The sequence below is a fragment of the Cyanobacteria bacterium GSL.Bin1 genome (assembly GCA_009909085.1).
Classification (GTDB): Bacteria; Cyanobacteriota; Cyanobacteriia; order Cyanobacteriales; family Rubidibacteraceae; genus Halothece.
In genome coordinates this window covers 57,672-115,342 of sequence record JAAANX010000099.1, presented here as the reverse complement: position 1 = coordinate 115,342, position 57,671 = coordinate 57,672, and the positions used below count along the sequence as shown (strand labels likewise).

Genomic DNA, 57,671 nt, shown 5'->3' with positions numbered 1-57,671 from the left:
TACAGGAACCGGAGAAGCCAGCGCGCCCTCTGCTCCAACAAGCGTTGACTCTCAAGATTTTGACCTGCAAGCAGAAGCCAAACTCGATCCAAGCATTCAATATCGCACCCCAGCTAATGTTACTAAAGCGCAATCGCCGTCAGCGGTTTTCCTCACGGGTGCGACTGGTTTTGTCGGTCCTTATTTGCTTGCCGAGCTTTTAGAGCAAACTCAAGCTGATCTCTATTGTCTGATGCGCTACTGTCCGGGAGAAAGTGCCAGAAAACGGATTGAAAAGCAGTTAAAATCTTATGCGCTTTGGCATCCCAGTTACCGACAGCGCATTGTTCCAGTAATTGGTGATTTATCAAAACCCCTACTCGGACTTTCTTCTGAACAATTTGAAGATTTGGCGAATAGTATCGACGTTATTTATCACAGTGGGGCTTGGGTCAACTTTGTTTATCCTTACTCAGCGTTACGAGACACCAATGTTCAGGGTACCCAAGAAATCCTCCGTTTGGCAAGTTGCCGTCAGACCAGACCCGTTCATTTTGTCTCCACTTTATCCGTTTTTCCCGAGACTTACGTGGATCAAGGGTTAGTTTTAGAAACCGATCTGCCGCTCGATGAAGAAGAACTGCAAACCGGTTATGGCCAAAGTAAGTGGGTCGCCGAACAACTGGTGCGAGAAGCCCAAAACCGTGGCTTACCGGCTACAATTCATCGTTTCGGCACCCTGGTTGGAGATAGTCGTACGGGCATGACTCACAAACCGAATGATTTCTTCTTTAGTTTAATTAAGGGTTGTCTCCAACTGGGAAAAGCCCCTCACTTGTCAGGCAAAATTAATCTGACTCCTGTTAATTATGCGACTCAGGCAATGGTTTATCTAACTCAACAATCGACTAACTGGGGGCAAACTTTTCATGTGATTAATCCCTCTTCTATGTCTTGGAAAACCTTATTGAGAGAGATGGAAGCAAATGGCTACTGCCTAGAAACCGAACCGTTTTCTTTCTGGTTGTCTGCGCTGAAAGAACACATTCAAGCGGGTTATCGTAATGAGTTAACAACATTTTTATCCATCTTAAACGGAGAAGAAGATCTCCCCCTCGATAACATTGAATTTGATACGACTTTGTCACAAGCAATCTTATTTAAATCTTCCTTAATTTGCCCCCAGGTTAATGCTCATTTCCTTGGAAACGATTTGAGTGAGTTCACCCCTCGCGATCAAACACTCAATTTAAAGCATTTTTAAATCACTAGTAAGTTCATTTACTCATCATTCAGTAATCACCATGCTCAAATGGATTCGTCCCTCTCAACAAGGTTCATTGGCTCGGCAGGCACTGAGTAAAACTTCCCTTGGCGTCGCTTTTGTCATTATTGCCTCAACGACCATTAGCTATTTCTATATCTTTGAACTTCTCGAAAAAAAAACCAAGCAAAAACTACGACAATATGTCACTGAACGCTCCCAACGGGAGGAAACCCTCTTTAGCTTAGCGCAAGATAATGTTGAGTTTGTAAAAAAAGCATATCTGAAACGATTAGCTGCAACCAATCAAGAAGACTACTCTAAGCAGTATGAACAGTTTTTCATTGAGTCTCCTGATGGGGTAACCCGTAATCGTCCCGAGTATCCCTTTGATGAATATGCTGCCCTTTTTTTAGACGACGACTTGGCAGTTGATGCTGAGATCAAACAGCGGGTTGTAATTGGCTTTCACTTAGCTACCGATTATGGCCGTGCTTGGAATAACCGTTTTCCGAATCTTTACTTTGTTGACCGGGAGAACTTTTCGATCGGCTACTGGCCCAGCTTTAACTGGCCCGCTGAAGCAACCGCAGATTTTGACGAAACCGAAGAAGAGTATTTTTATATCTCTACACCCAAACATAACCCAGACCGGGAAACCGTCTGGAGTGCGGTTTACCTCGATCCAATTGCTGATCAGTGGATGGTCTCGGTTATTTCCCCCATCTATTGGCAGGATGAACATATGATGAGTGTCGGTCAAGATGTTCCGTTGAATGATTTGATTGTCCGCACGACTAATCAAACCTTAGAAGGAACTTACAATATTATTTTCCGAGAGGATGGTCGCTTGATTGCTCATCCCGAACTGAGAAAGGAAATTAGTGAAAATGAGGGTGAGTTAACCATGATAGAAACCGGCAATGCCAATCTGGAAAGGGTGTTCCAACTCGTCCAAAATTATGAGGAGTTGCCCCTCGTCATTAATGATGAACAAGGAGATCAATTTTTAGCTTTAACGAAACTGGAAGGACCAGATTGGTATTTTGTGACCGTTTTTCCCGAGTCTATTCTCTCCAAACAAGCCTCCGAAATCGCCATCTTCGTTCTCCTACTGGGGAGTGGGGCTTTAGTCTTAGAAATTATCTTTTTATCGGGCGTTCTCCGTCGTAAAATTACGAAACCTTTAGCTGAATTAACCACTGCCACCACTGAAATTGCGAGTAATAATCTTGATATTAAAGTGGATGAATCAAAGAATAATGAATTGGGTCGATTAGCCGCTTCCTTTAATCAGATGGCGAGACAACTCCAGCAATCGTTTCAAGCGCTCGAGCAAGCCAATTCCAATTTAGAAGCACGGGTGGAGGAACGAACTCGGGAGTTACAGAAAGCCAAAGAAGCAGCCGATCGCGCCAATCAATTTAAGAGCGAGTTTTTAGCGAATATGAGCCACGAACTGCGGACACCTCTCAATGCAATTCTCGGGATGAGCGAGGGGCTACAAGAAAACATTTTTGGCGACATTAACGAAAAACAAGTGAAAGCCCTACAAACCATTGAAGGCAGTGGCTCCCATTTATTAGAGTTGATTAACGATATTCTCGATATCGCTAAAATTGAATCGGGTCAGATCAAAATAGAATATCATCCTACTCCCATCGCTCAACTTTGCAAATACAGTTTAACCTTTATTAAACAGCAAGCCTTTAATAAACATATTCAAGTTGAGACAAAACTTGCGCCGAATTTACCCGATTTATTAGTTGATGAACAACGGATTCGGCAAGTTTTGATTAATCTTTTGAATAATGCGGTGAAATTTACTCCAGAAGGCGGGCGGATTACACTAGAGGCTTATCTGTCTCAAAATGCAATCGATTCTACAGGCTATGTGGAAATTGCAGTGTCTGATACGGGAATTGGGATTGCCCAAGCCGATCTCGAACAATTGTTTCAGCCCTTTACGCAAATTGATAGCGCCTTAAATCGGCAATATCAAGGAACGGGCTTAGGACTTGCTTTAGTGAAACATCTAGTTGAACTTCATGATGGGCATGTCAGTGTCACGAGTCAAGTGGGCATTGGCAGCCGTTTTACAGTTGAATTGCCCTGTGTTGATTCTGGGATCAAGTCCGAACCCCAACTTCAATCTAGTTCTGATCAAACCGCTGCTTGTGAAGAGGAGGGCGCTTCGTTAATTTTGTTGGTTGATGACAACGAAGCCAATGTCATGACAGTTTCTAACTATTTTGAAGCTAAAGGCTATCAGCTGCTCGTAGGAAGCAATGGGCAGGAAGCAATTCAGCTCACTTTATCTGAAAATCCCGATTTAATTTTAATGGATATTCAAATGCCGGGGATCGACGGAATAGAAGCCATACAAGAAATTCGCCGTTATCCCAACGTCGTGGATGTGCCAATTATTGCCTTGACGGCTTGCGCTATGGAAGGCGATCGCGATCGCTGCTTAGAAGCGGGAGCAAATGAGTACATTGCCAAACCCATCAAATTAAATGAATTATTTGCTGTCACCCAAAAGTTTTTAGTGAAATCGTGATTTTCACTCCATTAAAATATCATTAAAAGTGACTCTTAAGCGATTTCATACTTCGGAGAAAACATTAGACCAAACGGAGAGAGGAATTGCCATCGCGCTGTGAAACAAAAGAAAATATCTGATTTTTCTCAGTATTTCTATTGAAAATCGCGAGAAAGCATTAATTTTTTTTAAGTTACAATGACTGCCACAATAATTGCTGTCAAAGCTACGATAAATGCCCCAACAAAAATCGCTGCAGCAACATTGCCCCGTCGAATTTCTCCACGGTAATCGGTGGGCGTAATCATATCAAATAAAGAAACAGCTCCATAAAGAAGAATTACGCCAAAAAAAGTCCAGCCCAGTGTTTCCACAATTGCTTGTAACACTAACATCATGATTCAACATTCTCTAAAGTCTTCTCTAAAATTGTATGCTAATAGAGAGCTAAAAACTCATTAATTTTGTTTTGGATCACGTTTAATTATCTTGGACAAGATGAAAGATGTCAGCTAGCATTCAATCTTCTAATACGAGCCGTTTTGTCGAACACAGTACGAAGATTAGCTCCTTTGCCTTAATTTTGGTCATTCTTGCTGGTTTAGGGAGTCTTTTTTTTCCTCAACAAGTCACTAACGAGAGAGTCAATGTTCTTCCTGAAGAAACTGTCAAACTTTCTCCGCTCACCATCCAACGTCGTCCCATTGGCGCCCTGCGAATTGATGTAAAAGCTGTGATCCCTACCAATCACTGGGTCGTTTACGAAATTCGATTGTATGATGATCAAAACCAACTCCTGGCCTCTGGGATTAAAGAAGCTTGGAAAGAGTCTGGTGTCTGGCGAGAAGATGGAGAAACAGGAACTTGGTCAGAGTCAGATCTTTTAGGAGGGCTAGATGTTCGTCTAGGAGAGAAACAACAAGAAAAGATTACGATTGCAGTTACGGTTTTAGAATATGGAGAAACCCGAGGTCGTGTCCTGAGTGAACAACCAGTTTCCTTTCAGGTTGACGTTGAAAATGGGGTCATCGATGGTCGTTATCTTTGGACCGGATTTTTTGGGGTTTTGGTGATGTTGATTCTCAACGGTTTATCTGTGGGAACAATCGGGAAAGTGAGAATCAAGAAAACGGTTAATGATAGTGATGTGGGAGAACGAGCGTTCCTTGGCGGAGAGAAGTGTTTAATTAAAGTGTCTGTTAAGGTCAAGTCCGATGAAACCTCACCCCAGTCGCTAATGGTGAATTTGTGGTTGAAAGATGGCATGGGGGAACAAATTTATAGTGAACAAACTCCGATTAAACTTCGTTTTCGTCGAGATGATGGTGAAATTGAAGATGCTCGGGGAACACTAGAACAGTATTTCGTTTTTACCCGACGGGGTTCTTATGGGTTTTATGTGGAAGTCACTCCCGATCAACCAGTCGATCAGACGACCCTAATGGTTACCGAAAATACGAAAACCCAGTCCGGGAAAAAGCCCGTCAAAATTATTACTGTGGATGCCAACTAAATTTTAATTGACTAATGCTACCTAAAATTTTTGCGAGTATTGCTTTTTTGATTGCCGTCCTTACGATTTTTGCCAGTTATACTCAACGCTCCGCCCTTGCGTTACGTCAAGAATCGCAACCGCTGTATTTACCGCGTCATAATACAGGTATCTCGGGTTATTACTTTGGCGGTTCCTGGCGACCGACTCGTCTGCGGTCTGACTATGGCAGTTTTCGCGGTGGCGGACCGAGTAGTGGGAAGTAGGATAGCGCTACGCGAAGTGGGAATAGGGAACAGGCTTAATCCGCGCCCCTGATGGGAGCAAAGCCTTGACGCTGGATATTCTCTGTAATCACGCGGGGTTCCATAAACTGCATCAAATAGTCGGGACCCCCTGCCTTAGAGCCAATTCCCGACAACTTAAAGCCACCAAAGGGTTGTCGGGCCACAATTGAGCCAGTAATGCCCCGATTAATATAAAAATTCCCCACTTCAAATTGGGCTTTCGCTTGTTCAATATGGGATAAGGTGCGGGAATAAATTCCTCCGGTTAAGGCATAATCCGTATCGTTAGCGACGGCTAAAGCTTCGGGAAAATCTTTTACTTTAATCACAGCAATCACGGGGCCAAAAATTTCTGCTTGGGCAATGACAGCATCAGGAGCAACCTCTGTAAAAATAGTAGGCGCAACATAATAGCCGTCTTCGGGAACAGACACTTGCAGCGCTACATTGGCTTCCTGTTTACCTTGCTCAATGTAATGACAAACGCGATCGCGCGCTGTCTCATCAATCACCGGACCTACTTTTGTCGCCGGATCATCGGCTTTTCCTACCTGCAGCGAGCGGGTGGCTGCCATCAGTCGTTCAACAAAGCGATCATAGACGCTTTCCAGGACAATTGCCCGTGAACAAGCCGAACACTTCTGACCACTGTAGCCAAAAGCAGAGGAGATAATCCCTGAGACGGCTTGGTCTAAATCGGCACTGGCATCAACAATAACTGCATTCTTGCCCCCCATTTCAGCAATCACTCGCTTGAGATGCCGTTGTTTCGGTTGCACTACTGCCGCATCGGCATAAATTTGACATCCCACCTCTCTTGACCCAGTAAAGGCAATTAAATGAGTTTGAGGATGCTTTACCAAATAATCCCCAACGGTAGAACCACGACCCGGAATATATTGAAACACTCCTTTCGGGATGCCTGCAGCAATCAAAATTTCGGTCAGTTTGGCGGCAATAATGGAAGTGGTTCCCGCCGGTTTTAACAAGGCACAATTACCGGTCACCAAAGCGGCAACCGTCATCCCAGTTGAAATCGCAATGGGAAAGTTCCAAGGAGAAATGATCACGGCCAGTCCCCGGGGTTGATAATGATAGAAATTCGTTTCCCCTGTCAGATCAAAGTGATGACCCTGCTGCAACTGTTCCATGGCATCCGCATAGTAGCGGCAGAAATCAATGGCTTCTGACACTTCTGGATCTGCTTGAGCAAGGACTTTTCCGGATTCAAAACAAACCCAAGCATTGAACTCATGACGGCGTTGTTCCATTAAGTCAGCGGCTTGACGAATGATTCTCGCTCGCTCGGAAATGGGGGTGTTTTTCCAAGCGGGAAAGGCGGCTTGCGCCGCTCGCATTGCTGCCTCGGCTTGTTCTAAGGAAATTTGTCCGACCCGACCAATGAGTTCGGTGGGTTGAGAGGGGTTGACGGAGTCTTGATAGGTAGCGGTTTCGACAGATTCCCCATTAATCAGAGGAGAATAGGTTTTACCGAATTGTTGCCGCACCCTAGCCAGTGCCGTTTGTGCGTTTTCCCGTTGCTGTTGGTCAGCATAGTCAGTATTGGCAGCATTGGCAAATACCCCTGGGGTGGGCGTAGGGGCTTGCTCTGGTTGGGGAGAAGGAGGCGCAAGCAGTTCTTCGGCCGGGCGATTTTCTAATTTTTGGCGTAAAAAGGAACTATTGGCTGTATTTTCCAATAAGCGTCGAATCAAGTAAGCCATACCGGGTAAAAGTTGCCCGTAGGGAGAATAGACTCGTACCCGATGACCTCGCTTGATTATTGCCTTGGCTAAGGGGTCTCCCATGCCATATAACACTTGCAGTTCAAAGCGCTGACGGGGAATATTGAGGTCTTCCGCGATCGCGATGGCAAGAGCTTGGGAACGTACATTATGGCTACCAATCGCCCCATGAAGCCATTCATGATTCGTTAGTAGCGTCTGGGTCATCTGTTCAAAATTGCAGTCCGTTTCTGCTTTCGTTTGAAAGACGGGCGATGGCCAACGGTGTTGAGTCGCTCGAATTGTTTCTTGATCCCAATAGGCTCCTTTTACTAAGCGGATCGTAATCGGCGTGCCTCGTTGCTTTGCCCATGCGATTAAGTCTTCTAGATCTTTTTGGGAATCACGGAGATAAGCTTGCAACGTCACACCAATATCAGCGCGATCGCGAAACTCTTCTTCCATCAATAAGTCTTTCAAGATGGCAAGAGTAAGATCCTTATAAACGTACTGTTCCATATCAAAGTGAATCGCCGCTCCCACTTCCTGAGCGCGACGTAACAGCGGACGTACTCGTTCACAAACCTTTTCTTGACTGCCTTCGGGATCGAGGGGATCAAATTGGGAGTAGAAAGCAGTCAATTTCACCGAGACTTGGACTTTGGGTAAGTCTTCTCCCTCCGCTGTATCAATGGCTGGCACCGACTGCCAGTTTTGGGCGGCTTGGGAGAGGGTTGCTAACAAATCAAGATATCGTTGCTGATAAGACTGGGCTTCGGCCTCACTAATTACCGCTTCCCCCAGTAAATCGATTGTGAACGCCATCTGATTGCGGCGCAAGCGTTCAATGGTCTTAAGAATTTGCTCAGTGGTTTCTCCAGCAATATACCTTTGGGCAAGCATCGCCACCCCTTTGCGAAATGTGGAGGCAGCAGTTTGTGCAGCTAGCGAATTGGGATCAGTAAAATTGAGGAGTTTTTTGAGAGAACTGGGCAGTTCTACACTCTCATCACTCAGATATTCCTGGAGGTGGGTTGCAATCTCCGGACGACTTTCTAGCGAGGGCAAGCAATCAATTAAGCGGAAGAGTTGCACCCGTAACCCTGAGTTGTTCATTGCCCAAGCCAGCAATTTATCATCTAATTGCAGGGAAGCCAAGGGGGAGCGGTTTTCTCCCATCTTTTCCAAAAGCCAAAGCGCGATCGCGTGAGTGGCAGGTTCATAGTTGGTTATGGTGGGTGCGGCAACCATGAGCGTCTATCTCCCAGGTGACGATTGATGATTGGTGCAATGGTAATCAAGTTTTCAAAAGTCTATCAGTCCTTTGCCAATAGTGAAGTTCACCATGAGAACTTCTCTTTACTTTGAGCAAAAACCCCTCTGCTTGGAGAGGGGTAAAATCTAAGCAATGAGCCTTTAAAAATTAGCCCTTAACTTTGCGGACTGGCATTGGGACAGAAATTGCTTTACTGACGCTTCAATTGTGAGAGTAGTTATACGGATTACGCTTTCAGTAACTCGTCCCATCCCCATTTTTCAGTTAAACATCATAAACCCGGCATTTTATTGCTTCGGGATGTTCTTGGCAATAATTGTCAAGGTAGGTTTTATTTTTCTGTTCCGCTTGGCGATGAGAAATAACTGCTAAGAGTTCCTCTACTTGATTCCAAGCATACGCACTATCAGAAGAATGAACTCCTTTTTCCTGAGAAATTTCTTGCGCCCAATGTTTTGCCTTTTGAGCTAAGTCTTGAAGTGATGCCAGATCGGCTTGACCCACTTTGGCATCCGTAATTTGTTGTTCAATATCTTGGGTAGTAACCATCTTAAATAACCCTCCTGGTGTATTGGCTACTACTCCTAATCTAACGAGAAAATGAGTGTTATGAAGCTAATTGTAAATAAACATTAGAAATCTTAAAAATAGAGACCAAGCTTTTGTTACTTTGCTCATTTATAAGGGTCAAATTTCAAGATTTTTGGGGAAATGATGAATTTATGTTAAAAAAGTGAGATTATTAATCCGTTGAGATCATGAGCTTCTCTTTAACGCTAATTTTCGTTAAAATGCCTCATTAAATTTATGGGAAACCTGGCTGACTCCTATTTCCTCGCTTTAAGTAGCCAAGCGACCTTTTCTGCAGATCCTAGCTTAAGGATAAAAAGCCAGTTGCGGTAACCCTAAAGTTTCTTCCCAACCCAACATTAAATTCATGCACTGAACAGCTTGTGCGGCTTGCCCTTTCATCAGGTTATCAATTGCGGACATAATGATGACACGCTCAGTTCGGGGATCGACTTCAATGCCGATATAACAGAGATTAGTGCCAGATGTCCATTTGGTTTGTGGATAAACACCATTCGGAAGAATTTTCACAAACTGAGAGGAGCGATAGAAAGCATTGTAAATTGTCAGTAAATCATCACGGACTAATCCCGGATCGCGCAAAGTTGCATAAACCGTCGCTAACATGCCTCTTACCATCGGAACTAAATGAGGAGTAAATTGCACTCGAATCTCCACTCCCGCAAGGCTACTACAAATTTCTTCAATTTCTGGAGTGTGACGGTGTCCGGCAACGCTGTAAGGGGTTAGAGCGTTGTCTGCTTCAGCAAGGAGTAAATTGACTTTGGTTTGACGTCCCCCACCCGATGTTCCAGATTTGGCATCGATAATGATGCTTTCTGGAAGAATTAACCCTTGTTTGAGTGCAGGCGCGATCGCGAGTAAACTAGCAGTGGGATAACATCCCGGACAACCAATGAGAGAAGCAGCAGCAATGCGCTCTTGATAAAGCTCAGGTAAGCCATAAACAGCTGCTGAGGCAGTATCTTCATCATGCCGTTCCACATTGTATGTGGTTGAGTAAGTTGTGAGGTCGCCGAAACGGTAATCAGCAGATAAATCGAGAACTTGGCATCCTTTCGCTAACAGTTGCGGTGCTAAGTCATGGGCTAAACCATGAGGGAGAGAGAGGAAGACAACTTGACACTGTTGCGCGATCGTCTCAGCATCGATGGGCTCGATCCGATGGTGAAAGCGATGAGCGAGGTAAGGATAAAGATCAGCGAAGTCTTTGCCAGCACTCTGACTGCCTCCTAAATAAGTTACTTCTACTTGAGGATGTTCTAGGAGTAAGCGAACCAGCTGTACCCCCCCATACCCAGACGCCCCAACAATACCAACAGAAACTTTATCTGAAGCATTCATAATTGATTAATATTCCTAAACTGATCGCGATCCTGCCTTGAGGTTGGCTGCATTGTAGCAGTAAGAGAGCGCTTTGTGGGTTATCGGAGATGAGATTCTTTGCGTTTAACCTAGACGAGAAGGAGTAACATTGTATAAACTTTTAATCTTCCCTAATAAATCGTATCGTAAGTTTTCCTTGACTTTAAGCTCATCTGATTCACAGTAGCTAACGCGAAAAACATTCAATCATGGAGATCAGCTATAGCAAACATCCCGATGGAACACAATTAGCCTATCGCCATCATGCTGCCTCAGTCAAACAAAGCTATAAGCCAGGGCTTCTCTTTCTGCCTGGTTATGGTTCAGATATGGAGGGGACTAAAGCGACCCAGATTTTTACCTGGGCCAAGCAACAGGGTTTGCAAGCGACCTTAATGGACTATGGCGGTCATGGCCGTTCTAGTGGCGAATTTAGGGATGGCACTTTGGGTCAATGGACCGATCATGCCTGTCACATTTTAGAAACCATAACATCAGGACCACAGATCTTGGTGGGTTCCTCTATGGGAGGCTGGATTATGATGCTCTTAGCCCTTCACTCTCCCCAGCGTATCTGTGGCTTAATGGGTCTGGCCACTGCAACCGACTTCACATCGCGATTGATCCTACCAGGTCTAAATACTCAGCAAAGGCAAGAGTTATCGACGAAAGGTGAAATTATCCTTGCTCATAGTTCTTTACCAATGACTCAGCGTTACATCCAAGAGTCGATCAATCATCAACTCCTTGGCAATCAGCGTCTTGGCACCTTAACTTGCCCTGTGACCTTGCTTCATGGTCGACAGGACACTGTTATCCCTTGGATGTGGAGTTGTGAATTACAGCAGGAATTAAGGAGTGATTTCATTACTGTTATTTTGCTCAAATCGGGTGACCATCGTCTTTCCGACCCGCAAAGTTTAGACATTCTGATCGACAGTTTGGCACGACTTTATGAAGTCGTCTTATCTGAACTTGATTAATTCATGCTACAAAACTATTCCCTACTCGAACTTAGATTATGGATGTATTGGGCAATGCGAGAAGCAGCACCAGCTTTTCCCATTCTGTGTTTGCCATTATTGGCAATCATTTTCGAGTGATCTGGGTCAGTCAATAGCCCTTGGCAAATATCCGCCGCTTGCGCAGGTTTTTGCACTAAAATAACGGAGGGACCCAGGAGGCGGGTTTGGGCTTCGGCGAAAGCAGCAGTATATTGAGGACCCCTTCCCGGAATTGCAATCACCGGCTTTCCTAAGCCAACACATTGTTCGGTAGCCGTTCCTGCCATGGCAATGGCAAAATCACAAGCGTGTAAGCAACTGTGATAAGCATTTTGGGTGAGAAATAAGGGTGTCACCCCTTGTTGAAAACCTAAGCCTTGTTGATCTTGAAGGGGCATTGCAACAGATAAGTTTAAATTTTCTTTTTCTTGCCATCCTCTGGCTTGTAATTGCTCACAAAATGAATCTAAATTGAGGCTAGGCGCGATCGCGCCCAAAAAGCAAAGTTTACTCTGGGTTTCGTGCTGGATGATGCTGTCTACGGCTTCTAAAATTAATTGCCAATTTCTCTCTGCTTCGGGAGAACGAGACCCCGGTAGGAGTAAAATGTGCAGTGTGTCTGATGCCTCTCTTAGGGGAAATTCTGGCACTAATCCATCCATCATCGGATTGCCAAAATTATAAGCGGGAATCCCAAATGTCTGTAACACTTGTGTCGTTAAGGCATCCCGCGGAAATACACCCTGACAGCGAGGGCTTTTCATCAAGTAACGTTCCCAAGGGAGATAAACCGACCCCATTCTTCGTTCCCAACGGGAGGTGTTGGGTAGCCAACCCGCCTCATCTCGTAAATAATACTCAGACTTAGCAGTACCCACAAATACATACTCTGTACCACTGAACCAGGCAAACAGTAAGGGAACAATATCTCCCACCGCAAGAATCACCCCTCCTTGTTTCGCCCACTGTCGTACCGCTTTCAGTTGCGCTAAAGTTAACGCAATCAGTCCCCCGCGGACATCTCGCCACAACTCTTTCGCATCCATGTAAATAAACCCTCCCGAAGGCATGGTTTTCCCCGGCGTCAGTAAAGGAATGCGCGATCGCTGATAGGCTAATCCATCACCAACAATGGGCAAAGCCGTAATTTCTACCGATTGAGTTTGCTGATGCAACGCCTCAATGATCCTAACGGCAATAACATCTTCACCATGACCATTGCTGAGACAGAGTAATTTCAAAATTTGATCGTTGCTTTTAGATGAATGTTCTTCTCTAAATTACCATTCCGCTTAAAAACGAGTTAACGGCTCTTTGTAACGAATCTGGATCAATATGATGTCTGCGAATCATACCCGAACGCGGATCTTTTGAGCAATGATTAGCCGCTTAATATAATAGAGATAAGACTTTTCTGTTTTAAGACTCATCTGCTTAAGAGGCAATGTGCAGGGATACATGTTCATGTCAATGATGGAGCAAAACGCATTGTTGACGATACTTTCAGTGTTGTAACCCTCAACAGTAAAACTCTTAAGCGAAAGGACGTGCTTCAAGCGATGTTCGAGCGCACGATTACATGAGATGAAGCTATTTAGTTGCGACCAGTTCTGCAATTATGCGGTTATTAGTTTAACTAATTGGAGCAGAAGAACATCAAGAACTGTCCACAAAGTTGGTATTGAGGTAATCTAATGTTGAACGTCACTGTTGATGAAATACAACGCGATCCCTTGAAATATCTGCGCCAAGTAGAGGCAGGTGAAACTCTTGTCATTGTTAGATCTGATAAGGCGATCGCTGAACTTAGACCTATTGCGCGGAGTAAGCAATTGCGACCATTTGGTTTGTGTGCAGGTGAATTTACTGTTCCAGACGATTTCGATGCTCCCTTGCCTGAAGATCTTCTTAATACGTTCGAGGGCAAATGAGAATTTTGCTAGATACGCATATCTTTTTGTGGTTTATCAGTGGTGATGCCCAGTTATCAACGAATGTTAGAGATTCAATTCGTGATCCAGATAATGAGGTCTACCTGAGTTCAGTTTCTGTTTGGGAAGCAATTGTCAAATACCAGTTGGGCAAGCTTCCTCTGCCAGAGTCGCCTGAAACTTATTTGCCCAAGCAGCGCGAACTTCATCAGATTGCTAGTCTTGCTCTTGATGAAAATAGCGTGATTCAATTGGCTAAACTGCCACCATTGCATCGTGATCCATTTGACAGAATGCTTATCTGTCAAGCATTACAAAACGGTTTGACCATTGCGACAGTAGATACAGCAGTTCGTGCCTATTCAGTAAGCGTCTTGTAGCAGCGAACCCGAACCCAACACTGCGTTGGTGCGGACGGAACAGAGGTTATTGGTATATGATTGAGGTTAACTGCCGCCGCACAACTTCACCGTTAGAAGTCAGAATCGTCATGCTACACAGATCGATGTCAAAAGTTCTTCCTATCTTGCTCCTCGTTTATCTTGCAGCAAGTCTCATACACTTTATCCACAATGCTGAATTTCTGGCAGATTATCCGAATTTACCTACTTCGTGGACTCGCTTTGGCGTGTATTCTGCCTGGATCGTAATGACAATAATTGGGGTTGGGGGATGGATCATGATATCTCGTGGATATCAACTGGTAGGTCTTTTGCTCCTGGCTGTGTACGCTGCTCTTGGCTTGGATAGTCTTGCCCACTATGTCGTTGCACTGTTATCAGATCATACAACAGTGATGAACTTGACAATTTTACTAGAAGTGATAGCCGCAGCCCTAGTCTTCATAGAAGTGGTGCGGCAAATTGTTCAACAAGTGCAATCAAAAAATGACATAGTTTAGTTGGGCAATCGTGTGACCCAATCAGTCACATCGAAGTCGTCTAGATAAAGCGCGATCGCGCGAGGTTCTTTATTGGCAGATGATGCGCGATCGCTGCAATTAATTCCCTGACGTAGAACTCTGGTTAAGTTCCTTCTTGTCTGCTGGCAAGCTGTCTCCCTCTTCATCTTTCAATTCGTTTTGGGGTGGGGACGGTACAGCTCAGAAGTGAATGTTAAACTTGACTTAGAAACACTAGGAGAGTGATCGCTGTGGCTTCTATAACAATTGATCTTTCGGACAGCCAATTCCAAAAGCTAGAGAATTTAGCAAGAGTGCATGGCATTGCGACTGAAGTGCTTTTGAAGGCAAGCCTAGAGGATTGGCTAAATCTACAAAAAGGCGATTTCGTTAATGCAGCCGATTATGTGTTGGAGAAAAACGCTGAACTATATTGGCGTTTGGCATGATCCGCTATTTGACATTAATTGAGGTATTAGAGCTACATCGCAAAATTCTTGAACAATCTGGTGGAACATTGGGGATCCGAGATATGGGGTTGTTGGAATCAGCGATTGCCCAGCTTCGAATGACGTTTGGCGGAGAGGATCTTTACCCAAGTTTGCTGGAGAAGTCAGCAGCATTAGGGTTTTCAATCATCATGAATCATCCATTTGTAGATGGAAATAAACGTACAGGTCATGCTGCGACGGAGACTTTTCTTGTTCTGAATGGGTTGGAAATTAATGCATCTGTGGATGAACAAGAACGTATGGTGTTGGCGATCGCATCTGGCAAATTAGAGCGTGAGGTATTTGTAGAATGGTTGCAGCAGAACACAACTGCCTGCTAACTTGGTCGGTTAGTCACACCGAAGTCATCCAGATAAGTTGCGATCGTAGAACCGAAAAGCGCGATCACGCCTTGGAAGATGGTAGAATTTGAATTATCATCAGACCTAACAAGACAGTGCAGCGGACGGAAGCGCGTAGGTTGAAAACCGAGCCGTTAGGCATCGCGCACGGTTTTTCCGAAACATCTCAGTCCGCCACTGACTTTGGACGTTAGCACTACCAATGACATAGCACTCGATGCATTATTAAAGGTCTCGGATTTACCCATGGTGGACAAAAAGTGAACAAGCCGACAGCGATTAGCTTATTTTGTGGCGCAGGAGGGTGCTCTCTGGGCTTCAAACAGGCAGATTACGAGATACTGTATGCAAATGATAAAGATTCTGCTGCTATCGATACCTATAAACGCAACTTTCCTGATGCAGTATGTAGCAACGAAGATATTAACAACCTAGATTTTAATCAGGTATTAAAAAATATTGGGGTAGCGCCTGGTGATCTTGATATGGTTATCGGCGGCCCGCCCTGCCAAGGTTTTTCAACTGCTGGGACTAGATTTTGGGATGACCCAAGAAACCATCTCTTGAAGAGCTATGTCAGAGCTTTGGATGTTGTACGTCCAAAATGGTTCATTATGGAAAATGTTGAAGGGTTGCTAACTTCAAATAAAGGTAAATATATTCATGAAGCAGCCAAAGCGTTTATTGAAATTGGCTATTTTATAAGGATTGAGAAAGTATATTCACAAGAATATGGAATTCCTCAAAGAAGAAAAAGAGTTCTGATTGTTGGCAATAGAATTGGTCATAATTATAAGCTTCCTGAGGCGACAATAAAAGTTTCAGGGCAAATATTTAGAAATTCAGATATAACGATTTCGCACGCAATTGGCACCCTGCCAAAAGCAGCCAAGTCAAAAGATGAGTTAGCAACTCCTCTTTCCGAACCTGCCCGAGATAAGTTCGATTTACTACTTAGAGGTAATGCTGTCGAAATTACAGATCATTACTACCCTGCGATAAAAGGTATTCAATTGGAGAGGATTTCTGCTCTTAGGCCTGGGCAAACAATGAAAGATTTGCCTGACCATCTTCAGCATGAATCGTTTAGAAAACGGGCAAATAGGCGCGTGGCAGATGGAACGCCAACGGAAAAGCGTGGCGGTGCGCCCTCAGGCTTGAAGAGATTAATAGACAATGAACCAAGCCTTACGATTACAGGTGCAGCTACACGAGAGCTAATCCATCCTGTTGAGAATAGGCCTCTAACGATTAGGGAAGCAGCCAGAATACAGACTTTTCCAGATGACTTTATATTTTGCGGAACTGCATCTCAAAAGATACAGCAAATTGGAAATGCTATCCCCCCAGTGCTTGCTCGAATTTTTGCCGAACATATCCGAGACGATTATGGATTCTCAGGGAAACCCCATAATAAAGGTAAGCTCTTAGGGTATCTGTTAACTAAAGCAGGAGCTATGAGCCCGGCTCTAAAAGCAACCGATATGTTGCTTTTAGAGCTCATGACGAATCAAAGACAGAAACAACACTTACTATTTGGATAAAACATGACGAATTCAGCATTTTTTCGCAACCTATATACCAAATGCAAAATGCATGGAGCTGGAGAGGCACAAGTTGTTATATCTGACGGAGAGTTATATTCGCTTCTTTCCATTGCCATTGATGACTTGGGATGGTTGCACGCAGATTTCGGCGCTAGTCAGGTGGCTACACCTAATTCAGACTACTATAAAATCCCTTTGAGCTGGTTTGATCAACAAGCTCAAATGAACATCACCTCAAATGAAGTCGAAAGCGTTTTGAGATCTGTATTTGAGAAAGACAATGACTTTGGTCTATACATCGAAAATTTAACTGCCCTTCACCGAAGAAGAGTCAAATATAGGAGAATTTTAGCCTCACAACCGATGCCGAACATGGATCAAATCGGACTGAGGTCTTGATTGGAGTACGGCTGCTGCGAATCTACTTTACTGGCCAACTGGATGGTTTGGCGAAAGTGGATTTATGATGTCGATAATCGCTCAGCCCAGGAAACCGGTTATCTGTTTGAGCCTCTTTTGGCAAGCTGTCTTGGCGGCGAGCCTGTTGGATCAAGAAATTCGCCGGTAAAAAGGCTAGATTCCAATGGTCAGCCAACGAGCAAAGGAAGGCAAATTGATTGTTTGGTTCCTGGCAATAACAGAACCTATGAGCTAAAGCTGCGGGTTACTATTGCAGCTAGTGGTCAAGGTCGCTTCGGCGAAGAGCTGTCTTTCGCAGAAGAGAGCCAAGCTGCCGGATTTACTCCGGTTCTTCTCGTGCTTGATCCGACTCCCTCTGCTCGACTAACTGAACTATCAGAAAAATATATGTCATGCGGAGGTGAATTTTACCATGGTGAAGCCGCTTGGCAGCATATGGCAAAAGAAGCTGGGGAGGTTATCTCTGTTTTCATAGAAAACTATATCCGACCTGCCATTCAAGGGATCGAAGAGATTGAAATCAATTTCCCAAAATCAATAAATTTGAGCTGGTCGGAAAATGAAATAAAGGTATCTGACAATTCTGCTTCTTATGTCGTTCAGAGGGTATAAGTGCTAACGAGGCGCTGCACTCGGACAATTAATTTTTCCGCTGCGCTTCAAAATTGCCGGTGAGCGCGGCGTTAGTCACACTGAAGTCATCCAGACAAGTTGCGATTGCCTCTGGCAGTGGGCGGAGCCCAATCGCAGAACCGAAAAGCGCGATCGCGGGGGGATCTAAGTTCACTGCTAATATTGGTCGTTGGTCACACCGAAGTCGTCCAAGCAAATCGCGCTCGCAGTTGGAAGATGATAGAATTTGATGAAGTTATCTATTTGCTAAATTTTGGTATTAGAAGATCGGGTTTGAGAAGATTAGGCAGGTTGCCAGGAGGAGAAAAAATGACTGAAGCAGCAGAGAGACTAAAGCTTGAGCTTTCTCAACTTTCTGTTAAGGAGCGTGCTGAACTTGCTTACTTTCTAATTCACTCGTTGGATGAGGAAGTCGATTATGACGTAGAGAGGACTTGGGATGTTGAATTAACGCGACGGATGCAACAAATCAACGAAGGTACTGCTTCTGGTAAACCATCTAACCAAGTATTCACCTATCTGAGAGAAAAATATTCGTGAAGCCTGTCATTATTCACAGCGAAGCGATTGAGGAGCTAGATGGGGCAGTTGCCTACTACGAAGATCAAAAGGTAGGCTTGGGATTCAATTTCCTGGTTGAAGTCGAACAAGCTCTTGGTAAAATTCAACAAAATCCCAACTTAGGAGTAGTCTATAAAGTCACAGGGCTACGCCGATATGTAATTCAACGGTTTCCTTTCCTAATTTTTTACGCAGAACTTGAAGAGTATATCTGGGTAGTTGCGATCGTTCATGGAAAGCGTAGACCTGATTACTGGAGACGACGACAAATAGAGTAGCACCGAATCCAAGCCAACAACTCCAGTGCGGCGGACGGACGAGTGATCGCGTTGTTTTTTGTCGAAATATCTCAGCCTGCCGTTGACATTAGCCGTAGTCACACCTAAGTCGTCTAGACAAATCCTGATCGCAGAACCGAAAAGCGCGATCGCCACCTCCAAGCTGCCAAAGCAACCCTTGTTGAATTTACCAAAGCCGTCTACGAAAAAAGCTTAATTGCTAAAGCCCTCATCACTTACATCGACCAACTCAGCGAAAAACCCAACCACGGAGTCTGACCCATGCAAATCACGATCAACCTTCCCGATGCACTACAAATTAGTGAGGAAGACCTCCGCACCGAACTGGCGATCGCACTGTTTCAGCAAGAACGCATTACCCTCGGTACTGCCAGCCAACTTGCTGGTTTGCATCAGATTGAGTTTCAGCGATTAATCGCCAGTCGTGGCATTTGTGTTCACTATGATATTGAAGACTTAGACCAAGATCTCAAAAGTCTGCAAGAGGAAAGTTGGTAATGATCATTGTGAGCAACACCTCACCGATTAGCAATCTTATTATCATCGGTGAGATTGCTCTATTGCAGCAAATTTATCCCAAAATCCTCATTCCCCCCTCTGTGCATTCAGAACTCACTCGCTTACCAATTCTCGTAACCACGATGATTTCTTTGCTTGAAGCTGGTTGGCTGGAGATCCAAGCACCGACCAATCTCCAACTTCTGGATATACTCAACCAAGCGCTTGATCCCGGTGAAGCTGAAGCGATTGCACTGGCAGTGGAACTCAGTGCTAATCGGCTGCTGATTGACGAACGTCTGGGTAGAAGCGTTGCAGCAAGTTATGGACTGAAACTTAGAGGTCTCCTGGGAATTCTCATTTATGCTAAACAGCAGGAGCTTATCCCAGTTCTCAAACCAATTCTTGATCGTTTAATCAATCAAGCGGGCTTTCGAGTGAGCCAAACTCTCTATGATCGAGCGCTGCAAGAAGTGGGAGAGTAAAGCTAGGCAATCTGTAAGCCCCAGCAACCCAACCTTATACCAATTCTCAAAAGTGGCTAGAGAGATCCTTAATTGAACCTCCCTACAAACTGGGGCCAAGTTTCCAGTGACTTTTGATAAACGGTATTATTTTTTTGTTTGGATTTTTGGGGAAAATGCGCTATTAAATGATGAACACCACTCTTGCTCAAAAAATACGTATTTCTTCACGAGTAAAAACGACAGGAAGTCTTTGATTGAGGACGTTTTGCTGGCCTGATTCCGTCAATAAAAGGCAATTCGATTTGTAAAACTTCTTTGTATAAAAACAAGATTGCGTTTCTAGCAACATTTTGTGTTGATGCAGCCGCATTTTTATCTATTGCTAAATGTGAAAGATAATCTCTCAGGAAAGTGCAATAGGAACTCTTGAATGTGTGGGTGTACCTGGTACTATACCAGCTAGATCAACAGGTGTATTTTTGTTGAGCTACTCTCGTATGAGAGAAGCATCCATTAATTATCAGAGGCGAAGTATTTCTCCTAGTGTTCCGGGTTTTGTCGGTAGTCAAAGAGTAGTCAGAGCTTTTCAAGAATTCCAAAAGCTGGAAATACCCAAGGGGGAATGCCTTCAAATCACTCCATATGTTCTAACTGGTTCCGGGGAGTATTTCTTTGGTAAAAAGGCAGTGATTAAACTTGGAAATTTAGGTGATGCAGTTACTTTATAATGTTGCTGCTAAGCCGTTCAGCTACATAACAACGCTGTTGCAACGGACTGCTGGTTCTTGCTCGTGGGGTAGCAAGGTTTGGTTTGCAGCCGCTGAACAGCAACGTTATCATTAATCAGTCACTTCCTACCTTATTTCGCTCAAAGTTTTTTGATTTACCTCAAAAACATTAAACAATTTAAAAGTGATATAAGTCCAATAAACCTGGAAGAAGTCTCACTTCTAACTTTCCTTGAGAAAGGGCAACAATCGGGACGATATCAGTAACAAAAGGAATTAAAACCTTATTTTTTTGTTTGGATTGTTGAGGAAAATTCGCTTCAAGAAATGTCGGCTCTAATTCCACCACTAACAAATCATTGCCGGCTGGATAAATATCAACAACTTGACCAATTTGCTCGCCCGTTTCTTGATTAATAACGGCTAAATTAATTAAGTCATCGACATGATATTCATTTGCTTCTAATTGAGGACGATCGCGCTTTTCAACAAATAGCTTACTCTGCCGTAATGCTTCGGCTTGATTGCGATCTGTAATTTCTTCAAAGCTCACCACATAAAGTTTTTTCCCAGGCAAATAATACCCCCGCTTTAGCGTTATCCAATCGAATTCTTTTTCATTGGGACGTTTAAGCAAACGTTTTCCTGGTTTCTCAAATCGTTCCGGAAAATCAGAATCGGTATAAACCTTTACCTCTCCTTTAATTCCGTGCGGTGAGACAATTGTCCCAATTTCAATTAAATCTTCGACTTCCATCATTGAATGATTAATTCTCGTCCTCCCAACTGCGAAGCTGGAAATAAACTAACACTAACGTAACCATTAATAAAACAGTGGCTGCTGCTGCTGCATAGCCAAAATCAAACCGGGCAAAGGCTTCTTGATAAATATAATAAACCAAAAGATTGGTCGAGTTGAGGGGCCCCCCCCCAGTGACCACATAAACTTGCTCAAAACTGCGTAGGGTAAAAATGACCGTTGTAATAGTCGTAAAAATTAACGTTGGACGTAAACCGGGTATTGTCACATACCAAAACTTTGCCAACCCATCTGCCCCATCTAATTCGGCTGCTTCGTAGCGTAGCTGAGGAATTGCTTGTAACCCCGCTAAAAATACAACCATATTAAACCCCAGTTGTTGCCAGGTACTCAGAATAATTAAAACTGGCATTGCCCAGACAGTGCTATTAAGCCAAGGAATGGGATCAAAGCCGAGTGTAATGAATAGTTCATTCACGGGTCCTTGATTTTGAAATAACCAACGAAACCCCAAACCTACCGCGACTAAAGAAGTAATAGAAGGAATAAAATAAGCGGTTCGCAGTAGCCCCCGTAAGGCAACGGATTGATTGAGTAATACGGCAATGATTAAAGGTAAAATTAAACTTGGAATTACTGTTGCCACTGTAAAGTAAATCGTATTGCCAATCACCTGCCAAAAATCAGGATTGACCAATAAACGAAGATAGTTACGTAAGCCAATCCATTGTATCCCTTCGCTTGTAAAACTCCCACTGGTAAAGCTCAAATAGAATAAGTAACTAATCGGATAAAAAACGAAAATTGCAAGTAAAATTAGAGCGGGCGCTAAAAATAACCAGGCAGTAATGGTTTCTTGGTCCCACTGAATAACAGGGTTAATCTTCTGAATTTTCATCACCTTCTTGCGCTTGCTGTTCTGCTAGGAGTTGAGCCACTTTTTTTTGTATCTGTTGATGACGACTGACCCCTTCGTAGCGATACCGATCATAACCATTTTCCAGAATTTGCCTTTTAATATTGTTCACCCTTTCTTCTGTGTTGGGGTGAGTGGATAGCCAGACGGGGGGTTGGTCTTTACTTTGTTCCACTAAGGTTTCCATTAAGTTATAAACGCCATCAGCGGCATACTCGCTACTAGCTAAGAGTTGGGTTCCTAATTCGTCGGCTTGTCGCTCCATTTCCCGACTATAATTCAGAACCACTAAACTGGCAGCTGTCCCACCATAAGGAATAAACTGACTGACATTGGCTAATAGATTCCCTTCCGTGACTAACTGGAAACCATGAGAAAGGACAGCATGAGAGATTTCATGGGCAATTAATCCGGCTAATTCGGCTTCCGATTTCGTCTTTAAAATTGCCCCCGCATTGATAAAAATTTTCCCACCGGGAAGGGCAAAGGCATTTAAGTTTTCGTCCAAGACAACGTGGAATTCGTAGTCGAAGCTATCCCGTCCTGCATATTGCGTTAAACTCATACCAATCTCAGTAACATATTCCTCCACTGCTTCATCTTCCAGCAAAGGAAGTTGCTCTTCTAAGCGATCAGACAGGCGATCTCCGACCCCGGATTCTCCTTGTAAAAGCAACGCTGTGGACTCAATCGCGGAGAAGGGACCCAATAAACTCCCGGTTAAAGCATAGCTGAGAGCACCGGTAATAACGCTTGCAAACGCATTTTCTCGTAAGCTGGCTCTTAATTTCTTTTCATAACTTTCTAAATGTTGATCCGCCAGGCTACTGTAATCATCGGCTTGGGAATGTTCCGCATTGAGTAACGCAAACTGACGCGCCGTTAGAGAGGCGTCTAACCATTGTTCCATTTCTTGATAAAGGGGAAGCAAGGCTTCCACTAACGCCAGTTGTTGGGGATAACGAGAAACCGCACGTTCAAGATGGGTAATCGCGGCTTCGGTTTGTTCAAAATGGATTAAGGCTTCAGCATAGCGCACATGACCGGGAATAAAGCCAGGATGTTTTTCTACTAACAGCTCTAAGGGGGCAAGGGTTTTGCTTTCGAGTTTGGGATTAAATTCGGCTTGCCCATAACGCCAATACACTTTCCCATCAGGAGGAAGGGCTGCAAGATCAGTGTAAGGGTCTTGGGAAGCGTTGGTGGTTTCTTGAGCAAAAGTGGGTTTAGCTTGCTGGTAAAGCGCGATCGCGCGCTCTTTTTGTCCGGCTTGATAAAGTTGATCGGCTTTGCGTAAGGTCGCCAGATAAGCCAATTCTTCTTTTGTCAGATCCGGTAGGAGGTCATTCAATTTTTCTTCTTGGCTTTCCTCAACCGTAACCGTCGGTTCCTCTGGCGTTGATTCACCGACAGCAGTGGCGGGGACAAAGATGAGACTAAAACTGAGTAATAGAGCATTCCAAGGGCATTTCATGGTCAGGGAACCCTCAAAAATAATCTGGCTTCTTTTATCTTAATGAGAAAATTGCGCGATCGCAGCCCGCTTCAATCGCTAACTCTCATTTAAATGAGACGATAAGGTAAAGTAAAGAAATAAAAAGTCTAAACTAGACCTAGCGTTTAAATCAAAACTCGGTTAAGCTCATTGATGATCTAGTTCAATTAAATTCTATGATGGTGCAACAAGTTGATTCTATTCCTGAAACAGATAACTTCGCGTCCTTAATTGACCCTTATCTGCTGAGTGCAGCACGACATATTTATCAAAAATGCTACGAAGTTTACCCCGAAAAAGCCGAACAAACTAGTGGGGTGGCGATTGATCGGGAAACCCATCGCGGACAACTGATCTTTCATGATCGACCCATTCTTTTACCTTGGGAATCATTTATTCCCTCGGAAGAACTCCAAATGGAGGAAAGCCTATCCTAATTTTCCTTTAGAGCTGACTCGCCCATTGTTTGGCCCAGTTTAAGATGGTACGAACAGTTGGCTCATCTTGTGCTTCGCAATAGAGTCTGAGCAGGGGTTCTGTCCCGCTAAAGCGGACTAATAACCAACTATTGTCTTCAAGGCGGAATTTATACCCGTCAATGGTTTGACAACTTTTTACCGCTCGTTGGGCAATTGCTGCTGGCGGTTGAGTGGCAAGAATATTTTGCACCCGTTGCTTGGCTTCTTCGTTGGCTAAGGGCAAATCGACCCGATTATAAGCGGAGTGGAAGCCAACTTTTGCTTGCAGTTCTTGATAGAGGGTGCCTAAATCTTGATCGGCAACAACAACCGCTTCGATCGCGTAAAGAGCCGATAGCAGTGCATCTCGTTCAGGAATATGAGTTCCATAGCCAATTCCTCCCGATTCTTCTCCTCCCAACAGGACTTGCGTTTCTAACATTCGCTCCGCAATATATTTATACCCAATTGCCGTCTCATAGAGGGGTTGCTGATAGTGCTGTGCAACCAGCGGAATTAAATCTGAACCGCTCACTGTTTTGACGATTTCTCCACTAAATCCATGATTTTGGACAAGATGCTGAATTAAAATCGGAATCAAGACTTGCGAACTTAAAAAGTTCCCTTCCCCATCAACCGCCGCCACGCGATCACTATCGCCGTCAAACACTAATCCCATCCGTAGTGGGTATTGATCCTGCTGTTTGGCTTGATTAATGGCTCGGAACAAGTTGGGAATATATTGAGGAAGCGGTTCTGGTGGATTACCGCCAAATAAGGGATCGCGCTCAGCATTAATTTCTATGACACCTTCACCCAAAAAGTGCGAGATTCCTCCCGCTGCTGCGCCGTGCATCACATCAACAAAAATCCCCAGTTTACCCTGGGCAATGGCGCGTTGAATCCGTTCAATATTAACTTTTGCGGCTAAAACCTGTGTATAGCTTTCCCAGGGGTTAAAGGTTTCTAATTGCCCCGGTTGATCGGCAGTAATGATTTCTGATGAGGAGAAACGAGATTCAATTTTTGCCGTGAGTTCTCGCGTTACTGAGCCACCAAACGCCCCTTTTACCTTTAACCCCAAATATTCAGCCGGATTATGACTCGCGGTTAACACGAGCGCCCCCAGTGCCGATTGAGCTTTCACTGCCCAACTCAAAGCTGGGGTTGGGGCATAAGTATTAGCAAGATAGACATTAAAGCCTGCTGCTTGGACGGCTTCTGCTGCCACTTGGGCAAACTTTTCGGCTAGAAAACGACGATCATAGCCCACAATAATGAGGCGATTTTGCGCCAGATGACTGTAGGATTCTGCTAGCACTTGTGCTGCGATGGGAGCTAGCTGTTGCACTCGGGGAAAGGTAAAATCAGCTGCAATGACACCGCGCCAGCCGTCAGTACCAAATTGAATGGGAGCAGGGGTAAACGGCATAGACTTTTAAAATTCCAAATCAGGGGAATGCCAAATTTTTTAATTTAAAGATCACAAACATCCTACCATGATTAATCTTCTCTTGAAGCAGGATCGGATAAGGAATCTTCCTCACTGAGTTCTAAATGAATCAGCAGCGATCGCAGCTTCATGCGTTCAATGTAGGGCCAACCTCCTTTTTCTTCAATATCACGAAGTAATTTATACAATTCATTACGGGTATCGGGAAGGGCAGGATGGAATAATTTTTCCCGAATCTGCCAATGCAATTGTTCTAAGATACGCAACAACTTTAACAAAGCTAAGCAGTCTCCCTGATACTCTTGCGCCGTTTCCCAAATTAACGCTTCTATGCGCTCTGCTTCCTCTGTTAACTTTTGATTTGCCTTGTCATCCATCGGGTAATAAAGTTACAAAACTTAATATTAAAGGGGTCTTCAATACTTTCCTTGGTAGGAAAAGCAACTTGTCAGTGTACAATGCCTAATTGGATGTTCAATCAGTTTTTTGATTATCGTAAGATTTTGGCGAAACTCCTCTTATCTCAGCGGCAACGAACACGAAACCAATGCGCCCTCGTGTTACTTCAAACTTACCATCATCTGATCGAGATGAAGCTTTGACCGTAAAAAGATAAGAAAAATAAAGATAAAGCGTCATCCTTTGTCTTTACCTTGAAATTGCCAATTGGGCGCAACTTTTACATTTGCTGTAGCGGAGAGTTTTTCAATAAAGGAATCAAGACAAATTATGAGATATCGTTCAATCATTGCTACTGTCCTGGCGCTGTGTATCGGGTTATTGACCGCTTGTTCAGAAGAACCGAGTGAATACATTGATAAAAGCCAACTCACTTATGATCAGGTTTTAGGAACTGGATTAGCGAATAAATGTCCTCGTCTTGCCTCTAGCCGACGGGGTACCATTGACGTTAGTCCTGACACCAGTTACAAAATCAAAGATATGTGTCTGCAACCGACGGAATTTTATGTGAAGGAAGAGCCGGAAAATAAACGTCGCGAAGCAGAATTTGTTCCCGGTAAGTTACTCACTCGTTCCACCTCAAGTTTGGATCAAATTGTAGCCAACTTGAAATTTACCGAAGATGGACAGTTTTTGTTCCAAGAAATTGATGGCATTGACTTTCAGCCGATTACTGTGCAACTTCCTGGCGGTGAGCAGATTCCCTTCTTGTTTACCGTGAAAGGGTTGACGGCTCAGACAGTCGCCGGTCTAGAAAATATCAATACCTCCACTGACTTTGAGGGTGACTTTAATGTTCCTTCCTATCGCGGTGCTTTATTCTTAGATCCGAAAGGGCGCGGTGTTGCCAGTGGTTATGACAACGCGATCGCGCTGCCCGCCCAAGCGGATGATGAAGAGTTAACAAAAGCCAATGTGAAGCGTTACACAGAAGGAAAAGGACACATCTCTTTACAAATTGAAAAAGTGGACCAAGTCACCGGTGAAATTGCTGGAACGTTTGAAAGTGAGCAGCCCTCAGATACTGATTTAGGGGCACAAGAACCTGAAGATGTAAAAGTTCGTGGCATCTTCTACGGACGGGTTGAAGAAGCAACTAGCTAGTTGAGATATAAGGGGAAAGGAGCAAGGGAAGTTTTCACTCCTTTACCCTTTTCCCTCAATTCATGCGCCGTCACTGGGTCACCCTCTCTTGTGTTGTTCCCGCTCAATCGCTGCAAAAAGAGCGCGGAAATTCCCTTCACCAAACCCTTGGGCGCGATCGCGCCGTTCAATTAATTCAAAAAAGAATGTCGGTTTGTCAAAAATCGGCTGGGTAAAAATTTGTAAAAGTAAGGGCATTCGTGGGTTTACGGTTGATGAATCCATTCCCTGCGCTTCACAATCAACCAAGACTTGCGCCTTTTGAATCCTTGCCCATTCAGTCTCAGAAAAAGGCAGGTTGTGAAATCGTTCCTGCAGTTGAATATAGTAAGTTTCAGGCACTCTTAAAAATGATACCCCTAGCGCTTTGAGCTTCAAGGTCACGTCCGTTACATTCGGGGTACTCAGCGCAATATGCTGAATGCCTGCGCCCCGATTAAAATCTAGGAATTCTTGAATTTGGGAGTTGTCAGAACTGGGTTCATTAATGGGAAACTGCACCTCTCCACCCGGTGATACCAACACTTGTGAGTGTAAACCGGAGTAAGATGTCGCGATCGAAAAAGATTGTTTGCGTTGCCAACCAAAGGTCCGTTCATACCATTGCACGGTTGAGTTTAATGCGCCTTGGGCAACATTCAAGACCAGATGATCAATGCCTGTAAAATATTGACCCTGTGTTGGCGTCACCGGCGATTTTTGCACCCATTGTGGCAGAGACGGGACTAATGGCGTTGTCCCTTGACGCTCCACTAAGGTATGAATGAGCCCGGTGATGCCTAAAATTTGACACCATTTCAGGCAACCCCCGTCTGTTTTGAGCGTTTGTAGGGGTTGCAGCAACCTCACCTCGGAGTGAAGCAACTGAGGGAGATGTTGCTCCAGTTGGGAGAGTTCAAAGGTAACTGCAGCGACTCCCGGAGGGTGATCTCTGAGGTGATCTGCAACCGGGCTCTTGCCATTTTTTGCCGAGTACAGTAGGAATTCTGCTTCCCCACTTTTGACCACTTCCAGCAGTGTATTAGCGTCGCTCTCTCCTGACGCAATGGTTTCAAACCCCATGTGAGAAATAAACCAATTGCGCCACTGCGAAGCATTGTTCACATAAAAGTGAATCTGATCAATCTTCATTGATGTGAAGCCTCAGTTATTTTAATCTCCCTCCGGATAGGATACAGGTTTTCTTAGAAAAATAAATGATTATCAGGTTGGATGTTTATTTCCGTGGGAACTGCATTCGGTTCTGCTTGCAACGCAAATAAAATCGCTTGAGCAGCCGTATCCGCACTTAACATTTTTTCGCGATCAACTTTTAAACCCGCTTGATCCCAAAAGGGAGTATTGACGCCACCAAAGTAGAATAACGTCATTTTGACCCCATAACGCTTCAGTTCTTCGGCAAGACATTTACTAAAGCCCACAGCGCCAAATTTAGAGGCACAGTAGGCACTTCCCATTGCCATGGGGTGTTTGCCTAAAATACCAATTACATTACAAATTTGTCCCGATTTTTGCTTGCGCATCACCTCGGCTGCGGCTTGAGAGGTGTAGAAACTGCCTTTCAAGTTCAAATCCAGCATCGTATCGAGATCACTGGGTTCAATTTTTTGGTGGGGTTTGAGAATGCCAGCACCAGCTGCATTCACCAGCACATCAATTTGACCAAACTGCGCGATCGTTTTTTCCATTAGGGTTTTTACTTGTTCGGGAGCTGTGATGTCAGTCGGAACACTCAAAACCCGTTCCGCCACGGAGAGCTGAGACACTAATGCGGATAACTTGGCACTCTCTTTTGCGGCTAAAACTAGATTGGCCCCTGTTTCTGAGAGATAATGGGTCAGGGTTGAACCAATACCACCCGTGGCGCCAACGATAACAATAACTTTGCCTTCCATATTTGTTACATTTCTTTACATCTTCATCTATCTTAACCAGAGAGTTCAGAGCAATTGCCAGTAACTCAAGATAGATTAGTTTGCGGATTGGGTCTTTGGTCAGGCAGCAATATAGGATTGAAATGCAGTATCACTATGCCAAGGATGACCAATTGCGCGATCGCGACGACCCCTCCCAACAAAAATCAGGATAAGATTGCTTTCTATTATTTGTAAAAAAATTGCAAGGCTATAATCACTTTCCCTCTGCGCTAAGGGGAATGTACGCGCGTTCGGTGGTCTTCTCCCGGCTCAACGGTAATTAGCCCGCGTTTGGTTATGGGCTGCTATAAGCTGAGCCCCCTTTCGTGGAGACTCTTTGCAGCAGCTTAGCCAGCTACTAGTTCAGTTCCCACCAGCCAAATGCTGGACCAACGAGTCGAATTGTAATCCAATAGACCACCAAAAATCCAATTCCAATCCACGCCCCACGCGTTGTCAATTTCACAAAGCGTTCTCCATCTTTTTTACTAATTCCTAACCAAGGAATTAGCTTTTTCTCTTGACCGTATTTGTCTCCTAACGCATCTTTTCGACGTTTCGCTTCGCCCATGACTAGACTCCCGTTTCGTGGTGGATACGATTCAATTTTATCGCAGTGTAAGGGATTAACGGTAGTTGGTAATTTGCAGTGGTACCGGGTAGTCAGTTTCTTTCAGGGATTGAATAACTTCTTGTAAATCATCTTTGGATTTACTAGAAACGCGAACACTATCGCCTTGAATTGAAGGCTGGACTTTTTTAAATTCGTTTTTGATTTTTTTAGTAATTTCTTTCGCCAGTTCTTTATCGATTCCTCGTTTTAAAGTAATGATTTGACGGACACGATTGCCACTCGCGGATTCAACCGTGCCATACTCAAAGATTTTTTGGGAAAGCTTCCGTTTCGCCGCTTTATTACGAAGAATATCGTGAACGGTATTGAGAGTGAACTCGCTATCCGTATTCACCGTAATTGCATCTTCAGTCAGTTCAAGACTGGTTTGAGTATCTTTAAGGTCATACCGATTTTCAATTTCCCGTCGGGTTTGATCAACGGCATTCAGCATTTCTTGATGATCGAAGTCGCTAACAATATCAAAGGTGTAATTGGAAGCCATAGCTTAAAGTAAGGGTGAGTTCAACAATTAAGAAATTAAATTGCAGCGTTAATTTCTAAAATACTCAGTCCATATAAAATGAGGCTACTGAGCGAGCCTAAGGCAAACATGAATGATCGCGCCGGGGCGATATTGGCAATATAAAAAATTGGATAAAAAGAACGCCCCACTAAATAAGCAATCGCTGCCCAAAACGCCACTGGCGAATCAACGGCAGTGACATAAGCCATTATGGCTGCTGGGGCATAAAAGATAAAGGATTCAAAGGCATTTTGGTGCGCCCACGTTGCTCGTTGGGCATAAGGCGGCAGTTTATCGAACATAGCGCGAGGCGCCTGATAGTCGTAGCCGACTTGTAACCGTCCCCAACCCACGGCAAAAAAGGGCAAATAAATAAGAATTGCCCCTCCTGCCAAAGAGTAGAGGAGTACAGCCTGAGTTGAAGTTGCCATGACTTAATCAAAATAAAATAAAGTGACTAATTTACGGTCTTCTTCTGCTTCTTCACAGGTTTTGAGCAGAGTATGGCTGTCATGAAAAGCGAAACAGATCAGTTGCTGACAGCGAGAGATAATTTCCCGGTTACATAACGCACTGGCTTCCCCAAGAGAAAGTTCATCTTGTTCAGGGTTTTCCACTAAATGAATGACCTGGCCGAGTTGAACTTGGGATTCTTTCGGCTGCTGTTGCAGACTTTGGGGCAGAATGACCGTCAAGAGGTTGGGATCGGCACGCATGGCGCCTTTAATGACAGCAGAATTCGTTCCCGTCGCTCCCGAGGTCACCAGGCGGTTACCGCCTAAAACCAGCGCATAACTCATCATTTCAATGAGTTGTTGATGCGTAATGGGAACATGACGAGAACCAAGAATAGCAATTCGTTTAGAACCAGTTTGTTGGATCGCTGCCAGTTCTTGGGTTAGGGTATCAAGTTGGATGGGTTCAGTAGTCGATTGAGTCAAAGACGCTTACACTTGCCTAGATTGACTTTTGTCATTCTACCAGACTCTATCCGCGATCGCGCTGAGTTTGCTTTTTTCTTAATTTTATTTGGGCTTGGCAGAAATCTAAAACAAGTGTTATACTGACATGGCATTCGGACGTATAGCTCAGTTGGTTAGAGCGCTACGTTGACATCGTAGAGGTCACTGGTTCGAGTCCAGTTACGTCCACTGGCAAGCTAAAGATACTGATTCCGGAGTTCAACCAGTGCAGCAACCGTTGAGCGATAAGTGTTTTGGAGCTCTTCCATTAGTGATTTTGGCGGGAGTTGCTTGGCTTTACTGCAAAGATCTAGTTTTCGACAGACATCAGAGAGTCTGGGCAGTCCGAGATTGAGGCTAGTGCCTTTGAGGGTATGAGCTTGCCGTTGCAATTGTTCGAGATCCTGGTTTTGGTAGGCTTGCGCGATCGCGCTGATTGAATCTTGCCCCTCTTCCAAAAAACTATCAATTAACTCCAACATTCTTTCCCCATAAACCATAATTTTTTCCAAATGGTGCAATATTTGTTTATCAATCAGGGCAGTAGCTAGAGGTCGCTCATGGGCTGATAATTGAGCCGTCTTGCTTTGCTCATAAGCTTGTTGCAAAACGGCAATTAACTGCTCTATCTTTACAGGTTTGGTTAGATATTCATTCATACCTGCCCCCCAGCCCGTCTGTTTCGCCTCTTCGACCACATTAGCTGTCATGGCAATAATCCAAGGAGAATCAGCGTTGCCACGCTCTTCTCGGATCGTCCGTGTTGCAGAAATACCATCTAATGCGGGCATCTGTATATCCATTAAGATGACATCGTAGGTGTGCTGACGCAGGGCTTCTAACGCCTCTAAACCGTTTGCTACGACATCAGCGTGATAACCGAGACTTTGCAACATCTGCAAAGCAACCTTCTGATTCACAGCATTATCTTCCGCAAGTAAAATTTTTAGAGGACAGTAATTAGCAAGTTGATCATCGCGATCGACGGCAAGAGACTCGAGAGGAGAAAGCGGTTGGGCATGATGAAGAAAATGATTAACCAGAACGTTATACAATTGCGACTGCTTTACAGGTTTATTTAACCACCCAATACAACTAGCCCCCATCGTATTTCTAATTTGAGAACCACCCTTGCCCAGAGAAGTTAAAGCTAATAAAGGTAGGTTTTTCTGGTGAGGCAATTGACCAATTTTTTGAGCCAGAGTCAAACCATCCATCTCTGGCATTTCCAGATCGACAATGGCTAAATCAAAACGATGATTTGGGGACAAAAGATTTAAAGCAGCTGCCCCAGAAGCGACTGCTTCTGAGTAAATGCCCCAACTCTGCAGTTGTAAATTTAAAATTTGGCGATGGGTTGGATTATCATCAACCACTAATACCTGTTTGTGGGCTAAGGGTCGAGAATTTTCAGAAAGGGTTAGTGTTGTCAATGGCTGAGACGCAATGGTGAAGTAGAAGGTTGAACCCTTAGAAAAATCAGATTGAATAGGGAGTTGGAAAGGCTTCGCCTGAGGGTGCCAATGGCTAGGTGTTGATCCAGCAACGTTGCCATTACTCATGACCCACATTTGCCCGCCCATCAATTCACACAGACGGCGAGAAATCACTAAACCAAGTCCACTGCCTGTCATTTGCCGTGTATAGGAGGAATCAACCTGTGAAAAGGGTTGGAACAGACGATTCATTTTATCGGCTGGAATTCCCACCCCTGTATCTTGAACGGTAAATAGCAGCTGGAGAGAATCCGAATCGGATCCCGACTCTGGAAGATCTAACCCCTTGACTTGCAGAAGAACTTCTCCCTCATCCGTAAATTTCACGGCATTACTGAGTAAGTTCACTAAAATTTGCCGTAAGCGGGCTTCATCTGCCAGAATTTTTCGAGGAATTTTCGGATCTAGGAAATAAGCGAGTTCTAAATTTTTTTCTAGGGCTTTTTGCGCAACCAAGTCTAACGCCCCTTCTACACAATGGCGTAACGAAAAATAAGTGGGTTCGAGGGTTAACTTTTTCGATTCAATTTTTGAGAAATCAAGAATATCATTAATGAGAGTAAGTAAGGTATTGCCACTGTTACGAATAATTTCGGTAAATTCCTGTTGCTCTTGATTTAAAGGGGTATCCAGTAATAAGCCAGTCATACCAATAATTGCATTCATCGGCGTGCGAATTTCGTGACTCATGTTCGCTAGAAATTGACTTTTAGCTTGATTGGCTCGATTCGCTTTATCTCGTTCCTCAAGGAGAGATTGTTCCATAAAGCGCCGTTGGTAAGCATTGGCGACTAGCGTGGAAAGCGTCCGCAACATCTCTAATTCGGAGGGGTTCCATTGTCTAAAATACAGACATTCATCAAAGCCAACAAAACCAAAAAATTCGCCTTGTACGTACAAGGGGTAAACAACAATGGATTTAATCTCTTGGGGTTTAAGAAGTGCAACGAGATCAGGGGGAACGTGTTCAATATTTTCGGAATAGACGCGACCGTATTGCTTTAAGAGACGTTTCCAGGAGGGCATCACCTCAGCGTAGCAAAGGTGTTGGAGATGGTCTTTTTGAGGAGTAATGCCAGTGTTGCACCATTCAAACGTATTATGGGTGACGAGCCCGCCCGGTTCATCTTCAAAGATATAGACCCGACTAACCTGTAAGTGCTCACCGATTTTTTTCAAGACCGATTGCATCTTTTGTTCAAAATTCTCTAGTAAGTTCAGTCTCAGAGCAATTTCTGACAAGATGATTTGCTCTTTTAGTCCGGCGGCTAGGGCTTCACTCTGTTCTTTAAGTTGTTGATTACTCTGTTCACGCTCGGTGATATCTTTACAGATGCAAATAATACTGACTAATTGGTCACTTTCATCATAGTAAGGAATATGACTCATGTGAAAAATCCGTTCTCCCTCAGCCGTGGCAATGGTTTCTTTAGAAGTTACAATGGTTTGCTGTTTGAGGACGGTTGTAATTTGAGCTTGAAATTGTTCTGCCACCTCTGAGCCAAACAAGTCTCGGTCAGTTCGACCAATGATTGCTGCTTTTTCATAGCCGAGATAACGAACAGCCATCTGGTTCACAAATTGATAGATGCCCTTGCAGTCTTTGATCATAATGGCATCGGTGGAGTTCTCCACGATAATTTGAGATTGGCTCAGTTCTTCTGTCCGTTCTTTGACTCGTTCTTCTAAAGTGAGTTTGGTATAGGCGAGTTCTTGGAATTTGTGCGAGAGCACCACAGCCATATTTTGAAAATTATCAATTAAATCATCAATTTCAGTAATGCGCGATCGCTGCCAATTAATATTGATATTATCCGATACTTTATTCGGTAAATCAGTTGTTACTAATGCTAGTCTTTGCAGCGGTTTTACCAGCCGACGACTGATTAAAAACGCTAGTCCTAACCCGCAAAGGGTGACCCCTAACATCAGTGCTAAATAGTTAACATAAATGCGTTGCAGCTCATCGACAAAGGGGGCTGCTGGGAGTTGAACAATTAACTTTAAACCGAATGGATTGAGGGCATTCGCGATCGCCTCTTGATTGCTATCTTTTGTGGTCAAACTATAGTTCGACTGGCGCCATTGTTCCATTGCTGAAGGATAAGAAAGATCAGATGGCATCTTCAGTTTTACAGTATCACCTACATTCCGTGTCATGCCTTGCAATTGAAATGTTTCCATCAGTTGTAAGTCTTGACGAGTCGTCGCTAAAATATGATTTTCTCGATCAACCAGGGTGAGCTGAAATACAGCAGGCAGTTCTTTGCCAGTAAAATTCAATAACGCAGACTGCTGATTTTGCTTGAGGAGAGTGGTTAATTTGTTCCAATCAAAAGCCCCATATACAATCCCTTGAAATTCACGATTAGCAATAATGGGTACACTAATTCGGATATGAGGGGTATTATCATATTTACCAGCATAGACGACAGTAAATTGTTTGGTCAGCTGATCGCGAGTTTCTTGAAAAATTTTTTTTTGCACAATGTTTGTGTTGATTCGTTCATTATCTGAACTAGCAACAATATTGCCTTGCTGATCAGCAACATCAATTGTTGAAAAATCAGGAAATGTCGCTTGCAAAAATTCAATTTTTTGTTGTAAAAAAAAAGGCTCTAATACAGGAGATGGCAATGCTGATTGGGCAAGCATTTCTAAAGCTTGTTCATAAGGGCGACGCCGTAATTCCATCTCATTTATCGTATTATTAGCAATAATCGTCAGATAAGATTGAATCCGATTTTCCACTTGTTGCAGATTAAAGTTCCCTTGCCAAATCATCAAAAAAATAACCGGAACAAAAATGAAAGCGATTAAGAAATTAGCGAGGGTTTGTTCTAAAGATAAGGAAAGATTAGAACTTTTGTGATGCTGCAACCATTTTTCCCAAGGCAGATAATTCGTTAAAAAATTAGCAATAATTGCGTTAATCAGTCCATTGATCGGTTGCTTCAAGATAATTAACGTACTTTGTAACTCCTCCAGACCCAACCCATAGGTATAGGAGACCCAAATTAAAGGAATTCCAATCACTAACCAGTAGATGGCATCGGCTAAGGCTAAATCTTTTAAGTTGCGCTGATGTAGCAACCAACCGACAATTAATGCTTCCAAGGTGAACGTCAGTATAGCGTAGGGATGATGCCACAAAAAAAGGGTATAACTTCCTGCAAGTAACCCCACTAAGGTTCCCCAGCCCATACCATAGAGTTTGACAACAACTAGGACAAAAATACTCCCAAATAAAAGGTCAACCCCAAAAAATAAAGGGAAGTTAAAATAGTTGCCAGCGATCGCGCTAACGGTTAGAAAAAATAGAATGATGCTTGCTCGAATCGATAAGTTCATATTCGTTAATTACAGACTATTTTTTAGAGGTGACTCGCTAATCTCGTCATGCTATCTTTCTGAAGATAACGCTTTATAATATATCAATTTTTCGTTCAATGTAAAAAAATGCTTTATCGTCGTTTTGGTCGCACTAATTTACAAATGCCTGTTTTTTCTTGTGGAGGAATGCGCTATCACTATCGATCGCAAAACATTCCACTGAGTGATATACCTCAGGCCAATCAACAGAATTTAGAAGTAACAATCGAACAAGCATTCGCTTTCGGAATTAACCACATTGAAACTGCTAGAGGATATGGCAGTTCCGAAATGCAGTTAGGTCAAGTTTTACCGAAGTTTGACCGGAAACAACTCATTATCCAAACAAAAATTGCTCCCAAAGATGACCCAAAAGAGTTTCGACGCCAATTTCATCAGTCTTTACAGTTTCTGAATTTAGATTATGTTGATTTACTAGGAATTCACGGTATTAATACGGAAGAATTGTTAGAAAAAACGATCCGTCCAGGAGGATGTTTAGAAGAAGTTAGAAAATTACAAGATCAAGGAAAAGTCCGTTTTGTTGGATTTTCTACTCATGGCTCAACTGATTTTATTATTAAAGTAATTAAGGCGAACCAATTTGATTATGTCAACCTCCATTGGTACTATATTAACCCAACCAATTGGCAAGCAATAGAAGTAGCCAATCGTTATGATCTGGGAGTTTTTATTATTAGTCCTTCGGATAAAGGGGGACGGCTTTATCAACCGCCCCAAAAGTTAGTAGACTTGTGTCACCCCCTAAGCCCAATGGTGTTTAACGACTTATTTTGTTTGAGTCATTCTCAAGTGCATACCTTATCCTTAGGAGCTGCAAAACCGACTGATTTTAAAGAGCATTTAAAGGTTTTACCCTTAATTGAAAAGGCTGATGAAATTTTACCGCCAATTTTAGATCGTCTAGAGAAGAGCGCGATCGCGCAACTTGGAGAACACTGGTATAAAACCTGGAAAATTGGATTGCCTCGTCTTGAAGATACCCCGAATCAAATTAATATTCCAGTCATTTTATGGTTAAGAAATTTAGCCTTAGCTTATGATTTAACCGACTATGCCAAAATGCGCTATAACTTATTAGGAAAAGCAGGGCATTGGTTCCCTGGCAAAAAAGCAGAAAATTTAGAGAGATTAGATCTAAAGCCATGTTTAAAAAATAGTCCTCATGCTGACAAAATTCCAGCCCTGTTAGCCGAAGCTCATGAATGGTTTAATGGTGAAACTGTTACACGACTCTCCCAACAATAGCAATCAAAAATAATTTCACAAGGGACTAATGACTAATCACTAATGACTAATGACTAAATAATGATTCAATGTATTTAGAGAAACTCTATCTGACCCGCTTCCGAAATTATTGGAATTGTTCCGTTCAATTCCAAGCGCAAAAAACAATCTTAGTGGGAAGTAATGCTCAAGGAAAATCTAATCTTTTAGAGGCTGTTGAATTGTTAGCAACATTAAAAAGCCATCGCACGACAAAAGATCAAGATTTAGTCTTTCAAGATGCCACTGTAGGGCAAGTAGAAGCATCAGTCAAAGGGCGCTACAGTCAAAATCAATTAACCTTAACTTTACGTCAAAAAGGACGACGTACTGTTGCAATTAATCATGAAGCTTTACGACGACAAATTGATTTTTTAGGCAGACTTAATGCCGTTGAATTTTCGAGTTTAGACTTAGATTTAGTACGAGGTTCTCCAGAAAAGCGTCGCTACTGGTTAGATGCTTTGTTAGTGCAAATTGAACCGATTTATGCTTATATCTTGCAAGAATACAATAAAGTATTACGGCAGCGGAACGCACTGCTAAAAACGATTCGTAAGTCACTCTATGACAACGAAACCCCTTCTTCTGTGGCAACGTCTACTTGGGAACAGTTGGCATTATGGGATGCGCAGTTAGCAGCCAATGGGTCGCGGGTGATGCGTCGTCGGGCTAGGGCGATCGCAAGACTGGTTCCGATCGCGCAACGGTGGCACAGTCGGATTAGTCAAGCAACGGAAAAATTAGAAATTGACTATGCTCCCAATGTGACTTGCTTCGAGGATAATCCGGAACCCGTGCAACAAGCGATTTTAGATCGCATCAAACTCCGTCAACCAGCAGAACACAACTTAGGAACAACCGTTGTTGGACCTCATCGCGATGAGGTCGAATTTAGGATTAATGAAACGCCAGCGCGATCCTACGGTTCACAGGGACAACAACGTACACTCGTTCTAGCTTTAAAATTAGCAGAACTGGAGTTAATTGAAACCGTTGTCGGAGAACCCCCTTTATTATTGCTGGATGACGTTTTGGCTGAACTTGACCTTGATCGTCAAAATCAATTATTGGCAGCAATTGAAGACCGCTTTCAAACTTTAATTACCACCACTCATCTCAGTTCATTTGATCAACAGTGGGTAAAATCTTCGCAAATTCTCACCGTCAACAAAGGGGAAATACAGCATTAACTCATCCTACTAAGTAGATCGGCACATTAAAATAGCACCATATTACGTTTTGTAAATCTAGCCAAAAGCCTCTCATGAGTGTGAATTGAGTTAAGTTTACAATCTGTAAGGAAGAATGAAATTATAACGCCGACCTACTTAGTATAGGACTTACGCATTGACAAGAACACAAAAATATGGGTTGGCATATTTAGTGTATTTTGATACAAGACCTACCCTTTCTAAGCGCGATCGCGCCATGAGCAACTGCTGAACCCGAAGGGCTGAATCAAATTGAGATCTGGTTTAGCATCCTACTTTTAAGTATCAAGTAAACCCCCAGAAAAATTCTCTTACCCGCCATTCAAACTAGACGGTTTAGTTTGGCTATACCGCGAAGCCTGACGCAACTAGCGATCACCCCTCTGAATCACCAACTACTTTTGACTGCACCCGATTATTTCTCCCTGAAAATATTTCCATCTCCTGGATGCTTTCTTCTCAAAAGTGGAAGTTAAGGCTTCTTCAGCAATCACTTTCTGTTGACATTTTCGTAGCATTTGCTTCGGCGTTTCCCCACTTATTCCCGATTCAGGGCTTAAGTATTATTGGTACTTTAAAAACTAGAGGAAATCCCAAAATGAACAACTTTCTAACCCTTCTGGTAAACGAAATCGTAGGTAACTTCTTTAAGGATGCCCCTAAAATCGACGATCTCGGTGACATTTTGATTGGGAACAACGGAGATGACAATCTCCAAGGCGGCGATAAAGACGACATTTTCTTCGCAGGGCGCGGTGACGATACTGTCTTAGGGGGTGCTGGCACCGATGTCGTTTTTGCTGGGAGTGGCAACGATATTGTGACTGGTCAAACCGGCGATGATGTTGGCTTTTTAGGGAATGGTGATGACCGCTTTATCTGGAACAACGGCGACGGCAGTGACTCCATTGATGGAGGTAAAGGCTTTGACATCACTGAAGTGAACGGTGCCAAAGGTGCGGGTGATGAGTTTGACTTGCGTCAAGCTAAGGGTCAGGCCATTTTTAATCGACTCAATCTGGGGCAGTTTACCCTGACTAACAAAAAGATTGAACAGTTTGAGATTAATGGCCAGGGCGGTGATGACTCCCTGACGGTTGGCGATCTCGGCGGCAGTGGAGTTCAAAAAATTGTCTTCTCGGGGGGCGAAGGTAATGATGTGTTAGACGCCCGAGAAAGCTCTACCACCATTGAGGCTTTCGGGGGTGAAGACAATGATTTGCTGCTGGGCGGTTCCGCCGAAGATACGTTTTTTGCAGGCGGTGGTGATGACGTTGTTGTCGGTCAACGGGGCAATGATACTGCCTACCTGGAAGCTGGCGACGACCGTTTCATCTGGAACAACGGCGACGGCAGCGACTTCATCGACGGTGGCGCAGGCTTTGATGTCACCCAGGTGAACGGTGCCGACGCTGCTGGCGATGAGTTTGACTTACGTCAAGTTGACGGTCAGGCCATTTTTAACCGGCTCAATCTGGGGCTGTTTACTCTGACGAACGAAGAGATTGAGCAGTTTGAGATTAATGGCCAGGGCGGTGATGACTCCCTGACAGTAGGTGACATCACTGGCAGCGGAGTTGAATCCGTTATCTTTTCAGGTGGCGACGGCAATGATTTTCTGAATGCGAGCGGTACGACCACATCGATTGTTGCAGATGGGGGTGCCGGTGACGACATTCTCATCGGCGGTGCCGGTGACGATATTCTTGTCGGCGGCGATGGTGCCGACCTGCTGATTGGGGGGGCGGGTAATGACATTCTGATTGGCGGTAATGGGCTCAATTCGTTTGGCTTTGATACCGGCGCTGCCTTCAATGCAGCGGATATTGATACCAATGTGATCCAAAACTTTGAGAGCACTGACAGCATTGTGCTGGATGTCACGGTCTTTTCAGCGTTGACCAGTGAAATTGGTGGGGGGCTATCCGCCAGCGAGTTCGCCGTTGTCGATAGCGCAGAAGAAGCCGCCCTGAGCGATGCTCTGATTGTTTACGGCGCGAATACCGGTCACCTATATTACAACCCGAACGGTGCTGAAGCAGAGTTGGGCAAGGGCGCCCAGTTTGCCACCCTTGAAGGCGCACCCGTACTCGATGCTAACAACTTTGTTGTCCAGGCATAGGCTGTCATACATCCATACATTGATAATGTCTGGAATTTCTAAAGCATCGATGGAAGTGACTCTCTGCATGCCTCTTTGATTGTCTAAACACTGCTGAAGAACACGCAAAGTTCTCTAAGTCACGCCCAGCTTAAAGTTTGGGTTCCCCCAAAAACGGATTTGGGCGTGACTTAAGTTCTTACTTTTCCCGTTAAGTGTTTCGGGTAAGCTCCCAACCCTCACAAAGGTGGTCGTGTAATAAAGGTGTTGATCGAGAAAAATATGTAGGTAGTCTTGCATAGTAATGATCAATATTGCAAGCTAGCATTGTAGTGATGGACAAAATCCCAGATGGCTCCTAGATGATTCTGGATTTTTTTAAAAAAAGAAAGACTCTTTCTCACTAATCTACCGACCCGTTGTCGGGGATCGAGTAGCAATTGATACTGCTGACGAACTTAATAAAAGCCAAATTGAAGAGAAATCATTCCCAACTCTAGTTAATCTGGAGCCAACTTAGCAAAGGAAGAAACACGAGTTTGAGCTAAAGGCACCCCCTCAAACCACGCGAACAGACGAAGCACATTCATCGCCGTGGCCGTTAAGATGTGTTGTCAATGCACTTTATCCAAACCGACATAACGAGAGTTCCGTAAACCCAAAGCACGCACTCCCTGAGAAATTGTTCCTTCTACCCCCGCACGGCGACTGTACCGTTTTGACCAGTTCTTGGTCTGTTGCTGTTTACGTCTTTTGAAAGTTAGTGAAAGTGCTATTCTGTCTCGTCTTTCTTCTTCTGATGCTCCGATGATACTTAATAAATCAGCTAATCGGTCGTCGGTGGCATCTTTAGCTCCAATGTTCCATCCAGTTGCGATTTCTAAGGTTTGCCGATGTTTTTCTACCCAAGGTTCTACCGCACACAATCGATGGTCTGATTGACTGACTACATAAGTGAGAAATAACACCGCTAGTTGACCATAACTTAACCCTTTTCGATTTCCATGAGGCGGGGCTAACTCTTGATCAATTATTGATGCTATTTCCATCTGCTTGAGCCAATGGATAATTAAGGGTATGTCATCTGCTCTTTCTGAGTTTGTTCTTTTCAAGAATACTGGTCTCTCTATTCTCTCAACTTACTTCTCAACTTACTTCTCAGCATACACTTGAGCTGTTTTATTTCTTTGACTATCTTGGATTTAAGCGAACGATGAGATCTAAGTGAAAGTCTATCTCTGGCAACCAGGCAAAATGTAGCGATCGCCACACTTTGCCCCATAATACCGCAAGACTCCTTTTAAGCTTCAAATAGCGTGTCCCAGTCTATCTGCCCTTCGTAAATCAAGATTAATTCGATATTGTTGACAATTTCAGGATCTAGGAATCCATCCTTTTTCAAATGGTTAGGCACTTTAGTTAAGTCAAAATCAATTGCCCAATCCCCAAACCAATTCTTAGCAACAGTTTCATTAATTGAATTCTCATCAACGATCTTATTTTCCTCAATCTTAATCGTGGCAAACTTCAAAGGTGATGATGCATCAGGAGCATCAAGTTTAAAGATTATCCCTGTAAGTTTGGTATCTTCGATTTGAGGTGGAATAATCTCTTCTGAAACCTGAAAATTCAACTCTTGCGAATTCGCCTCTGTCTCTGGATTCATAAAAGTATGCCATTCATTGGGAAATGCTTGTTTGAGGTTGAAATAATAAGCCTCAGAGGAAGATTTTAGCGAAGCTGAATTGGTTACTGTTTTTCTAAATGCATCGCCTCCATCTAAAGCGGTGTAACTCAAATTAATAATCACATCGGAAATAGTATCAAAGTCAATGCGATTGGTTGGTTTTGGTAAACTGAGTTTCCAGGTAGAAACTGCACCTGTGCCTTCAAAGGGGAAGTAGCGGGTATCCGCGAAAAAATTCAGCGCAAACAAACCGTTATCCAGATCTGCCTTGGAAATAGCAATCTTTTGATTGCTGCGCCAATTATTTCTTAGAGTAGATGCATCGGGAATTTCTTCGGTTTCTCCAAGTAAAAATTTGACTGCATCAGCATTAGGTTTTAGCAGTGTTTTGTTAGAGGTTTGGGTTAAGGTGGCGCTGATGTTTTGATAGGGACTGACAACTGCGGGAATAGAAACAGCAATGGTTTTGATTTGACGAGCGTAATGACCAGGGAAGTCGAGGTCAAAAAGTTGTTCGTTCAATTCAAATTCGCATTCTCCTGTTTCTTTCAATTGTTGGAAAGCCAAGAGATTTAGTTGTCGTAGGGAGATAGTTTTCTCAATTTCTAAACTACGGGAGTTACCTTCTATGTAGGCTTTCTCCAGTTGATTTAAACTTAACATCAAACTTTCTCCAGCTAGCAATCCTTGTTTCAAGCTGTCCCAATAAGCGAAGTTAATAAAAGTATCGTTGCTATTGATTTCGTATTGGTAAGCACTTTGGGCTGCCACTGCCATATCTAGAGCAATTTTGTAGGTTTGGAAATAAAGAATCGAGAGGCGATTAACCATCCATTGATACAGTTCTTGATTGGTAAACTTGCCTTTGAGGAAGTCTTCTATTTCTTTGGCTTGCTCAATATTTTTTTGGTGTATTTTTAGTTCTTGTTCGGCAATGGCTTGTTGAATCTTTTGAGCTTCTATCTCAGCTTCGATTTGCTGAACTTCGATTTCAGCCAAATTCTTTTCTAGTTCCCATTCTTCCCGCCTGCGCTGGTATTCAGCACCAGTGCGGATCAGCTCAGCCCGCTGGTTGATCGCCTCAGCAGTTGCCTGGGCAGCTTGAGCTGTAGCTTCGGATGCATCGCCTGGTTCCATACCTCCATTAGAGAATCCAAAGATTGTGGGGATAAGATGACCTGGGACACCCAGTCCGTACATGGAAATGACAGTATTCTGAGGGACTAAGGCTAAAGTCCTCAGTAACAGATCTATTGTTTCTAGTCCATTCAGGTTTTCATCGTACAGTTTTTGATAGTGTGTTTTTCGTTTATCTGCATTTGCTTTGCTCTGGTTTAGAGACTTCAATGTTTCTTTCGCTTCGTCAATTTGCTTTTCTTTGGTTGTGGTAATCAGTTTCAGGATGCTTTGCTCGTGAGTGCCAATCAGCAATGCTAGTTCTTCTGCGTCTTTTTTCTCCAACGCACTCAATAAAGATTCACCTAATTGAATTAGCGTGGAGGTGATGTTGGTAGCTCGCTCCAGCATATAATCGAAACGATAGTGGGGAACCGCAGGGGTTAACTGGGAAACCACACTCAGAGGTGTTGTTCCTGCTGCGACTGCTCTAACTAGCTCAATGGGGTCGATCGCGGGTTGGAATAGTGCCAGTTGTCGTCTGATTCCTTCAATACTCAAGGAATGACGAATTTTATACAGCCGATCTTCTACTCGCTCCCAATAGGCAATAAATTGTTCGTTCTCTGGAGCGCAGAAATAGGTATTAAGATCGTTAAATGGCGTGCTGGTAATCGTGGTGCGGGTAGGATCGCTCACGCTATGCTCTAGATCGATTAGAAACTGGGGAATGCCATCTTCATTACTTTCATATTGTCCTTTGATTTCTTGGAATGTTTTTGGCTCTGCTACTTGCCTTTTGCCTAAGTTTTCTGGTTCTTCTCCCAGTAAATCGTAAGCTAGTATATAGAGTATTGTCGCCTCACTAATCGATTCTCGGTTATCTTGGGCAAACAATAGATCTCCCCAGTCGAGCAAGTTGTCAATGTATTTCATGACGATCGCTTTTTCGTAAGCACCGATTCTTAAGCGGGCGATCGCGTGAGGATCGAAAGGATTATTGTTGTAAGCATCAATTGCAGCATCATTAGCTAAGACATCCTGGAGTTTTTGTAGGGTATTGCCCCGAAATGGCAGGTAATGCCAAAAGCGATCGTTTACATTTGCGATCGTAATCGGCAATTTACTACTATTTTGCAATATTTGATTTGCACTAAGAGCTACATTCCAAATACTAACTTCAGCAATTTGACCATTAAAGTATCTTCCACTCAGTGCCTGGTTCCCGCCAATCAAAATAGGCTCATTATTTTTAAATGCTTTGTCAACACCAGGTCGTCGGTTATCAAAAACACCATCTACATAAACTTGTAGTGAGGTTCCGTAATAAACTGCTGCCACATGATGCCACTTTCCATCATTAATATCAACTGTACCATTTACAGTTCCACCTATATCGACGTAAAAGTGAAGTTTATTACCCTGAAGGTCTAGTCGAAATTCGCGTCCTTTAGTAACAATAGACTGATTACCTGTGGCAGAGCTATCCAATTTAATCCAAGCCTCGATAGTCGCACGATTAGTTAGGCTATCAAAATTGGATTCATTAGCAATTTGGACATAATCACCCTCTCCGTCAAACTCCAACACATTTTTGGAACTAACACCAGGAAAATCGGTTACTGTTTTCCATTGGGGATTGCCTTGCAAAGTCCCATTGTTGATGCCTGTGCGATCGCTAATTTCATTCCCACTCCCTTCATCCATTGGCAAATATGCCAACAGTCCCGAAGGAGATGTGGGATTTGTCGGGTTGAAAATGTAGTGGTACCATTTCTGAGCTTCTTCAAACCGCTGGTTGGAGTTTAAGGTGTTGGCAACTAAAAAGGGAATGTGGAAAAATATTTCCCAGAAATAAATTCCATTTGGACCATCAAAATCTAATTGCCTGGTGTTAGAAAAATCAACCAAATCCGAAGGAGAGAAACGATTGAAATTTAGTTCAGGTGTAAGTTGGGAATCAAGGGTGAGTAAATTATCCAAACCCCCGATAAACATTTTTTGACTTAATTGTCGAATCGTGGTGCTATTAAGTCTTCTGAAGGTAAATTTTAGTTCTTCTAGATTAGAAATATCCGAAGCTTCATAGGATAGCGTGATTTCACCATCTTGAGTAACTACCTTTAAGCTATCGTCGATCTGTGGGAAATCATTAGCTTGTTGAGGAAAAGCCAGAAAAGCTTCGTCTCCATGATCGAAAGTGAACCACCCTGGTTGATTGTCAATTCCCGTGACCGAAACATGAGATCCAGATATATTTTCTGTTATTAATGGGGTGAATGGAATTGAAGCATTAGAAATTTCCTCGGCACTAAGAACGACATTCCAAACACTGACTTCAGCAATTTGACCGTGGAAATAGTCTGTATTTCGATTTTTGCCAATAAAAACTTTTGATACCCCATCAATACTTGTTTGACCACCCCCAAAATTAAATTCATTAACTAAGACACCATCGAGATATAACTTTCCAGATCGCACACCGTCACGTATTGCTGCTAAGTGATGCCAATCACCATCATCAACCGTTACATCTGAACTACCACTGCCAGACGAGCCATCACCAGTTCTAAAAGCAAATTTAGCCGATCCATTTTCAAGGTAAATTTGCCAGTAATCACTATTAGAACCAAGACCCATCATTAGGGTGCCAGAAGACTCCGTAGTTCTTAACCATAGTCCAATGCTAAAGTTACTTTGCCTAAATTTGCCAAAATTTGCGTTTTCGCCAGCAAATTCAACATAATCACCATCAGCATCGAGCTGCAACACTTTTCTAGAACTAATAACGGGGAAATCATTCACTATTTCCAATTTGGCATTCCCGATTAAAGTCCCTTGCTGGTTGCCCACAGGATCGCCAATCTCGTTCCCACTCTTCTCATTCATTGACCAGTATCCTAACAGCCCAATCAAAGGGTAACGACCTATGGAATCGTCAGCATAGTCAGCATAGTTATCATACAAAACATTATCTGTGGGAATTGCCATCAACTTACTGTCGAATATTTCGCTTCGTCTAGCATTAGAGGGTTGATCCTCCAAGATTACTTTTGTTTTCTCTTGCAGTAAATCGATGGTCAAACAGATGCCTGGGTTTTGTTCTTGGGTTTGATAAAATTGACTCTTTTGCTCCAAATCGCCAAACAAGGTGAGAATTTTTTCTGGTTCTGAACCGTTAGCTGGTATGGGTAGGGCAGTGACTTTACGCCATAGGTTGTCACTATCTCGGTCGTAGTTTTCAATCACAATATCTTTGGCTAGGGTTTGGGGTTGTATCCACTGGTTGCCAAATTTTTGGAATGAGTACTTAATCGTTGCTTTGGTTTCGGTTTCAGTTTCCTGATTGTTCCCTGTTTGTTTGGTTTTTTCTATTTGAACGATTTCTACCCAAAAGATAAACAGCTTGTTAAAGGCATAAGTTGCATTAATTTGTTCGGAGTTGATAACTAAATCAATTTTCTGCCAAGCTTCCCAGGTTGGGGTGTTTGCTTCGGGATTGATGCACTTGCGGTAATAATAAGTGTAGGGTTCGGTGGCGGTGCGACCAAATAGATATAAAGTATCCTGTTCTCCAGAATTACTGTCTACGGTGCAACGATAGCCCCCTGCTGGTTTGAGTTGAGCAATTTCGGCAAATTTCTCAAAATAGTTTTGGTAAGCTGTTTCGACCGATTCTTGAGTGATATCTGATTGCAATAACTCTTCTTCCAGTTCTTGATAAATCGGGCTTTTGATCTGGCGTAGACTGGGGTCGAGATAATTTTCGGGATACAAAAATATTTTGCGATTTGCTTCCCAAATTCGGTAATTCATGATCCATTGCCACCAACTGTCGGGAATTTCTAGTTTTTCCACCCCTGGTTCTAATCCCATTCGGCAGCGATGTAAATAGGTTTGAATGGCGAGGAGTGCTTCTTTAATAATAGAAACCGAGACTTCACTGGAAGTTTCCACATCAATCAGCAGTTCTTGAGAAAGATGGCGCAAGTTATCGTATTGCTGTCTCCAGACAATCCAAGCGGTTAGTACATCTCGCTTGTGTTCGTTCAGTTCACCTTCAAGTTTTTCGCTAACTTTAACCCATTGTTCGTCATCATATTTAGCTTTGGTAACTTCCTTAACTGCCTGAGAAGCATTTTGATAGAGTTCCCAATTTTCCGATTCTCCTACAACAGGTAAGTTTGCCAACTTCAGTAACTTGTTAAACCAGGAAACATTCACCCCAAGCTGACGACTTAAGCTAAAGTACTGTCCTAGCTTGGTGATGCCTGCAACTGTTTTGTGTGAATCCCTGTCAGGATTTACCCGATCGCTTTCTGGGCTCTCTGGTGGGGAAAACAGCAGAGAAATCTGTTCTGGCTTCCAACCAGTAATCTTAGCTAGTTCTTCAATGTGATTATTTTCCTCATTTTTAGAGACAGAGGCAAAATATTCAACAAATTCATTTTTTTCATCGCCAAAAGCTGCAATTAATTCTTTAAAGTCACTAATTGCTTGAATATTGTTGATGCTTAATTGAGATAGTTCGTTAATACCAAAAGTTTCTTGATTGTCTGCTACGCATTGAAGTTCAGTGGGAGTAAGTTTTAGTTTTTGGGTTAGTATTAGTATTCTTGAGAGAAAGCGGAAAAAATCAACAATATCCGACCATTCTTGTTGTTCTTGTAGTACTGGAGTGAGCAGAAACTTGACATAATCGGGAGTCTGGGTCGCAATAGCAGTATAGTCAAGTAAACTAATGGCTAAGTCAGCTTCAATGGCAAAAAATGAAGCAATTTCTGTGAGTTCTTCTATTTGTTTTTCAGTAGCTTGTTGCAGTATTTGCAAGCAATATTTTATTTGCCGATCGCGCCGATCTTTGTTTAGCTGCTCTTGGTCATTGTCATTGACGATCTTGCTGATTTCCTGTATGAGTTCCGCAAACTCCCCATCATTTGTGAAATCAGTATCTGTGAAATCAATATCTGTAAAATCACGATCGAGGACAATCGCAATTTTACTATCCAGGGAAACTTGGAGAATATTCTCGTATTCGCTGGTAACTTCGGCAATGTAATTATTTTCTAATAATTTATCGAAGATAGCTTGTGATTTTGACTTGTCAATTTCTTCGCTGATAAAATCAGAAGGTTTGAGCAGTGAATTTACAGCTAAGTTCCATAGCGATCGCATCGCTTCAATGACATCAGTTTCTGAATATCCGATATCAAGATTGGAGCCAAGTTTACCAGTTAGAATGTAGTCTAGTTCATCAATCTCAAAATTAGATGAATTCATCCATTGCCACAACTCGGTAATTTGGAGGAATTGGTCAATAGAAACAGCACCGATCGATTCTATGCTTAGGAAACTCAATAAAATTTGATATTCCTCAATGTTTAATCCCAGCGATCGCAATATTTGGCTAGTGCGGAAAAGCTGGGATAAATTTTCAACAGTTAAATCAACAGTATTCTCCTCTCTCCAAATTGCTTGTAAAATATCAATTAATTGGTTAACATCTAGTCGCAAAGCAGCTAATATTCTTCCGACAACTGGATTAGTTTCAGCTTGTTCTTCGAGGCTATTTAAGTCGATTTCTTTGGTCTCATCGGGAAGAGGATAGAATCCATCACCAAGAATGTCTTTAAAGGGATTGTTATATACTCGGTCGAACAAACTTTGAGGTTTTTCAGTATTGCTACCATTGCCGATGGTTTTCATTGGGTGCCAGAAACTGCACAAAACATCTAGAGGCAGCTTATATTGGTCTTGTAACTGTTTAATGTTGGCAATGTCTTTAATTGCTTCTTCGTTAATTTCAGTAGCGGTAATTGAGGTCAGTACCCAATCGAGGTCAGCAAAAGACCAGTTCAGCTTTTTAGCAAGACGAATGAAACGATGAATTCGGTCTAAGGTTTCGGAAGTCAGGTTTTCGATGGTGGGAGTTCCGTCAGAATTTGTCTCGTTTGTTGTGATTTGAACAGCTCGATTATCTAAAACTTGATTGATATAAAAGTTATGAGCTACCCCTGCATTCAGTTCCTCTTGGTCGAGATTTTGTTCGAGTAATTCGGGTAATTCTGTGCGAGATAATCCCGTTTGTTGGAGAAATACTTCAACATTATTCAGACTTGCTAAATCTTCAATTCCGTATAATTCTTTTAATTTTGTTTCGTCAGTTTCGGAATTGGTAATCAGATTATATTCCTCTAAAGAAAGTCCAATATATTCTCTGGCAATGGCTAATTCGTTAACATCAAAAGTTTGATAGATAGTCCCTAAATCTGTTTTCAGATGTCCTAAATAGCTGCGGATTTGTTCTAGGGGAAAATTAACAGGTAGAGTAAAGGGATAGGGTTCAGTAGCTAAAGATTGCAAGGCATCTGAGCTTTGCAATGCTGTTTTGACTCGTGCCTCTAAAATTCGATTAATAATTTGGAGAGAAGGAAGCAAACTATTAGTATTGTCGCAAGTTAGTTCAATTTCTTCTAAGTCCGGACGACGCTGATTTAATGTTAGACCTCCTGCTTGACTAATGCTGTCTTGATTGGGTTTAGTAATATATTGGTCAATTATCCGCATTAAATCGACAAAATAAGCCGCAGGACCAAACATTGAACCGCAATGGTCACAATCAACATAGTCGAGATCCCCAAACATTTCCTGATAGCTGGGAATATCTAGAGCAAGTGCAGCGCGATCGCTTTCATCAACAGCACTAACCTGCAGAGCTCGAAAATGAGGAGCAGCCACTGCATCTCTCATATTAGCCCACAGCAGTTGGGTTTTGGCTTTAATATCGATCGCCTTTTTGTGCATTTGTCTGGCTGTTTCTTCATCCCCAGGAAGCAGCTTGGCAAATTGCTCCTCTGTCATAGATGCGATCGCATGAGCCGAATCAAGACTCACTCCCAACTTATTTCCCTGCTGCTCGTCTCCTGGGGATTGTGCTGCTAGAGAGCGACTTTGGATGCTAGATTCTGACCGCGGAATGCGGTCACTCGCAAGCTCCGCCTTTGCAAGGCGGGGAACGAGTGACGGCGAAGGCGCGTTAAGCAACTTTTTGGCAATTTCTGGATTAGGATTTATTCGTAATAAACGTTGATATTTTTTTAGCAGGTCTAAAGTTGTTTCTCGCTCTACATTTTCCCAATTTAAATTGTTAGTTTCTCCATTGAGAAAATTAAACTCAAGGATATCAAAATCAGGGTTTTGACCGTAAAAGGAATTAAGGCGATCGTCTGATACTTTGTTAATTGACATTTTAGTTTCCTCGTTTCTTTTTAATAATTGAACTCTTCTAATTTGGTACGTAATTACCCTACTAATTTCCCTCCTGGGAGGGGCAGGGGATCTTTTTATTCGCTCAATGGTAAGTATTCAAAAGAGTTTCTCTAGGAAGGTAAGCTCAATTTAAAAAGTAATCGGGAAAAACAAGGGAAGATTTTGAAAAAGTCTGCGATCGTAAATGTCTGTATATTGTTACTGCTGATCGCAATAAGGAAGATATCTTGATAACGGAAAGGTAAAATCGAGGATTTTTATGTATATTGGGGGTTATGACCAAAAATGCCACCATTGATTCTCTGCCCATCATAGCCGCTACCAACGAACTGGTGGCGACCAATATGCTAATGGTTGAGTGGCTAGTCAAGGCGCAACAACAATTATCCCTTCAACAAAGACTGATTGACCAAAAAGACCAACAACTCTCCGTACAGCAGCAACAAATCTCTGCACAGCAGCAAGAAATTGAAAAATTGAAAGAAGAGCGGGATAAGCTGAAAAACCGCGACTCAAAAACAAGATGCACCAATGGTTTGTCGAAAGTTGAGACCCGTTGACTAGAGAGTGGTTGAAGTACATCAAACAGCCTGGAATAAGATGTGTTGACGAAACGACCTACTGTATTGATGGCATCAAATATTGGGTTTGGGTGGCCACATCGGCGGAGGTCTGTGTGTTGATGTTGGCTCCCACCAGAAGTTCGGCAGAAGTCGAGAAATTGTTAGAAGAGGGATAAATCGAAATAGACATAGGATGAAGAAAACTTCTCTAGTTCTTCCCTAGTTAGTTTAATGATATTAATTGAGTTGAGTTGAAAAAAGTGATCGCCGAAATGCGAATTTTAGTAGTAGACGATGACAAAATTTTAGTAGACGTTCTCAAACGTTCTTTATCAGGGCAACGTCATATAGTAGATGCAGCAGAAGATGGACAAATGGGTTGGGAGTACGTGCAAACAGGAGAGTACGAAATGGTTCTGCTAGATGTAAACATGCCAGGATTAGATGGAGTCAGTCTTTGCGAAAAAATGCGTTCTGAAGGCTATGCTACGCCTATTCTTTTAATGACTGCGAAAAATGCCAGCCAGGATCGCATACTTGGATTGGATGCAGGGGCAGATGATTATCTCACTAAGCCTCTAGATTTAGAAGAATTAAACGCCAGAGTGAGGTCATTATCTCGTAGAGGAGAAGTCGCTACTACTAATGTTTTAGATGTCAACGGATTAACTTTAGATGCTAATAGTTGTGAAGTTAGCTATCAACAACAGCCCATAAAACTTACTGCTAAAGAATACAGTTTATTGGAAATCTTTTTACGCAATCCTGTACGAGTATTTAGTCGATCGCAAATTTTAGATAAGCTTTGGACATTTGACGATCCGCCTTTAGAAGACAGCGTTAAGGCACATATCAAAGGACTGCGGAAAAAGCTCAAAAAAGCAGGGGTGGTTGATTGGATCGAAAATGTTTACGGTATTGGTTATCGTCTAAATCCTAAAGTTGCTGAATCCGAACAATCTAAGACTAATAATTTTGCTCCTGTAGAGCAGGAATTTAATCGCAAGATGGAGCAAATGTGGCTTAAATATCAAGCAAAAATGTCTGAGCGGATGAAGGTATTGCAAAATGCCGTACTAGCAGTTAAAAAGACTGAATTAACCACAGAATTACACCACAATGCCGAAAGATCGGCTCATAAAATGGCAGGAGTTTTGGGAATGTTTTCGAGAGATGCAGAGACAGATATTGCCCGTGAAATCGAAACCTTACTGCAAGATAATGCACAATTAAATCTTCAACAGCAAGAACAGTTTATTACTCTCGTAGAAGATCTTGATCGCCTGTTGGCACTAGATGAAACTGTCTCTACTGAAACTACAGATCGAACCAATCTATTATTAATCTCTGACAATTTGCAATTGATTGAGGAATTACAATATTTAGCCAAAACTCAAAGATCGGGCTGGCATAGATCGGATAATGTTTCTCAAGCCCAGAAATGGCTGGAACACAACGTACCTTCCCTAGTAGCGATCGATGCCAATCTAACTTATGATCGAGGAGAATATTTGGCTTTAGTTAGTCAGCTAAATTCTCTAACCCCTCCAATTCCGAGCATAATCTTATCTAATACTAATAGTATAGAAGATCGCCTAGCTGCGACTCGTGCTGGTGCGAGTAGCTTCTTGGTTAAGCCCATTACTCCCCAAAAAGTCTGGCAAACTATTAGTAAGTTAATCGAACAAGATCGATCTACAACTGCATCAATCTTAATTGTCGATGATGATGTTATCTTTTTGGATGCCATACGCTCAATTCTGGAACCGTGGGGAATCAGAGTTAGTACTTTAGAACAGCCTTTACGCTTCTGGGAAGTGTTGCAAGCAACTCAACCCGATTTGATAATTCTAGATGTAGAAATGCCAGAAACCAATGGTATCGAATTATGTCTGACTCTTCGCAACGATCCAGATTGGCAAGAGTTACCCGTATTGTTTCTCACCGCCCGACAGGATGCTCAAACCATTCAACAGATATTTGAAATGGGTGGAGATGACTATATTTCTAAGCCCATAGTTGGTGCTGAATTAGTTGCCAGAATTCAAAACAGATTAGACCGTAGCCGTCTCTTACAACGCCTTGCTACTCAAGATCGCCTAACAGGATTAAGCAACCGCAGCCAAAGCAGTCGTGAATTAGAAAGACACTTACAACAGGCTAAAGATAACGCTCGACCATTTTGTTTGGCTGTGTTGAGAATTAAAGAACTTCAAAAAATTAATTTTAAGTATGGATATTCAACAGGCGATCGCATTTTGGCGCAGTGGGGCAAGGTAATTGAGGCTGCTTTTCGCCATGATGAAGTAACAAGCTATTGGGGCAATGGTGACTTTATTGTTGGGATGCCCAACTTAGATAAAACTCAGGGCAAAAGACACTTAGCAGAATTACTTAGCATTCTCAGAAAACAAGTATTTACTTCTCCTGAAGGAGAAAGGTTTCAAGTCGCCTTTAACTGTGCTACAGCGGAGTTTCTGCAAGATTGTAAAAGCCTACATTCTCTGTATAAAGCTTGCCTCAGACCTTAGTTCTCAAAATATTAGTAATTCGATCGGGTAATTCTAAAGGGCGAAAAGGTTTGGTGATTACTCCTGCCAAATCTAATTCTGTTAGTTCAGATGCGATCGCCGAATTATTTTTTGCCGTCATCATAATTACGGGAATAGCAGCCGTATTGTAATTGGCTTTGAGTTGTTTGAGGGTTTCTTTACCATCCCATTCAGGCATCATTAAATCTAAAAGAATCACCTCTGGTTGACTACTTTCTGCTAAACCTAAGCCTTCTCTACCCGTACTGGCGGTAATCACCTTCCAATCTGCTGCCATTTCTAATCCCATTTGGGCGATGTCTTTAACATCTTCTTCATCATCAATAATTAGGATACTTTTACTCATGGTTGCATCACCCTATAAATCCGACTAACTTAATTTAAACTGCGATCGAGAGAAACTAGGGAACATTGAACATTTTATAGCACTTCCTAAGCGGGTGAGGTACAAAATTATCGGTTTAGGGAATAGGGAACAGGGAATGAAGGATGTACTTCATGAGAATAAGAATTGCTATATTTATGGTTGTTAATTGTTAATTGTCCATCAACACTGGCAATTCAATATAAAATGCACTACCTTTACCCAAAACACTTTCTACCCAAATTTTGCCGTTGTGTCCTTCAACAATATGACGACATATAGCTAGCCCTAATCCTGTTCCGCCTTTGCTGCGGGAATCAGATGCGTCTACCTGTTGAAAACGTTCAAAGATAGATTCTAATTTATCTTCGGGAATACCTCTACCCGTGTCTTGGACTAATATTTGACAAATATTATTTTTAACGATGGCTTTTAGTTTGACTTTCCCTCCAGCTTGGGTAAATTTAATCCCGTTACTGAGTAAGTTAGTTAATGTCTGCAAAAGGCGATCGCTGTCTAAGCTTAAAACTACATCGCAGGGTTCTAAAACTAATTCAACTTCTACTTTAGTAGCCATTGCCTGCATGGTTTCTGTAGCTTGGACTAACAGGGGTTTGAGGTTACACTCAGCAGGCTCGATCACAATTTCACCTGACTTCATTCTTTCTAAATCGAGGATATCGTTAACCAAGCGAATTAAACGTTCGCTATTGCGGATGGCTACCTGTAAGATTTGTTTTCCGCGATCGCTTAATGTTCCTAATTGACCAGAATTTAATAAATCTAACGCACCAATAGTTGAAGTCATGGGGGTGCGAAGTTCGTGACTGACTAAGGAGATAAATTCATTTTCAACGCGTTTGCGTTCGGTAATATCGTTGAGTATTTGTAGAGTGCATTTTGTCCCATCTATTTCAATTAACTCCATTGATAGTAAAACTGTTTTGATTGGACCCGATTTGGTGGGAAATTCTAATTCTAGGTTGCGAACAAAACCTTGAGTATTCGACTTGCTTAGTGCTTGTTGATATACGGTTAAAGCAGATGGTGAATAGATCTGTTCGAGAGTTTTATCGATGATCTCTGAGGCACTGTAGCCACTCATTTGGAGAAATCTTTCATTGACTTCGAGTATTTGTCCCGATTCGTAAGTAGCGATCGCAATAGGGTTAGGACAGGCACGAAAGGCTTTGGCAAACTTGTCTTCGGCTGCGTTTTTTTCGGCTATTTCCTGCTGTAGTTGATTGTTTCGCGCTTCTAGCTTAATTTGCAGATTGCGAATGGTTAAATGAGTGTCTAATCTCGCTAATACCTCCTCTACCTGAAACGGTTTGGTAATATAGTCTACCCCACCTATCTGAAATGCCTTTACCTTATCAAACACATCTCCCAAGGCACTGATAAAGATAATCGGAATATCTTTGGTGCGATCGTCTGCCTTTAGTTGCTGACAGACCTCATAACCGTTCATTTCGGGCATTTTTACATCTAGCAGAATTAAGTCGGGGGGTACTGCTTTTGCCCCGCGAATAGCTGTCGAACCTTTGGTAACGCTGCGAACTTTGTAATTTTTCTCCGTTAACATTTGAGACAATAAAGACAAGTTTTCAGGCGTATCGTCAATGGCAAGGATATCGGCTTTAGGTTTGTGCTGTAGTTCTCTAGACATTTTTGGGAGATAAGAAACAGAGAATAATCATGTTGCTTGAATTTTACATCTCATTGATCGCTGCTATAGCAATCCCATTTAAAAATGAAGAGTTATAGATTATGAGTGTCATTAGTTATTAGTTATTAGTTATTGGTTATTCTCCAAAATGATTTGAGGTTGCTATACTTCTTTATCTAACCAGCGATCGCACAGTTTATTTGAAAGTTTTTTGCGCATATTTTCATCTATAGCAGTTCTCATTTGGATGTGATACATTCGAGACCTTGGTTTTTGTTGATGGTTGATAGTGATGTATCTCACTAATTCAGCAAAAGCTATAGTCTAGTAAGAAGATATTTTTCAATCCCGACTTCTTCCCGATTCTACAGTTGAATACCGATCAAGAAATCAAGTAAATGCCTATTTTTGATTTCTTCAAATCTATTCACTACTAGGGAGGATCTTCAATCGATGAAATTTTTTAAACGTATCGGAAAAACCTTTGAGGATGTCGGGGATGTAATGGTAAACGAAGTCGCATCAGTGGCTAAAGATGTGGGTACATCAGCGACACGCATCGTGACAGACACGGCGATCGATCTTGCCAATGTCAGTACGGGTTTTCAATTTAATGATGACATGGAAGCTGCTAAAAAAGCCATGTCAGATGCAGGCATAATTAGTGCTGCCGAGGCGATCGAGAAGAACCACTATGGTTTTTTAAAAGACATGGAAGATGAAGCTCGCGCTAAACACAAGGAAATTACCCGCTTGCTAAAGAAAGGGGAGCGCATAGAACTTCAGAGAGATAATAAGGCTTCTGTATTGGAGAGAATGTTGCTGGATATTGATAATCTCATACAAATCAGTGATGAGGTCAATCAACTCCTAGAAAAAGCCGCTCAAATTCCTGGTTGGGAAAAGTGGGCTAAAATACTCGATATTTCGCCAACTCCAATCACCGACATCGACAAGTACAAAACAGATTGGCATGAAATAGGTCAAAGAATTATCATCTCCCGAATGAGTGCCGATGCCGCCAGTGGTGTTTCTGCCCTGTCTTCAGTTGGTTTACTGGCTAAAGCCTCGAAACTAACAAAAGCTTAGTGGTACAGAAAACTCTGAAAAGTATTGAGAGATGGGAAATTTTGGAAGAAGCCAGATGACAGGCGGGGGCTTATTATGGGATGCTAAAGTTCCCTAACCAAAGCAAACCCATGTCAACCCCTCTTCTCTATCATCAACTTCATAGTCAACTGCGTCAATGGATTATCCCCAAGGATAAACGACATCTCATCGGTTTTGCGGAAAATGTCGCAGCCATCCTGCAATCAGAAAGTGCTTGTCTAAGCCATTGGATTACCTACTTGACTCACCGGAATTGTCAAGCGCGTTCTCAGATGGAACGATTAAGTTACTTTGTAAATAATCCCAGGATTACCGCTGAGACATTTTATGATCCTCTAATCAAGCAATTTCTTCAAGGCTGGGAGGGAAGTGAATTAATCCTGACTTTGGATACAAGCCAGTTCTGGGAAGAATTTTGTCTAGTGGAAGTGTGCATGGCTTGGGGAGGACGCTCTTTTCCCTTGGCTCAAAAGGTGCTGGAACATCGCAGTGCCATGATCAGCTATCAAGATTACCGAGAGGTGCTCGAAAGAGCAAGTTCACTATTACCTAATAACTCTCAGATCACCCTCTTAGCCGACCGAGGCTTTGAACATGGTGAGTTAATCCGTTGGTTGGAGGAACAATCTTGGTCCTGGGCCATTCGGGCGAAATCAGATCTCAAGATTACTTTCTGTGATCAAAGGAGCAAAAGCGTTAAACATTTATTGCCACCGCTACAACAGGCTTATCTTTTCTCCCAGGTTACGGTACTTGAAGATATTCACTGTCATCTAGCTACTGCTCAGGTCTCCCATGCGGAAGA

46 protein-coding genes, 1 tRNA gene and 4 pseudogenes (2 of these 51 cut by a window edge) are annotated in these 57,671 nt (G+C 42.9%); 26 read left to right on the top strand and 25 right to left on the bottom strand.

Features of this window, described 5'->3' with window-relative positions; genetic code table 11:
- Both GVY04_13560 and GVY04_13555 read left to right on the top strand, forming a co-directional pair.
- Window positions 1–1,243, top strand: partial view of an amino acid adenylation domain-containing protein gene (locus GVY04_13560; GenBank protein ID NBD17120.1) — the end only. Its footprint begins 3,011 nt before the window's first position; the window shows 1,243 of its 4,254 coding nt (coding positions 3,012–4,254); its start codon lies off the left edge, out of view; the stop codon is at window positions 1,241–1,243.
- A gap of 40 nt (window positions 1,244–1,283) precedes the next feature.
- Window positions 1,284–3,803 (top strand): response regulator, encoded by a 2,520-nt coding sequence (locus GVY04_13555; GenBank protein NBD17119.1) that lies wholly within the window; start codon window positions 1,284–1,286, stop codon window positions 3,801–3,803.
- Between the two features lie 170 nt (window positions 3,804–3,973).
- Here GVY04_13555 and GVY04_13550 read toward each other — a convergent pair whose 3' ends face one another.
- The gene (locus tag GVY04_13550) at window positions 3,974–4,183 is read right to left on the bottom strand and encodes a DUF350 domain-containing protein (protein NBD17118.1); all 210 of its coding nucleotides are present in this window, start codon (window positions 4,181–4,183) and stop codon (window positions 3,974–3,976) included.
- A gap of 107 nt (window positions 4,184–4,290) precedes the next feature.
- Between GVY04_13550 and GVY04_13545 the strand changes: the two genes are divergently transcribed.
- Window positions 4,291–5,298 carry a hypothetical protein gene (locus GVY04_13545; protein NBD17117.1) on the top strand — a complete coding sequence of 336 codons (1,008 nt, stop codon included), beginning with the start codon at window positions 4,291–4,293 and terminating at the stop codon, window positions 5,296–5,298.
- 14 nt (window positions 5,299–5,312) lie between these two features.
- Window positions 5,313–5,543: a hypothetical protein gene (locus GVY04_13540; protein ID NBD17116.1), complete on the top strand. Its 231-nt coding sequence runs from the start codon at window positions 5,313–5,315 to the stop codon at window positions 5,541–5,543.
- Between the two features lie 35 nt (window positions 5,544–5,578).
- Here the strand turns inward: GVY04_13540 and pruA are convergent, their stop codons facing one another.
- The 3 genes from pruA to GVY04_13525 all read right to left on the bottom strand — a co-directional run bounded on the left by pruA (window position 5,579) and on the right by GVY04_13525 (window position 10,499).
- Complete coding sequence (gene pruA / locus GVY04_13535) at window positions 5,579–8,539, bottom strand: L-glutamate gamma-semialdehyde dehydrogenase (GenBank protein ID NBD17115.1); 2,961 nt, start codon at window positions 8,537–8,539, stop codon at window positions 5,579–5,581.
- Window positions 8,540–8,828: 289 nt separating this feature from the next.
- Entirely contained in the window at window positions 8,829–9,113 is a 285-nt protein-coding gene (locus GVY04_13530; GenBank protein ID NBD17114.1) for a hypothetical protein, read from the bottom strand.
- A 327-nt stretch (window positions 9,114–9,440) separates the two neighbouring features.
- Entirely contained in the window at window positions 9,441–10,499 is a 1,059-nt protein-coding gene (locus GVY04_13525; protein NBD17113.1) for an N-acetyl-gamma-glutamyl-phosphate reductase, read from the bottom strand.
- A gap of 230 nt (window positions 10,500–10,729) precedes the next feature.
- Here GVY04_13525 and GVY04_13520 point away from each other — a divergent pair, with 230 nt between their 5' ends.
- Window positions 10,730–11,503: an alpha/beta fold hydrolase gene (locus tag GVY04_13520; protein NBD17112.1), complete on the top strand. Its 774-nt coding sequence runs from the start codon at window positions 10,730–10,732 to the stop codon at window positions 11,501–11,503.
- 14 nt (window positions 11,504–11,517) lie between these two features.
- On the opposite strand, the gene GVY04_13515 is transcribed toward GVY04_13520, so the two are convergent.
- Complete coding sequence (locus tag GVY04_13515) at window positions 11,518–12,765, bottom strand: hypothetical protein (protein ID NBD17111.1); 1,248 nt, start codon at window positions 12,763–12,765, stop codon at window positions 11,518–11,520.
- Window positions 12,766–13,218: 453 nt separating this feature from the next.
- On the opposite strand from GVY04_13515, the gene GVY04_13510 reads away from it, so the two are divergent.
- The 3 genes from GVY04_13510 (at window position 13,219) to GVY04_13500 (ending at window position 14,356) form a co-directional block, all read left to right on the top strand.
- Entirely contained in the window at window positions 13,219–13,455 is a 237-nt protein-coding gene (locus GVY04_13510; protein NBD17110.1) for a type II toxin-antitoxin system Phd/YefM family antitoxin, read from the top strand.
- Complete coding sequence (locus tag GVY04_13505; GenBank protein ID NBD17109.1) at window positions 13,452–13,835, top strand: PIN domain-containing protein; 384 nt, start codon at window positions 13,452–13,454, stop codon at window positions 13,833–13,835. Before GVY04_13510 ends, GVY04_13505 begins: the two co-directional genes overlap by 4 nt.
- 299 nt (window positions 13,836–14,134) lie before the next feature.
- Window positions 14,135–14,356, top strand: coding sequence for a hypothetical protein (locus GVY04_13500; protein NBD17108.1), 222 nt, complete (start codon window positions 14,135–14,137; stop codon window positions 14,354–14,356).
- Here the strand turns inward: GVY04_13500 and GVY04_13495 are convergent.
- On the bottom strand, window positions 14,353–14,523 hold the full coding sequence (locus GVY04_13495) for a hypothetical protein (GenBank protein NBD17107.1): 171 nt from the start codon (window positions 14,521–14,523) through the stop codon (window positions 14,353–14,355). The two genes, GVY04_13500 and GVY04_13495, sit on opposite strands and share 4 nt — an antisense overlap.
- A gap of 84 nt (window positions 14,524–14,607) precedes the next feature.
- Here GVY04_13495 and GVY04_13490 point away from each other — a divergent pair, with 84 nt between their 5' ends.
- From GVY04_13490 to GVY04_13475, 4 genes and pseudogenes are all read left to right on the top strand, one after another.
- On the top strand, window positions 14,608–14,805 hold the full coding sequence (locus GVY04_13490; protein NBD17106.1) for a DNA-binding protein: 198 nt from the start codon (window positions 14,608–14,610) through the stop codon (window positions 14,803–14,805).
- A complete protein-coding gene (locus GVY04_13485) occupies window positions 14,802–15,188 on the top strand; it encodes a type II toxin-antitoxin system death-on-curing family toxin (GenBank protein NBD17105.1) in 387 nt (128 codons plus the stop codon). The genes GVY04_13490 and GVY04_13485 overlap by 4 nt, the downstream gene beginning before the upstream one ends.
- Before the next feature lie 281 nt (window positions 15,189–15,469).
- Window positions 15,470–16,753, top strand: coding sequence for a DNA (cytosine-5-)-methyltransferase (gene dcm / locus GVY04_13480; protein ID NBD17104.1), 1,284 nt, complete (start codon window positions 15,470–15,472; stop codon window positions 16,751–16,753).
- A 48-nt stretch (window positions 16,754–16,801) separates the two neighbouring features.
- Window positions 16,802–17,788, top strand: a pseudogene (locus GVY04_13475) (restriction endonuclease).
- A 28-nt stretch (window positions 17,789–17,816) separates the two neighbouring features.
- Here GVY04_13475 and GVY04_13470 read toward each other — a convergent pair.
- The gene (locus GVY04_13470; GenBank protein ID NBD17103.1) at window positions 17,817–17,963 is read right to left on the bottom strand and encodes a hypothetical protein; all 147 of its coding nucleotides are present in this window, start codon (window positions 17,961–17,963) and stop codon (window positions 17,817–17,819) included.
- A gap of 155 nt (window positions 17,964–18,118) precedes the next feature.
- Between GVY04_13470 and GVY04_13465 the strand changes: the two genes are divergently transcribed.
- The 4 genes from GVY04_13465 to GVY04_13450 all read left to right on the top strand — a co-directional run bounded on the left by GVY04_13465 (window position 18,119) and on the right by GVY04_13450 (window position 19,652).
- Window positions 18,119–18,349 (top strand): addiction module component, encoded by a 231-nt coding sequence (locus tag GVY04_13465; GenBank protein ID NBD17102.1) that lies wholly within the window; start codon window positions 18,119–18,121, stop codon window positions 18,347–18,349.
- On the top strand, window positions 18,346–18,648 hold the full coding sequence (locus tag GVY04_13460) for a type II toxin-antitoxin system RelE/ParE family toxin (protein NBD17101.1): 303 nt from the start codon (window positions 18,346–18,348) through the stop codon (window positions 18,646–18,648). Before GVY04_13465 ends, GVY04_13460 begins: the two co-directional genes overlap by 4 nt.
- A gap of 282 nt (window positions 18,649–18,930) precedes the next feature.
- Window positions 18,931–19,167: a UPF0175 family protein gene (locus GVY04_13455; GenBank protein ID NBD17100.1), complete on the top strand. Its 237-nt coding sequence runs from the start codon at window positions 18,931–18,933 to the stop codon at window positions 19,165–19,167.
- Window positions 19,167–19,652, top strand: a complete 486-nt coding sequence (locus GVY04_13450) for a DUF3368 domain-containing protein (protein NBD17099.1) — start codon at window positions 19,167–19,169, stop codon at window positions 19,650–19,652. The genes GVY04_13455 and GVY04_13450 overlap by 1 nt, the downstream gene beginning before the upstream one ends.
- A gap of 206 nt (window positions 19,653–19,858) precedes the next feature.
- On the opposite strand, the gene GVY04_13445 is transcribed toward GVY04_13450, so the two are convergent.
- The 4 genes from GVY04_13445 to GVY04_13430 form a co-directional block, all read right to left on the bottom strand.
- Window positions 19,859–20,041: a hypothetical protein gene (locus GVY04_13445; GenBank protein ID NBD17098.1), complete on the bottom strand. Its 183-nt coding sequence runs from the start codon at window positions 20,039–20,041 to the stop codon at window positions 19,859–19,861.
- A 499-nt stretch (window positions 20,042–20,540) separates the two neighbouring features.
- Entirely contained in the window at window positions 20,541–21,122 is a 582-nt protein-coding gene (rimM, locus tag GVY04_13440) for a ribosome maturation factor RimM (protein NBD17097.1), read from the bottom strand.
- 7 nt (window positions 21,123–21,129) lie between these two features.
- The gene (locus tag GVY04_13435; GenBank protein ID NBD17096.1) at window positions 21,130–22,020 is read right to left on the bottom strand and encodes an ABC transporter permease subunit; all 891 of its coding nucleotides are present in this window, start codon (window positions 22,018–22,020) and stop codon (window positions 21,130–21,132) included.
- Window positions 22,001–23,512, bottom strand: a complete 1,512-nt coding sequence (locus GVY04_13430; GenBank protein NBD17095.1) for a M48 family metalloprotease — start codon at window positions 23,510–23,512, stop codon at window positions 22,001–22,003. The genes GVY04_13435 and GVY04_13430 overlap by 20 nt, the downstream gene beginning before the upstream one ends.
- A 200-nt stretch (window positions 23,513–23,712) precedes the next feature.
- Here GVY04_13430 and GVY04_13425 point away from each other — a divergent pair, with 200 nt between their 5' ends.
- Window positions 23,713–23,970: a hypothetical protein gene (locus GVY04_13425; protein NBD17094.1), complete on the top strand. Its 258-nt coding sequence runs from the start codon at window positions 23,713–23,715 to the stop codon at window positions 23,968–23,970.
- Window positions 23,971–23,977: 7 nt separating this feature from the next.
- Here the strand turns inward: GVY04_13425 and GVY04_13420 are convergent, their stop codons facing one another.
- Both GVY04_13420 and GVY04_13415 read right to left on the bottom strand, forming a co-directional pair.
- On the bottom strand, window positions 23,978–25,423 hold the full coding sequence (locus GVY04_13420) for a phosphoglucomutase/phosphomannomutase family protein (protein ID NBD17093.1): 1,446 nt from the start codon (window positions 25,421–25,423) through the stop codon (window positions 23,978–23,980).
- A gap of 71 nt (window positions 25,424–25,494) precedes the next feature.
- Window positions 25,495–25,821 carry a hypothetical protein gene (locus GVY04_13415; GenBank protein NBD17092.1) on the bottom strand — a complete coding sequence of 109 codons (327 nt, stop codon included), beginning with the start codon at window positions 25,819–25,821 and terminating at the stop codon, window positions 25,495–25,497.
- Window positions 25,822–26,173: 352 nt separating this feature from the next.
- Here GVY04_13415 and GVY04_13410 point away from each other — a divergent pair, with 352 nt between their 5' ends.
- Window positions 26,174–27,010, top strand: coding sequence for a Photosystem II manganese-stabilizing polypeptide (locus GVY04_13410; protein NBD17091.1), 837 nt, complete (start codon window positions 26,174–26,176; stop codon window positions 27,008–27,010).
- 78 nt (window positions 27,011–27,088) lie between these two features.
- On the opposite strand, the gene hppD is transcribed toward GVY04_13410, so the two are convergent.
- From hppD to GVY04_13380, 6 genes are all read right to left on the bottom strand, one after another.
- A complete protein-coding gene (gene hppD, locus GVY04_13405) occupies window positions 27,089–28,180 on the bottom strand; it encodes a 4-hydroxyphenylpyruvate dioxygenase (protein NBD17090.1) in 1,092 nt (363 codons plus the stop codon).
- A 53-nt stretch (window positions 28,181–28,233) separates the two neighbouring features.
- Window positions 28,234–28,944: an SDR family NAD(P)-dependent oxidoreductase gene (locus GVY04_13400; protein ID NBD17089.1), complete on the bottom strand. Its 711-nt coding sequence runs from the start codon at window positions 28,942–28,944 to the stop codon at window positions 28,234–28,236.
- A gap of 379 nt (window positions 28,945–29,323) precedes the next feature.
- Window positions 29,324–29,536 (bottom strand): DUF2839 family protein, encoded by a 213-nt coding sequence (locus GVY04_13395; protein ID NBD17088.1) that lies wholly within the window; start codon window positions 29,534–29,536, stop codon window positions 29,324–29,326.
- 55 nt (window positions 29,537–29,591) lie between these two features.
- Window positions 29,592–30,083 (bottom strand): YajQ family cyclic di-GMP-binding protein, encoded by a 492-nt coding sequence (locus tag GVY04_13390; protein NBD17087.1) that lies wholly within the window; start codon window positions 30,081–30,083, stop codon window positions 29,592–29,594.
- A gap of 35 nt (window positions 30,084–30,118) precedes the next feature.
- Complete coding sequence (locus GVY04_13385) at window positions 30,119–30,535, bottom strand: hypothetical protein (GenBank protein NBD17086.1); 417 nt, start codon at window positions 30,533–30,535, stop codon at window positions 30,119–30,121.
- Window positions 30,536–30,538: 3 nt separating this feature from the next.
- Window positions 30,539–31,045 (bottom strand): DNA recombination-mediator protein A, encoded by a 507-nt coding sequence (locus tag GVY04_13380; GenBank protein NBD17085.1) that lies wholly within the window; start codon window positions 31,043–31,045, stop codon window positions 30,539–30,541.
- 136 nt (window positions 31,046–31,181) lie between these two features.
- Here GVY04_13380 and GVY04_13375 point away from each other — a divergent pair.
- Window positions 31,182–31,255 (top strand) — tRNA-Val (locus GVY04_13375).
- Between the two features lie 8 nt (window positions 31,256–31,263).
- On the opposite strand, the gene GVY04_13370 is transcribed toward GVY04_13375, so the two are convergent.
- Window positions 31,264–35,913, bottom strand: coding sequence for a response regulator (locus GVY04_13370; GenBank protein NBD17084.1), 4,650 nt, complete (start codon window positions 35,911–35,913; stop codon window positions 31,264–31,266).
- 108 nt (window positions 35,914–36,021) lie between these two features.
- Here GVY04_13370 and GVY04_13365 point away from each other — a divergent pair, with 108 nt between their 5' ends.
- The 3 genes from GVY04_13365 to GVY04_13355 all read left to right on the top strand — a co-directional run bounded on the left by GVY04_13365 (window position 36,022) and on the right by GVY04_13355 (window position 40,557).
- Complete coding sequence (locus tag GVY04_13365) at window positions 36,022–37,203, top strand: aldo/keto reductase (protein NBD17083.1); 1,182 nt, start codon at window positions 36,022–36,024, stop codon at window positions 37,201–37,203.
- A gap of 68 nt (window positions 37,204–37,271) precedes the next feature.
- A complete protein-coding gene (gene recF, locus GVY04_13360) occupies window positions 37,272–38,414 on the top strand; it encodes a DNA replication/repair protein RecF (GenBank protein NBD17082.1) in 1,143 nt (380 codons plus the stop codon).
- 619 nt (window positions 38,415–39,033) lie between these two features.
- Window positions 39,034–40,557 (top strand): calcium-binding protein, encoded by a 1,524-nt coding sequence (locus tag GVY04_13355; GenBank protein NBD17081.1) that lies wholly within the window; start codon window positions 39,034–39,036, stop codon window positions 40,555–40,557.
- Between the two features lie 287 nt (window positions 40,558–40,844).
- On the opposite strand, the pseudogene GVY04_13350 reads toward GVY04_13355, so the two are convergent.
- The 3 genes and pseudogenes from GVY04_13350 to GVY04_13340 form a co-directional block, all read right to left on the bottom strand.
- A pseudogene (locus tag GVY04_13350) lies at window positions 40,845–40,961 on the bottom strand (IS1 family transposase).
- A 342-nt stretch (window positions 40,962–41,303) separates the two neighbouring features.
- Window positions 41,304–41,648 (bottom strand): annotated as a pseudogene (locus GVY04_13345) (transposase).
- A 188-nt stretch (window positions 41,649–41,836) separates the two neighbouring features.
- Window positions 41,837–50,587, bottom strand: coding sequence for a hypothetical protein (locus GVY04_13340; protein NBD17080.1), 8,751 nt, complete (start codon window positions 50,585–50,587; stop codon window positions 41,837–41,839).
- A 287-nt stretch (window positions 50,588–50,874) separates the two neighbouring features.
- Here GVY04_13340 and GVY04_13335 point away from each other — a divergent pair.
- Window positions 50,875–51,335, top strand: a pseudogene (locus GVY04_13335) (hypothetical protein).
- Between the two features lie 108 nt (window positions 51,336–51,443).
- Complete coding sequence (locus GVY04_13330; GenBank protein NBD17079.1) at window positions 51,444–53,702, top strand: response regulator; 2,259 nt, start codon at window positions 51,444–51,446, stop codon at window positions 53,700–53,702.
- On the opposite strand, the gene GVY04_13325 is transcribed toward GVY04_13330, so the two are convergent.
- Together GVY04_13325 and GVY04_13320 are read right to left on the bottom strand one after the other, a co-directional pair.
- Window positions 53,692–54,069: a response regulator gene (locus GVY04_13325; protein NBD17078.1), complete on the bottom strand. Its 378-nt coding sequence runs from the start codon at window positions 54,067–54,069 to the stop codon at window positions 53,692–53,694. The two genes, GVY04_13330 and GVY04_13325, sit on opposite strands and share 11 nt — an antisense overlap.
- 190 nt (window positions 54,070–54,259) lie before the next feature.
- Window positions 54,260–55,756: a response regulator gene (locus GVY04_13320; protein NBD17077.1), complete on the bottom strand. Its 1,497-nt coding sequence runs from the start codon at window positions 55,754–55,756 to the stop codon at window positions 54,260–54,262.
- 453 nt (window positions 55,757–56,209) lie between these two features.
- Here GVY04_13320 and GVY04_13315 point away from each other — a divergent pair, with 453 nt between their 5' ends.
- Together GVY04_13315 and GVY04_13310 are read left to right on the top strand one after the other, a co-directional pair.
- On the top strand, window positions 56,210–56,845 hold the full coding sequence (locus tag GVY04_13315) for a hypothetical protein (GenBank protein NBD17076.1): 636 nt from the start codon (window positions 56,210–56,212) through the stop codon (window positions 56,843–56,845).
- Between the two features lie 110 nt (window positions 56,846–56,955).
- Window positions 56,956–57,671, top strand: partial view of a transposase gene (locus tag GVY04_13310; GenBank protein ID NBD17075.1) — the 5' portion only. It continues 451 nt past the right edge of the window; the window shows 716 of its 1,167 coding nt (coding positions 1–716); the start codon lies at window positions 56,956–56,958; its stop codon lies off the right edge, out of view.

What these genes read in the sequence shown, in the direction of transcription:
- GVY04_13555 (NBD17119.1), top strand. Translation starts at nt 1,284, where the DNA reads ATGCTCAAATGGATTCGTCCCTCTCAACAAGGTTCATTGGCTCGGCAG.
- GVY04_13550 (NBD17118.1), bottom strand. Translation starts at nt 4,183, where the DNA reads ATGATGTTAGTGTTACAAGCAATTGTGGAAACACTGGGCTGGACTTTT.
- GVY04_13545 (NBD17117.1), top strand. Translation starts at nt 4,291, where the DNA reads ATGTCAGCTAGCATTCAATCTTCTAATACGAGCCGTTTTGTCGAACAC.
- GVY04_13540 (NBD17116.1), top strand. Translation starts at nt 5,313, where the DNA reads ATGCTACCTAAAATTTTTGCGAGTATTGCTTTTTTGATTGCCGTCCTT.
- pruA (NBD17115.1), bottom strand. Translation starts at nt 8,539, where the DNA reads ATGGTTGCCGCACCCACCATAACCAACTATGAACCTGCCACTCACGCG.
- GVY04_13530 (NBD17114.1), bottom strand. Translation starts at nt 9,113, where the DNA reads ATGGTTACTACCCAAGATATTGAACAACAAATTACGGATGCCAAAGTG.
- GVY04_13525 (NBD17113.1), bottom strand. Translation starts at nt 10,499, where the DNA reads ATGAATGCTTCAGATAAAGTTTCTGTTGGTATTGTTGGGGCGTCTGGG.
- GVY04_13520 (NBD17112.1), top strand. Translation starts at nt 10,730, where the DNA reads ATGGAGATCAGCTATAGCAAACATCCCGATGGAACACAATTAGCCTAT.
- GVY04_13510 (NBD17110.1), top strand. Translation starts at nt 13,219, where the DNA reads ATGTTGAACGTCACTGTTGATGAAATACAACGCGATCCCTTGAAATAT.
- GVY04_13505 (NBD17109.1), top strand. Translation starts at nt 13,452, where the DNA reads ATGAGAATTTTGCTAGATACGCATATCTTTTTGTGGTTTATCAGTGGT.
- GVY04_13500 (NBD17108.1), top strand. Translation starts at nt 14,135, where the DNA reads ATGATATCTCGTGGATATCAACTGGTAGGTCTTTTGCTCCTGGCTGTG.
- GVY04_13495 (NBD17107.1), bottom strand. Translation starts at nt 14,523, where the DNA reads ATGAAGAGGGAGACAGCTTGCCAGCAGACAAGAAGGAACTTAACCAGA.
- GVY04_13485 (NBD17105.1), top strand. Translation starts at nt 14,802, where the DNA reads ATGATCCGCTATTTGACATTAATTGAGGTATTAGAGCTACATCGCAAA.
- GVY04_13465 (NBD17102.1), top strand. Translation starts at nt 18,119, where the DNA reads ATGACTGAAGCAGCAGAGAGACTAAAGCTTGAGCTTTCTCAACTTTCT.
- GVY04_13455 (NBD17100.1), top strand. Translation starts at nt 18,931, where the DNA reads ATGCAAATCACGATCAACCTTCCCGATGCACTACAAATTAGTGAGGAA.
- GVY04_13450 (NBD17099.1), top strand. Translation starts at nt 19,167, where the DNA reads ATGATCATTGTGAGCAACACCTCACCGATTAGCAATCTTATTATCATC.
- rimM (NBD17097.1), bottom strand. Translation starts at nt 21,122, where the DNA reads ATGATGGAAGTCGAAGATTTAATTGAAATTGGGACAATTGTCTCACCG.
- GVY04_13435 (NBD17096.1), bottom strand. Translation starts at nt 22,020, where the DNA reads ATGAAAATTCAGAAGATTAACCCTGTTATTCAGTGGGACCAAGAAACC.
- GVY04_13430 (NBD17095.1), bottom strand. Translation starts at nt 23,512, where the DNA reads ATGAAATGCCCTTGGAATGCTCTATTACTCAGTTTTAGTCTCATCTTT.
- GVY04_13425 (NBD17094.1), top strand. Translation starts at nt 23,713, where the DNA reads ATGGTGCAACAAGTTGATTCTATTCCTGAAACAGATAACTTCGCGTCC.
- GVY04_13420 (NBD17093.1), bottom strand. Translation starts at nt 25,423, where the DNA reads ATGCCGTTTACCCCTGCTCCCATTCAATTTGGTACTGACGGCTGGCGC.
- GVY04_13415 (NBD17092.1), bottom strand. Translation starts at nt 25,821, where the DNA reads ATGGATGACAAGGCAAATCAAAAGTTAACAGAGGAAGCAGAGCGCATA.
- GVY04_13410 (NBD17091.1), top strand. Translation starts at nt 26,174, where the DNA reads ATGAGATATCGTTCAATCATTGCTACTGTCCTGGCGCTGTGTATCGGG.
- hppD (NBD17090.1), bottom strand. Translation starts at nt 28,180, where the DNA reads ATGAAGATTGATCAGATTCACTTTTATGTGAACAATGCTTCGCAGTGG.
- GVY04_13400 (NBD17089.1), bottom strand. Translation starts at nt 28,944, where the DNA reads ATGGAAGGCAAAGTTATTGTTATCGTTGGCGCCACGGGTGGTATTGGT.
- GVY04_13395 (NBD17088.1), bottom strand. Translation starts at nt 29,536, where the DNA reads ATGGGCGAAGCGAAACGTCGAAAAGATGCGTTAGGAGACAAATACGGT.
- GVY04_13390 (NBD17087.1), bottom strand. Translation starts at nt 30,083, where the DNA reads ATGGCTTCCAATTACACCTTTGATATTGTTAGCGACTTCGATCATCAA.
- GVY04_13385 (NBD17086.1), bottom strand. Translation starts at nt 30,535, where the DNA reads ATGGCAACTTCAACTCAGGCTGTACTCCTCTACTCTTTGGCAGGAGGG.
- GVY04_13370 (NBD17084.1), bottom strand. Translation starts at nt 35,913, where the DNA reads ATGAACTTATCGATTCGAGCAAGCATCATTCTATTTTTTCTAACCGTT.
- GVY04_13365 (NBD17083.1), top strand. Translation starts at nt 36,022, where the DNA reads ATGCTTTATCGTCGTTTTGGTCGCACTAATTTACAAATGCCTGTTTTT.
- recF (NBD17082.1), top strand. Translation starts at nt 37,272, where the DNA reads ATGTATTTAGAGAAACTCTATCTGACCCGCTTCCGAAATTATTGGAAT.
- GVY04_13355 (NBD17081.1), top strand. Translation starts at nt 39,034, where the DNA reads ATGAACAACTTTCTAACCCTTCTGGTAAACGAAATCGTAGGTAACTTC.
- GVY04_13340 (NBD17080.1), bottom strand. Translation starts at nt 50,587, where the DNA reads ATGTCAATTAACAAAGTATCAGACGATCGCCTTAATTCCTTTTACGGT.
- GVY04_13330 (NBD17079.1), top strand. Translation starts at nt 51,444, where the DNA reads ATGCGAATTTTAGTAGTAGACGATGACAAAATTTTAGTAGACGTTCTC.
- GVY04_13325 (NBD17078.1), bottom strand. Translation starts at nt 54,069, where the DNA reads ATGAGTAAAAGTATCCTAATTATTGATGATGAAGAAGATGTTAAAGAC.
- GVY04_13320 (NBD17077.1), bottom strand. Translation starts at nt 55,756, where the DNA reads ATGTCTAGAGAACTACAGCACAAACCTAAAGCCGATATCCTTGCCATT.
- GVY04_13315 (NBD17076.1), top strand. Translation starts at nt 56,210, where the DNA reads ATGAAATTTTTTAAACGTATCGGAAAAACCTTTGAGGATGTCGGGGAT.